Here is a 57,259-nt window from a genome sequence, read left to right as displayed (position 1 = left end):
AGTCATGGAAGAGAGTATCCCGTTTATCGTATTTGCCGTGGTCGTGCTGGCCTTTGCGGTCTTGTTTTTAAAAGCCGGTATCAAGATTATCTCGCAGTCTGATATTTACATCGTCGAGCGTTTGGGTAAATTTCACAAGGTGCTTGACGGCGGATTTCACATTATCATCCCCTTTGTCGACCAGATCCGCGCCGTGATCACTGTAAGAGAACAGCTAGTAGATATCACGAAGCAGCAAGTCATCACTAAAGATAACGTAAATATCAGCGTCGACGGCATCGTGTTTTTAAAGGTCGTAGACGGCAAAATGGCTCTGTATAACGTCGATAGCTATAAGCGCGCGATCGCAAATTTAGCCATGACGACGCTGCGCGGCGAGATCGGCGCGATGAATCTTGATGATACGCTTAGCTCGCGCGACCGCCTAAACTCCGCGCTACAAAGAGCGCTCGGAGACGCCGCCGATAACTGGGGCGTAAAGATCATGCGCGTCGAGATTTCCGAGATCTCCGTCCCGCACGGCATCGAAGAGGCGATGAATCTACAAATGAAAGCCGAGCGCGAAAAACGCGCGATCGAGCTAAAAGCGCAGGCTGAAAAAGAGGCGCTCATCCGCAACGCCGAGGCGCTAAAGCAAGAAAAAGTCCTGCAAGCCGAAGCCATCGAGCGTATGGCTGATGCGAAAAAATACGAGCAAATCGCGCTAGCCACGGCTCAAAAAGAGGCGATGGATATGATAAACGAAAGCATGGCGCAAAACGCCAAAGCAGCCGAGTTCCTGCTCGCGCGCGACCGCGTCGGAGCCTTTAACGAGCTAGCCAAAAACGGCTCGAAAGATAAAATTTTAGTCCCTTACGAAGCGACCGAGCTCATAGGCTCTCTAAGCGTCTTAAAGGACTTTTTGGGCGCTAGGGCGGCGAAATGATACCCGCGTACTTGATGCTGGCTGCGGGCGTGGGGCTAATCATGCTCGAGTTTATGCTGGGCAGCTTTTTCGTGCTATTTTTCGGACTTGGATTTTTGGCGGTCGGAGTTTTGGGGTTTTTCGTCGATATCGCTTGGGAGTATCAAATTTTACTCATCGCTATCGTCTCGCTAGTCCTGCTTTTTGCGCTCAGAAAGCCGCTAAAGGCCAAATTTAACCAGCACGAAAGCGAAGTTAAGGATGATTTTTTAAACGAGAGCGGCGAGGGCGAGATCAGAGAGGGTATGGTTTATTTTAAAGGTACTTTGTGGCGCTACGACGGAAATTTAGCCGAGGGTGCAAAGGTGCGCGTGCTTGGCACTAAAGGCAATAAGGTCGTTTTACAGTGGGATTAAATTTGAGCTTTTGAGGCGGCCGAGTGTTTTAAATCTAAGCCGCCTTTTACCGCTCAAATTTAAAAGATGTCGATGAAACTTGCCGCAGATGCGTACTATACTGGAAATAAGGCTAAAGTCGTAGGGGTTTTGTTTGAAAACTTTAGCGACGAAAAGCCGCTCAAAATCATCTCAAAGGTAGTTGGCAACGTAGCGCCCTATGAGAGCGGAAGCTTTTATAAAAGGGAGCTGCCGTGCATCGTCTCGCTTTTGCAGGATTTGGATGTACGGGATATCTCGCTCATCGTGATCGACGGTTTTGTTTATCTTGACGACGAGGGCGGATACGGTCTGGGCGGGCATTTATACGAGTGCTTGGAGCGCAGAGTGCAGGTCGTGGGCGTAGCTAAATCGCCTTTTAAAGGTAGCTGTAAATTTGTAAGAGAAATTTGCAGAGGCGGTAGCAAAAGGCCGCTTTTTATTAGCGCGATCGGCATGGATGTAGACGAAGCGGCGCGGCTAGTAAAGGGGATGAGCGGCGAGTTTAGGATGCCTAGCTTGCTTAAAATTTTAGACGACGAGACTAAAACCGAAATTTAACTACTTTGTTGTGAAATTTAACTTGATTTTGATGTTGCCGGCAGGCGTAACTTTGATGAGGAAATGCGATCAAATTTGACCTTGACCGCATTAAATTTTAGTGTTTGTGATGAGGACAGGCGTGCGCTTCGTCGCTTGCGCGGCTTTTGTCATGATGAGGGCACTCTTTATGCTGCGCGCAGCCTTGCGCTTTTGCGTCGCATTTTGGGCATGGCTTTGATTTGGCGCTCTCGCCGCTACAGCCGTGACTTTTGCCCGCTCCGTGATTTCCGTGATGAGGACACTCTTTCATCGCTGTGTGAGACTGTGCGCAGCTAGCGTTTGCCATGCCGTGATGCGGGCAGCTAGCGTCTTTTATCTGCGTAGCGTGGCGATACTCCTGCGCGTTTTGTTCGGCGGGAGCTGGTTTGTTTGCTGCGCAGCCTGCAAAAAACAGCGCCAAAATCGCAGCTAAAACTAAATTTTTCATCTTTTCTCCTTTGATAAAATGTCTCGCGATTTTATCAAATTTAAGCTTTATAAATCTGGTTAAATTTGAGCGGACGGCAAAAATGGGTTAAATTTAAATGCCGCGGCAAATTTGATGCCCCGTCTAGCGCCAAAAGGGCTAAATTTCTTAGCTTGGCCGCGTTTCTTACGGATTTTAAAATCATTTCTTTTTCCTTTGCGTTGAGGCGCGAAACGATATCCGCAAGACGTTAAAAAAACGTGAATTTATCAAAGATAAAAGCGTTTTTTGCTAAACTCGCGTAAAAAATTTAAAGGAAAAATTTGAATAGACTAAGCGTGGACGAGGCGGTAAATTTGATAGAAAACGCCGAGCTAAACGAGCTTGGAGCGATGGCTCTAGCGCGCAAACGCGAGCTGCACTCTGACGGCGTCACGACATTTATCGTGGATAGAAACATCAACTACACGAACGCGTGCTGGGTGGACTGTAAATTTTGCGCGTTTTACCGCGATCATAAGGACGAGGACGCCTACGTTCTTAGCTTTGAGGAGATTGGGCAAAAGATCGAGGAGCTCATCGCTATCGGCGGGACGCAAATTTTATTTCAAGGCGGCGTACACCCGAAGCTAAAAATCGAGTGGTACGAGGATCTCGTGGAGTTTATCGCGAAAAACTACCCAAGCATCACGATTCACGGATTTTCGGCGGTCGAGATCGACTATATCGCGAGGATCTCGCGCATAAGCACCAGGGAGGCGCTACGCCGTCTGCGAGAAAAGGGGCTCTACTCGATGCCCGGAGCCGGAGCAGAGATACTTAGCGACCGCGTCCGAGACGTGATCGCGCCTAAAAAATGCGACGTGCAGACCTGGCTGCGGATCCACCGCGAGGCGCATGAGGAGGGGCTAAAGACGACGGCTACGATGATGTTTGGTACCGTCGAAACAACGCGCGAGATCGTGGAGCACTGGGAGCATATCAGGAGCTTGCAGGATGAGACTGGCGGCTTTAGAGCGTTTATCTTATGGAGCTTTCAGGGGCTAAACACGCGCCTAGCCGCCGAACGTCCAGAGATCAAAAAGCAAAGCTCGAATCGCTATTTGCGCCTGCTTGCGGTCTCTAGGCTGTTTTTAGACAACGTACCTAACATCCAAAGCAGCTGGGTCACGCAGGGCAGCTACATCGGGCAGCTGGCGTTACTGTTTGGCGCAAACGATTTAGGTAGCACGATGATGGAGGAAAACGTCGTCAAGGCCGCGGGCGCTAGCTACCGTATGAATCAAGACGAGATGATACGCCTCATCAAAGACATCGGCGAAAAACCCGCCAAACGCAATACCAATTACGATATTTTAGAAAGGTTTTATTGATGAAAATCATAAATTTAAAAGCCGCAAATTTACAAATCCCTACCGTTTACGAGGCGAGCAAAACCCTGCCCGCGGTGAGCCTAAAGCTTATTTTCAAGGTCGCGGGAGCTTGCGCGGAGGAAAAAGCGGGGCTTGCTAAATTTGTCGCTAAAATTTTTGACGAAGGCACGCTAAACAAAGGCGCGGCGGGCTTTGCCAAAGAGCTTGAAACGCGCGCGATTAGCCTTTACGCGAGTGCTGGATTTGAGACCTTTACGTTTGAGCTAAACTGTCTAAAGGAGCACTTTTCTTTTGCGCTTGCCAAACTAAAAGAGCTTTTGGAGGAGCCCAATTTAAGCCAAAAAAGCTTTGAGAAAGTGCGAACTCTGACTCTAGGCGAGATATCTAGCAACGAGAGCGACTACGACTATCTAGCTAGAGTCGCGCTAAACGGGCTGCTGTATCCTGGTACGAATCTAGCGCGCCCAAGCATCGGCACGAAGCAAAGCGTGGAGAGCATCACGCTAGAGGACGTTAAAAATTTCATCGCTAGCAAGCTTGATCTGGCAAATTTATTCGTAGTGCTGGGCGGCGAAGTGACGCCGGGGGAGCTAAATTTAGACGAGATTTTAAGCTCGCTAAAGCATGGCGAAGTGCGCGAGCTAAAGCTTTTTAAAACCGATGAAAAATGCGGCGAAAAAGCCATCATCAAGCCTAGCGAGCAAGCCTATATTTACTTTGGCGCGCCTTTTGACGTTTCCCGCGAGGAGCGATATAAGGCTAAGGTCGCGACGTTTATTTTGGGCGAAGGCGGCTTTGGCAGTAGACTGATGGAGGAGATCCGCGTAAAGCGAGGGTTGGCGTATTCGGCGTATGCTAGGAGCGAATTTGCGCTCAGCCATTCTCAAATTTGGGGCTATCTACAAACCAAAAACGAAAGCAGGAGCGAGGCGGTCGCGGTCGTGAAAGACGAATTTGCAAAATTCGTCAAAAACGGCGTGAAAGCCGGCGAGCTAGCGCAGGCTAAAAGATTTTTGTTAGGCTCGCAGCCGCTACGCCAAGAGACGCTTTTTAACCGCTTAAACATCGCTCAGAGCGAGTTTTATAACGGCTTTAAACTAGGAAATTTTAAAGACGAGCTAGAAAAAATCTCGAAGCTAAAGCTTGCCGAGCTAAACGCGTTTATCGCGGAGCATGCGGAGATAGAAAAGCTCAGTTTTGCCGTGCTTTACAATGAAATTTGATGAAAAAGACAGAATAAATCTAAAAAAAATCGGCGTAACCACTCTGCTCGATCTAGCGCTAAAGCTTCCTAAAAGCTTTGAAGATACGAGCCTGGCCGCCGCGCCAAAAGACGGGCACGTGAGCGTCGCAGTAGAGATAAAAAGCGCGTATCGCCAAGGCGGAATGCTGCACGCCGTATGCTGGTGCGAAGCGTGGGAGCAAAACGTCAAAATCGTGATTTTTAACGCCAAGCCTTGGCATCACGGCGCATTTAAGGTCGGCAAAAGCGTGTTTGTGAGCGGCAAATGCGCCTACGCCTACGGCTCGTGGCAGCTAACCAATCCCAAAATCGTCACAAAAGTAAACGAAATCATACCCAAATACAAGCTCTCTCTCAGAGACGATTCGTTTAAAAATTTGATCCAAAGATACGTAAATTTGCCCAATTTGATTGAGGCGGGACTCGCGCCTAGGGAGGCTGAGTTTTTGCTAGGCCTGCACCGAGGAGACGAAAAAAGCGTCGCGATGCTGGACGCACTCGTTCGCGAAAAAGCGGGCGCGGAGGTGCTAAAATTCGTAGAAATTTACAACTATCTAAAAAAGCTAAACGCTAAAAAAACTCGCTTTAAGGCGCCTAAAATCAATCTTTTTGATATCTCGGAGTGGCTTAAAAATTTACCGTTTGCGCCGACAACCGATCAGCTAAATGCTATCGCCGATCTGCGCGCGGACTTTAGCGGCGAAGAGGCGGTGCGACGCGTCGTGATGGGCGATGTGGGCAGCGGCAAGACGCTTGTTATGCTAGCCGCCGCGCTTAGCGTCTATCCCGGCCCTGCGCTCATTATGGCGCCCACGTCGATATTAGCCGAGCAAATTTACGCCGAGGCGGCGCGTTTGCTGCCTGATTTTATGCGCGTTTTGCTTGTTAAAAGCGGCGACAAGCCTGAATTTGACGGGGTAAATCTCATCGTAGGCACGCATGTTTTGCTTTATCAAAGCTTACCCACAGCGCCTTTGGTGATGATAGACGAGCAGCACCGTTTCGGCTCAAATCAACGCGAGAAAATCAACGCTCTAGCTAGCGGAGGGCTTGGGCAAGAGACGCAACCTGGCGGGGCTGAGGGCGAATCTAGCGGTAAATTTGACGGTAGCGAGCAGGCAAATTTGACCGCAACCGAGCCCGAAAAAAGAAATAAGCAAACAAAAGCGGCGAACGAGACTAAGGCTCACGTGGTGCAGTTTTCGGCAACGCCGATCCCGCGCACGCTAAGCATGATACAAAGTAGTTTCGCGGAGTTTAGTTTCCTGCGGCAGATGCCTTTTGAAAAGCACATCCACACGCAAATTTTACAAAGCGCGGACTTTGGCGAGTTACTGGCGCATATCAAATCGCAAATCGCTAAAGGCAAGCAAGTCGCCGTGATATACCCGCTCGTGGAGGGCAGCGAAAGCTCGAACTATCAGGGGCTAGAGGAGGCGCAGGGGTTTTGGCGGGCAAATTTTGCAAACGTTTACGTCACGCACGGCAAGGACAAAGAAAAAGAGCAAGTGTTGCGCGAATTTCGCGAGAGCGGAGACGTGCTGCTATCGACTACGGTGGTCGAGGTCGGCATCTCGCTGCCAAGGCTTAGCACGATCGTGATCGTGGGCGCGGAGAGGCTTGGTCTAGCAAGCCTGCATCAGCTGCGCGGACGAGTGGGGCGAAACGGCGGGAGCGGATTTTGCTTTTTGTTTACAAAGCTTAAAAATCCGCCGTCGCGCCTGAGGGAGTTTTGCGAGACGCTGGATGGCTTTAAGATCGCCGAGATAGACCTTAAAAATCGCCAAAGCGGCGACATCCTAAATGGCGCGTTTCAGCACGGTGCGACGTTTGAATACTACGACTACGAAGAGGAGATCACGCAAGCGGCGAAGGATAGGCTTGGGATTTAGCTAAATTTGCCGTTGAGTCGGCAAAATTTGGCTGCTTGCTTGAGTATTTCTCTGTTTATTTTTAAATTTGAAATAAAATCGGTAAAAAATTGCGTTCAGAATTTTATGATTTTTAAAATTTACTTGAAACAAATTTACAGATAGTTTTTTGGAGTGTTTTTAACCCAATTAAAGCTCCCGTGATTGCATGGTTTATTATTGCTTTTTTGCGGATTATTAAAAAGAGAATTGGCATGAAATTAAATGCTTGCGGTTGTGACTTTTTATAAAAGCTAGAGATTACTAATTTGCGCTCATATTGAAATATGGTTTTTATGCAAGGCAACTTAAAAAGCGAAGTAGTAAATTTAAAAGCGGATTGGTGACCCTTACGAGAATCGAACTCGTGTTACCAACGTGAGAGGCTGGTGTCCTAACCGCTAGACGAAAGGGCCAACAATGATAAAATAAATCGTGGTGCCCCGTGTAGGGCTCGAACCTACGACCCCATCATTAAGAGTGATATGCTCTACCAACTGAGCTAACGAGGCAAATGGCGCAGCGGACGGGGCTCGAACCCGCGACCTCCGCCGTGACAGGGCGGCATTCTAACCATCTGAACTACCGCTGCACCTAAAATGGTGGTCGCTATAAGACTCGAACTTATGACATCCACCTTGTAAGGGTGGCGCTCTACCAACTGAGCTAAGCGACCCAAATTTAACAAAAAAATAAATGGTGTCCTGTGCTGGACTCGAACCAGCGACCCCTTCATTAAAAGTGAAATGCTCTACCGACTGAGCTAACAAGACAAATGGCGCAGCGGACGGGGCTCGAACCCGCGACCTCCGCCGTGACAGGGCGGCATTCTAACCATCTGAACTACCGCTGCACCTAAAATGGTGGTCGCTATAAGACTCGAACTTATGACATCCACCTTGTAAGGGTGGCGCTCTACCAACTGAGCTAAGCGACCAAAAAGACTAAATCGTGGCGACCCTTAAAGGATTTGAACCTCTGTTGCTACACTGAGAGAGTAGAGTCCTGGGCCACTAGACGAAAGGGTCTATGTAAAAAAATGGTGTCCTGTGCTGGACTCGAACCAGCGACCCCTTCATTAAAAGTGAAATGCTCTACCGACTGAGCTAACAAGACATTTTTCAAAAAACGAAACGTGATTATATATAAAAAAGGCTGATTTGTCAAGACAAAAAGCCGCTGTTTTTTAAATTTAGCCGCAAATTTGATTTAATTTAACAAATTTTGCGTTCATTAAAATCACGAAAAAAATCAAATTTGACCCAAATTTAAAAAGGCAAAATTTGACTGAAAAACCAAAAAGGGATTTTGCAATCCCTTAAATTTAGCAAGAAAAGCAGGTTTTAAACTCGTATGGAGTAGGTCGCGCTTCGTACGGCCATACTTGACTCTCGAATTTATAATGCTGATACGCATTTATAAACGTCGGAGTCATGATCGGATGAAGGTATTCGTTATCGCGAATTAGCGCCTCTAGGCTACCTCTTAACGTGTGTGGGAGCTGCTCGATACCGCGTTCGCGGATCTCATCTAGGTGTAGTTTAAATAAATTTTCATCCATCGGACCGACCGGTTCCATCTTATTTTTTACGCCGTCAAGTCCCGCCATCAGCATCGCTGAAAAGGCCAAATACGGGTTTGCCGTACCGTCGGGGAAGCGCATTTCGGCGCGGACCGATTTTTCTCCAGAGCCGTATGGGATACGGATCGAGGCGGAGCGGTTTTGGCTAGAATACGTTAGGATTGACGGCGCCTCAAAGCCCGGGATCAAGCGTTTGTAGCTGTTTGTGCTAGGGTTTGTAAAGGCCGCGACGCTCCTTGCGTGTTTTAAGATTCCGCCGATGTACCAGCGCGCAAAATCGCTCAAATTTGCGTATTTTCCTTCGCCGTAGAATAAATTTTTGCCGTCTTTCCACACCGACTGATGCACGTGCATGCCGCTACCGTTATCGCCGTAGAGCGGTTTTGGCATAAATGTCGCCGTTTTGCCGTTTAGGTGGGCGACCATTTTGACGACGTATTTGTAAATTTGCACGTTATCGGCCGCTTCAAGAAGGGTCCCGAATTTAACCCCCAGCTCGCCTTGTCCTTGCGCGACCTCGTGGTGTCCTAGCATGACTTCAAGGCCGACTTGCTCTAAAACCTGCATCATCTCGGCGCGCAGATCAACCATGCTGTCGGTCGGTTGCGTCATTAGATAGCCGCCTTTTCTTCTTGGGCGGTGGCCGGTGTTGTAGCTGTCTTTAAAGTCTCTAGCATCGTTCCACTCGCCTTCTTCGCTATCTACTTCAAACATCGCACAGTTTGGGCTGTCTACTATTTTTACGTTATCAAATATAAAAAACTCATTCTCCGGCCCAAAATACGCCACATCGCCCATGCCGCTTTCTTTGACGTAGGCCATAGCTTTTTTGGCTATCGAGCGCGGGCATTTTTCGTAAATTTGACCCTTGTAAATGTCGTAAATATCGGCAAAAACCACGACCGTAACGTCGGCGGTAAATGGATCTAAAAAGGCGCTAGTTGCCTCGGGGCACATCAGCATATCGCTTCTTTCGATCGGTTGCCATCCTCCTAGCGAGCTCGCATCCATCGGTATGCCGTTTACGAAGTGATCTTTTTCTACGAATTTTATGTTATAAGATATGCTGTGCCAAGCGCCGTTCATATCGGTAAATCTAAAATCCACGAATTTGACCTCGTGTTCTTTGCAAAAATCAAAAAAATGATCGACACTTTTTACGAATTTTCCCATTTTTCGCTCCTGTGTTTATTGATTTTGTAATTTTATCATAAAATTTTACTTTTAAGATTAATTTAAATAATTTTTTCTACCCGATCTAAAATTTTACAAATTCTCTATCGCGGTTTTGAAATACCGCACACTTGCTAAAGCCTAAATTTCTAGCGATTTGCTCGCATTTTTCGCCGTTTAGACCGACTTGGTCCTTAGTGTGCGCGTCCGAGCCAAACGTGATAGGGATTTTTTTTTCGGCGATCATTTCTAGTAAATTTACGCTCGGATACTGCTCTCCGACCGGTTTTCTAAAGCCGGCCGCATTTATCTCCACCGTCAAATTTGCCTTTTTTATAGCCTCGATTGCGTCTTTGGCGAGGAGTCTAACGTCAGTTTTTGGCATAAATTTAAATACCTTTAGCAAATCCAAATGCCCGACTATGTCAAATTTACCCGACTTTGCCATCTTTTCGACGCAGTAAAAATAATCCCGCCAAATTTGATCTATGTCGCGTTTTTTGTATTCGCCGATAAATTCGGGATTGTCAAAGCCCCAGCCGCCCAAAAAATGCACCGAACCGATGAGGTAATCGACCTTGCGCCCTAAAACCCGCTCGTCCATAAAGCCCTCTAAAAAATCGACTTCGTATCCCAGCAAAATTTTAATCCGCCCGTCAAATTCGTCTCTGAGGCGCAAAATTTCGCTCTCGTAAGAGGGTATTTGCGAAAATTCCATACGGTACGCCTCGTCAAATTTCATCGGCGCGTGATCGCTAAAGCCAAAATACTCGCAGTTTGAATTTATCGCGCTTAAAACATACTCTCTAGGCTCATCTACGGCGTGTTTGCAAAGCGGCGTGTGGTTGTGCAGATCGACTCTCATTTTTATCCTTAAATATTTTGCAAATGCTACCTAAAATTTAATAAATTTAAGGATAAAGTTTGGGTTTTTAAACTTATATTTCGTTAATTTTCTATATAATCAGCCCAAATTTAAATAGGAGATTTTATGACGCAAGAAGAACTTGACGCCTTGATGGCGGGCGATTTTGAAGATGAAGAGATCGGCGAGGAAACAGCGGAAGAAATTGCGCCGCCTGCGGAAGAGAGCGCGAAAAAAACCGATCCGGCGCCGAGTGAACAGATAATAAACTACGAGGGCACCGAGATGCGTATATCCTCGAACATGCCGTGGCCTCCGCCTCCACCGACGGACGATCACAAGATGGTTCATCAGCTAGACGACGTCACAAAGGATAGCGAGGAAAAAGCCACGCAGATGTTTGACAAGCTTGATGCGATCAATAACTTTTCTATGGACGCGGAGAGCGGACTTAGCGAGATTATCGGCGGTATCGAGGCTAATATCGAAATTTTTACGAAACTACACGAAAAATTCCCGAATATCGCCGCTTTTTCCGAGGCGCTAGAGAAAAATAACGCCCTAAAAAGCTCCGCCGAAATGACGCTAGATAACGTCAGGATGGCTGAAGACGAGATCATGATGGCGATGGATATGATGCAGTATCAAGACATCCACCGCCAGAAGATCGAGCGCGTCATCAACGTCATGCGCGCGCTTAGCAAGTATATGAGCAGTTTGTTTGAGGGCAAGATCGACGACGAGAAGCGCGTATCTTCGGCCGTGCATATCGCTGGCGATACGCACACCGAAAACCTCGTCAGTAACGACGATATCGAAGCTCTGATAGAAAGTTTGGGCAAAAAATAGTGCTAAAGCCTGAGCTTTTATCTCCCGCGGGGAATTTAACCAAGCTAAAAATAGCTCTAGAGTACGGCGCAGACGCGGTTTATGCATCGGTGGCGAGCTTTTCGCTTCGCACTCGTTCGGCGCGCGAATTTAACCTTGAAACCTTTAAAGAAGCTATCGAATACACGCACGCAAAAGGCAAGAAATTTTACGCGACGGTAAACGCGTTTCCTTTTAGCTCGCAAATCGAGCCGCTAAAACGCCACTTGCAAACGATATCGGCGATGAAGCCAGATGCCTTTATCATCGCGACTCCTGGCGTCATGAGCCTGGCAAAAGAAATAGCCCCCGACATCGAGATCCATCTCTCGACGCAGGCAAACGTCATGAATGCTCTGGATGCCAAAATTTACCACGAAATGGGCGCAAAACGCATCGTCGTGGCGCGCGAAATGAGCCTAAAAGACGTCGTGAAGATAAAAGAGCAAATCCCGACGCTGGATATCGAAATTTTCGTGCACGGCTCGATGTGTTTTGCGTATTCTGGGCGCTGTTTGGTCAGCTCCGTGCAAAGCGGCCGCCAGTCAAACCGCGGTAGCTGCGCCAACGACTGCAGGTTTAAATACGAACTCTACGCAAAGAGTGAGGAGAGTGGTGTGCTGTTTCGTCTCGAGGAGGACGAAAGCGGTACGCACATAATGAACTCTAAGGATTTAAATCTATCCGCTCACATCAAAGACATCATCGAAAGCGGCGCGGTCGATAGCCTAAAGATCGAAGGCCGCACGAAAAGCGAATACTACGCCGCCTGTGCAACTAGAGCCTATCGCATGGCCGTAGATGACGCAGTGGCTGGCAAATTTGACGCGCAAATTTACGCCGGCGAGCTAAATACGCTAAAAAATCGCGGTTTTACCGACGGCTACCTGGTAAATCGCCCGTTTGAAAAGGCTGATACGCAAAATCACGCCAGCAGCCTAGAGGAGGGCACCCATCAGGTAAACGCCATGACTTTAGACGGCGAGTTTTTTAAATGCAAATATAAAATTTTCCCGGGCAACGAGTATGAGATAGTGGCTCCACTGGGCGCTCAGATAGATGAGGGCGAGAGCGAAATCTCGCAAATTTTTGGTCGCGACGGCAAGAAATTTATCAAATTTAAAAAGCTCGTAACCAAAAAAGGCAAGGAAATAGCAGAAATCCACAGCGGCAACGAAAACGAAGTAAATTTGGGCGCGAAGTTGCCTAAATTTAGCTTTTTAAGAGAGGAAATAAAATGAAATTCGTATCTATAATAATGGGAAGCAAGAGCGACTACGACGTAGTTAGCGAGGCGGCGAAAACGCTTGAGAAATTTAACGTCCCTTACGAGCTAATCATAAGCTCCGCGCACAGAAGCCCGAAGCGAACTAGCGAATACGTCGCCGCAGCCGAGGAAAAGGGTGCGCAGGTATTTATCGCGGCAGCCGGCATGGCGGCGCATCTAGCGGGCGCTATCGCAGCAAACACCACTCGCCCCGTGATCGGCATACCGATGGCAGGCTCCGCGCTTAGCGGCGTGGACGCGCTTTATTCGACCGTGCAGATGCCAGGCGGTATGCCTGTGGGTACAGTCGCTATCGGCAAGGCCGGCGCGGTAAACGCAGCCTATCTGGCGCTACAAATTTTAGCCCTAAACGACCAAAATCTAGACGAAATGCTAAAGGCCGACCGAGCAGCTAAAGCCAAGCAGGTGGAGGACGACTCGGCGAAGGTGGAAGTTTTACTCGCCTAAAGGAGCAAAGATGCAGACATACCTAAATATAGACGAATTTTGTAAGCTCGTGCACCTAGAGCGCGAGGTGATCGAGGGGATGATAAACCGAGGCGTGCTAAATACGAAAGAAGAAGACGGCGAAATCCTCATAGAAGCCAGCCAGGGCACGATGAGTGTGGTGCCTAGCGTCGTGGCCGTACCTGCGCCCCAGATCGGCGCGGATGGCTTTAGCTTCGTAGAAAAGACGATCGGTACGATACTGAATTTGCACGAAAAGGTGCTAGATGCCAAAGACGAGACGCTAGAGACCCTGCGCAACGAAAATAAGTTTTTAAAAGAGGCGCTAATCTCGATGCAGGAGCTCTACGACGAGGATCGCCGCACGGTCGAGACGCTCACAAAGCAGCTAAAAAATTCGCAAGATGAAGTCGAGTTTTTAAAGCGAAAATACAAACTCATGTGGAACAAAGCGGTTGAAAATTTCAAAGGCGACAAGGAGTAGTCATGGAAATTTTAGCGGTAGAGGGTTTTAAAATTTATGGACTAAGAATTCGCACCAAAAATGCCGACGAGATTAATGGCGACGGTAAAATCCCGGCCTTGTGGGCTAAATTTACAAAAGATTTTTATGACGGCAAAAGCGAAATTTACGGCGTTTATTGTAGTTACGAAAACGGCGCAAACGGGCTTTATGATTTATTTATCGGTACGAAGTCGCTTTGCCCTGGCGGTGAAATTTTAGAGATAAAAAGCGGCAAATACGCCGTTTTTAGCTTTCCGAGCGAGCCGCAAAACGTAGCGAAATTTTGGGAAAAAATTTGGAAATATTTTGAAGGCTCGAAACTAAAAAGAGCCTACGAGACGGACTTTGAGTTTTACGGCGGCGACGAGATAAAAATTTATATCTCGGTTTTAGATTAGGAAAAAATGGATAACAAAAATAGCGGATCGATCTTAGGTTTTATCGAAAAATTCGGCAACAAGCTGCCTAATCCTACCATGCTTTTCGTCTATCTTTCTGTTATCACGATTTTGCTGTCGTTTGCGCTAGAGAGGCTCGGAGTTGGCGTCAGCTACCAGGCTATCAAGGACGGGCAGATCTCGCAGCTAAGCGCAAACGTCGTAAATTTGCTCTCGGCTGATAGTATCAGGACTTTTGTTTCGTCCGTCCTTAAAAACTTTACCGGTTTTTATCCTCTTGGCGTGGTTTTTGCGATCATTTTAGGTATCGGCGTGGCGGATAAGGCTGGGCTTTTATCGGCGCTAGTTAAAAAAATCGCCCTAAATTCGTCCAGAAAATGGGTAACTCCTATCGTGATCTTTTTGGGCGTGATGTCCAACGTCGCCTCATCGGTCGGATACGTCGTGCTGATACCGCTTGGAGCTATTTTATTTGCGGGATTTGGGCGCCATCCTATCGCGGGGCTTGCGGCGGCTTTTGCCGGCGTTAGCGGCGGCTGGTCGGCAAATCTGCTAATCGGCACGAACGATCCGATGTTCGCGGCGTTTTCTACGCAGGCGGCTAGCGTGCTAAATCCCGACTACGTCGTTTTAGCTACGGCAAATTGGTATTTTATGATCGCATCGACCTTTTTGATCGTGATCGTTGGCTCGTTTGTAACCGATAGGATCGTCGAGCCTAGGCTGGGTAAATTTAGCTTTGAAGGCGTGCTAAATTTAGACGAGCGCGGCGAGATAAGCGCAGAGCAAAGACGCGGGCTAAAATTTGCCCTCATCGCGTCGGTTATTTTTATGGTCCTTTTGCTAGCGGCGCTTTTACCGTCAAATTCGCTCTTTGGCGCAAAAGAGGGCGAGAGCTTTACGAAGTCCGTTTTCATGCACTCTATCATCATTTTTATGATGCTATTTTTTATAGTGGCGGGCGCAGCTTACGGCGTCGGAGCTGGTACGATAAAAAACAGCGGCGATGCGGTTAAATTTATGGAGCAAGCCGTCGCCGAGCTATCGGGATTTTTGGTTTTGATATTTTTTGCGGCTCAGTTTACTTATCTATTTAACGCCTCGAACATAGGGCTGGTGCTATCGATAAAAGGCTCGGTTTTCTTAAAAGATATCGGTCTAACCGGGCTTAGCCTTATCATCGTTTTTATAGTCGTGATCGCGTTTATAAATTTATTTATCGCTGTGGATTCGGCTAAATGGGCGATGATGGCGCCTATTTTCGTGCCAATGTTTATGAACCTAGGCCTCTCGCCCGAGCTAACGCAAGCCGCGTTTAGGATAGGCGACTCGACGACGAATATCATCACGCCTTTGATGCCGTTTTTCGTGCTGATAGTGGCGTTTATGCAGCGCTACGACAAGGGGCTAAAAATCGGCTCTGTAGTCTCGATAATGCTGCCTTACACGGTCGCGTTTTTGATCTCGTGGGCGGCGCTAATATCGGTTTGGTACGCTTTTGACCTACCTTTGGGGCCGGGCGCGGATATACATTATCTAAAATAAAATTTTAAAAAGGAAGAAAAATGACGTTTTCAGAGATTATTTTGACGTTGCAAAACTACTGGCGCGAGCAGGGTTGCGTGATACTGCAGCCATACGATATGCCTGCGGGTGCTGGCACCTATCATCAGGCGACTTTTTTAAGGAGCCTGGGGCCAAAGCCGTGGGCGACGGCGTACGTAGCGCCTTCTCGCCGCCCGACCGACGGTAGATACGGCGAAAACCCAAACCGCCTGGGTGCATATTATCAGTTTCAGGTACTCATTAAACCAAGTCCGGAAAATATACAGGAGCTTTATCTAAAAAGCCTTGAAAAGCTCGGGTTAAATTTGAAAAATCACGACATCCGCTTCGTCGAGGATAACTGGGAGAGCCCGACGCTGGGAGCTTGGGGGCTAGGCTGGGAGGTCTGGTTAGACGGTATGGAGGTGACGCAGTTTACGTATTTTCAACAAGTTGGCGGCATCGCGTGCGAGCTGGTTTCGGCCGAGATCACTTACGGCCTTGAGCGCCTTGCGATGTATCTGCAGGACGTAAATAGCGTCTATGATATCGTTTGGGACGATAGGGGCGGCAATATCGTGACCTACGCCGACGTGCATAAGCAGGGCGAATTTGAGTGGAGCAAATATAACTTTGAAATCGCAGACGTAGATATGCTATTTCGCCAGTTTGAAAATGCATTCGGCGAGTGCAAACGCTGCCTAGAGGCTAAAATTTCGCTGCCTGCGTACGATTATTGCATGCTTGCGGCGCATACGTTTAACGTCCTTGACGCGCGCGGAGCTATCAGCGTAACGCAAAGGCAAGACTATATCCTAAAAATCCGCGAGCTGGCCAAAGAGTGCGCGCTGACGTATAAAGCCAGCATCGACGCCGCAGCCCAAAACGACGCGAAGGGCGAATAAAATTTGATGAAAATCGGCGAAATTTATAAAATTTTAGACGAGATTAGCCCGTTTGAGAGTCAAGAGGAGTGGGATAACAGCGGACTGCTAGTGGGCTCCTTTGAGGCTAGCGCGCAGCGCGTTTATCTTAGCCTTGACGTTGATGATGGGCTTTTAGACGAGGTGCAGCCAAACTCGCTCATCATCACGCATCATCCGCTCATTTTTAAAGGGCTAAAATCCCTAAATTTGGACAAATATCCAAGCATCCTAATCGCAAAGATGATGGCTAAAAATTTAAGCCTGATTGCGATGCACACGAACTATGATCTAAGCCATCTAAATGAGTACGTGGTAAGCGAAATTTTGGGCTTTACGCCAAAGGAACGCGATGGATTTTTGCTTTATGCGGATGTAAATTTGAGCTTTGACGAGCTTTGCGAGAGGGTAAAAGCAAAGCTAAATTTGAGCCATTTAAGGGTTTGCAAAGGGCGAAAATTTGACCCCAATGCGCCGGTAAAGCGCCTTGCCTTTTGCACGGGAAGCGGCGGCGATTTGATTGATATCGTTAAAGCGGATGTGTTTTTAACCGGGGATCTGAAGTATCATCAAGCCATGAGCGCCGCACAAAATAATCTTACTATGCTAGACATCGGACACTTCGAGAGCGAGCGGTATTTTGGGGAGTCGCTTGCAAAATATTTGCAAATTTTGCCGATTCCTACTATAATATCCAACTCAAAAAACCCGTTTTCATACAGTTAAAGGAAAAAGATGAATAAATATTTAGAACAGCTAGTCGAGCTCTCAGCTATCGATAAAGACATCGACGATTTTACTCCGCGCCTTGAGAAGGTTCAAAGCGTTTTAAAAGCGACTAAGGACGAGCAGGCGGCGATTTTGGCACAGATCGAGGAAGCGGCTACGAGCGTGACCGAGCTAAAAAATCAAAAATCTCAAACAAACGCGCACATAGCCGAATTTAGCGCGAAGATAAAAGACGTCGCTAAAAAGAGCGGCGCTGCAAAAACCGAAAAAGAGATAAAAGCTCTTCAACTAGAAGACGAGCTAGCTAAAGAACAGCTAGAGGCCGCAAATGAAGAGATCGAAAGACTAGAAAAAATCATAGATAGCAAAAATGCGCTAAAAAGCGAGCTTGAGACAAAGGCTGCGGAGCTTGGCGAAAATTTGACCAAAATCGAGAGCGAAATCTCGGCTGAGGTAGGCGCCATCGAGCAGCAAAGAAACGAAATATACGCTAAAAAAAATAAGCTAGTCGGCCAGATGAATCAAAAAATCTTGACCTTTTACGAGAAAATCCGTAAATGGGCGCACAACACCGCCGTCGTGCCGGTCAAAAAACAGGCCTGCTACGGCTGCTTTATGCAGATAAACGACAAGACTTATTCTGCCGTCATCAAAGGCGAAGATATCGTGACCTGCCCTCACTGCGGCCGAATTTTATACAAAGAAGCGGCGAACTAGCCTTTAAATTTGATAATAATTTATTACGTTTTAGTCCTCGCGGCGTTTGCCTTGGGGGCTTTACCGCTTGCGATTTTAGCTTTTAAGAAAAAGTACAGAGCCTCGATCCCCGCTAGATTTTTTTTGTTTAAAAATCCCAAATTTGACGCCTCGCGCGTGCATTTTCACGCGTGCAGTTTCGGCGAGGTGCGTTCTATCGCGCCGCTAGTTGGTAGATTTAAAGACGCGGCCGCAGTCTCGGTCGTAACCAAAACAGGATTTGACGAGGCGAAAAAGATCACGCAAAATACGCGCTTTTTGCCGTTTGAGATATTTTTACCGTTTTGGCTAAAGCCCGCTAAAATAACGGTTATTTTTGAGGCCGAGCTTTGGCTAGGGCTTGTTTTTTGGGCTAAATTTAAAGGTTCTCGCGTCATTTTGGTAAACGCTAGGATTTCTGATAGGAGCTACAAAAGCTATCTAAAATTTAGCTTTTTTTACAGGTATTTGTTTAAATTTATAGATAAAATTTACGCTCAAAGCGATCTGGATAAACAGCGCCTGCAGCGGCTCGGCGCTAAAAATATCGTCGTTAGCGGCAATATAAAATCAGCCTTTTTACCAAGCCCGAGTAAAATTTACGCCAAACCAAAAGAGCGCGTGATTGTGCTAGCAAGCACTCATGCGGGCGAAGAGGAGCTGATCTTGCGAGAGTTAAATTTGAGCGCAAACGATAAGCTGATTTTAGTGCCGCGTCATCCTGAGAGATTTTGCGAGGCGGGCGAGATTTTGGTTAAATTTGCCGTAAAAAATGGACTTAGTTTTGCTAAATTTAGCGAAACTAAAAACTTTGACGCACAGTGTATGCTGGTCGATGCGATGGGCGAGCTGGTAAATATTTATAAATTTAGCGACGTCGTAGTGCTAGGCGGTAGCTTCGTGCCAAATGTCGGCGGACACAATCCGATCGAGGCGGCGCAGTTTGAAAACGCGGTGATAAGCGGGGAGTTTGTATTTAACCAAAAGGCCCTATATAGCGCGGTTGACGGCATAAAAATTGCAAAAGCGGGCGAGATAAGTTCGCTTTTAAAGCAAAATTTACCAAAAACAAAAATAGTCGCCAAAGGCGATGCGAGCGAGATTTTAAAAGATATTGAGGAAAATTTATGAAAGAAGAAAAAGCCTATAAACTGCTGGCGATCCAGGAAGGTATCTCAAACAACGAGGCAAAGGAACTGATCGATGCGGGGCTGGTTAGCGCCAAAGGACAGAAGATCGCTGTGGCGCGCGCGATGATGAGCGCGGCGACTAAATTTAACGTGCAAAAGCTGCCGCGCCCAAGCGTGATTTTCGAGGATGAAAACCTGATCGCGGTTGATAAACCGGCATTTTTAACGTCGGAAAAAGTGAGCGAAACTTATAAATTTCCGTTGCTTCACAGGCTTGATAAGGAAACTAGCGGCGTGCTTTTACTCGTGAAAAACGAGGAATTTCAAAAAAAAGCGATCGAGGAGTTTAAAAACTGCCGCGTAAAAAAAGAGTACGTCGCAGCGGTAAAAGGTATCGTGAGCGAGGAATTTAGCGTAAACGAACCAATAATCACGCTAAAAAACAAAGGCGGAGCGTTTTCTAAGATATCGCCAAACGGCAAAGAGGCGTTTTCGCATGTGACGCCGGTTATGGTCGCAGGCAAAAAAAGCCTCGTAAAAGTCGAGATAAAAACCGGCAGAACTCACCAAATCAGAGTGCATCTAAATCACGCGGGATACGGGATCGTCGGCGATGAAAAATACGCTAAAAATAAATCCGCAAGAATGTATCTGCACGCTTATAAAATCGAGCTTTTAGGATATAAATTTAGGTCAAATTTGAGCAGTGATTTTAACAGGCTCGGTTTTGAAATTTCAAGAAATTTTGAGATTTAAAGAGCGATAAAGCTTAAATTTAATAAAATACGCGCTTTAGCTATAAATGTAAATAAAAGGTAGAATGTGTTTGAACAAATCAGCGAGTCGTTTCGTTTAGCCGTTAGTAAAATTCGTTTCGTAGACGATGAAAAAGCGCTAAATAACGCGCTTGACGTGCTTAAAAAAGCATTACTAAAAGCCGATGTTCATCACAAAGTTACCAAAGAATTGCTAGCTCTCATAGAGGCCGACCTAAAGCAAAGCGGGATAGGTCAAAAGCAGTTTTTAGACGCTATCAAGTCAAATTTGACGAAGGTTTTAACCGCGCCGGGCAACCAGGGTTTTGTCTTTGCGCCCGTAGCTCCTACGATCGTGCTGATGGCAGGCTTGCAAGGTAGCGGAAAAACCACTACGACGATAAAGCTAGCTAATTATCTAAAACTTAGAAAGAAAAAAGTTTTGGTCGCGGCGTGCGATTTGCAGCGTTTGGCGGCCGTCGAGCAGCTTCGTCAGCTTTGTGAAGCAAACGAGATAGAGCTTTTTAGCATAGAAAACGAAACCGATCCTCTAAACGTAGCTAAACAAGCGCTAGCTAAAGCAAAAAGCGGTCTTTACGACGTACTTTTGGTCGATACGGCGGGACGTCTAGCGATAGACGAAGCTTTGATGAAGCAGATAAAAGATATCAAATCAGCGCTCCAGCCGCATGAAATTTTTTACGTAGCCGACGCTATGAGCGGACAAGACGGCGTAAAAACCGCAAGCACGTTTAACGATGCGCTAAAAATGAGCGGCGTGGTGCTAAGCAAATTTGACTCGGACAGCAAAGGCGGCGTAGCTATCGGCATAGCCAAGCAGCTAAATATACCGCTTAGATTCGTTGGTATCGGCGAAAAAGTCGGCGATATGGAGAGCTTTATCCCTGAGCGTATCGTGAGCCGCATAATGGGCGAGGGCGATTTGACGACGTTGGTTGAAAAAACTAGCGCCGTGATAGACGAGCAAGAAGCAAAAAGAATAAATAAAAAGATCAAAAAAGGGCAGTTTAACTTTAACGACTTTTTATCGCAAATGGAAAGCGTCAAAAAGCTCGGAAATATGAAAAGCTTAATCGGTATGATACCTGGTCTATCAAGCGTCGCAAATCAGATAAAAGATATCGACCTTGATAACTCGAAGGAAATTTTACATATAAAAGCTATGATAAATTCGATGACGCAAAAAGAGCGTGAAAATCCTGATTTGCTAAACAATAGCCGAAAAAGACGTTTGGCTGCGGGATCTGGACTATCTCAAGTAGAGGTAAATCGCTTTTTGAAGCAGTTTGAAAACGCATCAAAAATAGCAAAGAGGTTTTCTGGTAAAGAAGGTCTGAAAGGGCTTGGAAATTTACTAAACCAAGCTAAAAACACTCGCCCTAATTAAAGGGCTTAAATTTGGCTACGAGCGTGGCCAAATTTAAGCCTATTTAAAAAACAGAAGGAGAAATATAATGGCAACAGTAGTAAGACTAACGAGAATGGGACGCAAGAAAAAACCTTTTTATCGTATAGTCGTAACGGATAGCAGAAAAAGAAGAGACGGCGGCTGGATAGAGTCGATCGGATACTACAACCCTATGGTTGAGCCTGAGGTGGTAAAATTTGACGCTGAGCGTTTGGCTTATTGGAAAGGCGTCGGTGCGAAACTTAGTGACAGGGTTGCAAAAATAACTAGCAAATAATTAAAAAATGGTAGAAAATTTTTTACTTGAATACGCTAAGCTCATCGCTGATTTTCCAGATAAAGTGAAACTTGAGCGAGTTGAGCTTGGCGAAAATTTTGCCGAGTTGATAATCTACGCCGATAAAGTCGATACAGGCAAGCTTATCGGCAAAGACGGCAGGATGATAAACGCGATAAAGACCGTAATCGTGGGCTATAAAGCCAAAGATGCGACATCATACCGCGTTACGGTAAAGCCTCTTGAGTGAGCTTGTAGAAGTCGCATTGCTTGGCAAAACGATAGGATTAAAGGGGTTTGTCAAGCTTCATAATAAAGGCGACTTTCCTAACCAGTTTAAAAAAAATGCTACATTTTTCGACAAAGACGGTAAAGAACTCGTCGTAAAAAACTACAATCATACAAATAATACGATCTCTTTTTACGGTTTTGAAGATATAGATAGCGCAAAAACTCTTACAAATAAAACAATCTACACTACAAAAGAAGAAACTAGAAAAAACTGCAAACTAAAAAAGGGCGAATTTTTCTATTTTGATGTCATCGGTTGCGAAATTTATGAGAATAACCAAAGACTCGGCGAAGTAGAGGATATAGACGAAGTCGGCGCAAATCATCTATTTTTAGTAAAAACCGATGAAAATTTGATTGCCAAAGGGTTGGAAAAAAGTTTTTACATTCCTTATATCGACGTTTATATAGAAAAAGTCGATGTGGAAAATAAAAAAATTTACACCAAAAATGCTATCTTAATTTTAGAAAATTCCTGATGAAATTTACCTTTGTTACGCTTTTTGAAAGCCTTGTGCGACCTTATTTTGAAGATAGTATTTTGGGTCGTGCGGTAAAAGATAAACTTATCTCAATTGATTTTTTAAATCCTCGGGATTTTAGCGCAGATAAGCATAAAAAGGTAGATGACTATATGGTTGGAGGCGGCGCAGGATTACTCATGACATGTCAGCCTCTTGATGATGCTTTAAAATTTTTACTAAAAAATAAGCCAAAATCTCATACTATTTTTCTTGCGCCCGCCGGGAAAAAATTTACCCAAAACGATGCTAGGCGCCTGGCAAAAAAAGAACATATTTGTCTGGTTTGCGGTAGGTATGAGGGCATAGATGAGCGAATGGTAGAAAAATACGCAGATGAAATTTTTTGTATCGGCGACTTTGTGATGACTGGAGGGGAGCTGGCGGGGCTTTGTATTGCCGATGCGATTTCTCGCAATATTGAAGGCGTTTTAGGAAATAATCAAAGTCTTGAAGTTGAAAGTTTTGAAGGTGATTTACTTGAGGCTCCGTCTTTTACAAAACCCAGTGATTACAAAGGTTCTGGTGTAGTTTCAGCGTTTTTAAAGGGAGACCATGCTAAAATCAGAGCTTTGAAAAATAATATGGCGTTCTTAAAAACTAGGTTTTTTCGTCCGGATTTATACCAAAAATTTGAGCCGCCGACTAAGGAAAAAATATGAGAAACAAGTATATCGAGGCGTTTGAACAAACTCAAATAGCCCAAAAGTCTGTGCCTGATTTTCGTGCTGGAGATACTTTACGTATAGCTATCCGCATCAAAGAGGGCGATAAAGCAAGAATTCAAAATTTTGAAGGTATTTGCATAGCAAGACGCGGAAGCGGAACTGGCGAAACATTTATCATCAGAAAAATAGGCGCAAATAGCGTAGGCGTAGAGAGAATTTTCCCTATCTATAGCGAAAGTCTAGAGAGCATAACCGTTCTAAGACAAGGTCGCGTTCGCCGTGCTAAGCTATTTTATCTACGTGATAGACGCGGTAAAGCCGCTCGTATTAAAGAGCTTAAAAAATAGTTTTACTCCTTGCAAAAGTCTAGTTTTAGGCTTTTGCCTTCTTTCTGTATTCTTAAATTTTAAAAACGCTTAATTAAAATCAATCATTTTATCTAAAATTAGAGTTACAATCCTGTTATTATTTTATAATAAAGGTTATAAATGGAAAAAATTGTATGGCAAAATGACGTATTTAACGGCGTTACTGTAGCTAAGCTTTTTGATGGACCGAACAGTAAAGAAATACGCATAAATTTAGAAAAAGGTGCCCAAATGAAGGAACATAAGGCTCCTGGCGCTATCATGGTGCAGGTTTTAAGCGGCAAGATAGATTTTAGCGTTGGAGAAAACAATGTTATCTTGGATGCGCTTGATATGGTTACGCTCGAGCCAAACGTAGTACATGCCTTGGTTGCTTTGGAAAATAGCATCGTAAGACTTAGCTTGAGCAAAAATGACGATGTAAGTAGAGTTTTTGGGGTTTTAAAGCCTTAGTCTTTGTTTTTGTGGCTTTGCTATAAAGCCACCGATAAATATTGGTCTGTAGAATGGTTTTAGTAGCGCCACGTAAGGATCTACGTTAATTTTTTGTACCAAAGCAACAATAAAAAGAGCTTAAGATAGGTAACTATGCTAGAGGCTTTGGCGGGGTTGCCTATTGTGGTAATTTGAATTTTACCGTACTGGCATCGCTTCATAAGGCTTTTAAGCTTTTTTAATATGTGATTTTGCATAGTTTGCCTCTGAGTGGCAGTGGTGAAGTTATTAATCTTCATAAGGTTTAACTTTAAATTTTATAAAATTTAGACTATGGTGCGTAAACCAGAAGCGATTTTATCAAATTTATTAGCGTTGACCTAAAAAACAAAGTAAAAACTAGATATATAAAAATAAGTAGATTTAAATTTAATGCCCGAAAATTTCTTAAATTATAAAAAACTAAATTTTCGTCATACTTCAACAAAAAATACGAATTTAAAAACATATAAAATTTATAGCCGTCAAACTACTCAAAAAAATCAAAATTTAAACCATCAACCTCTTTCAAGAAAAATTAATATAACATTTTAAGTTAAGCTTTATTATAAGTATAAAATAGTAAAACAAAAAGTTAATAATTTAAATTTTAGAGACACTATCTCATACATTTATTACTCGTATTTAAAAAATATATAATATTTAAAAGCAAAAAGTATTGCGTTGTTTAGGCTATTTTAAAGATAAATTAAGTTCACTTGGATATATAAAAATAACAAAATAGTAATAAAAAAATAAATAAAAAATTAAACTTTTAATTTAAATATCAGTTTAATTGCGCTATAGTTTCACTATTCAATTTCATCACAAGGAGTACCATTATGGGAACCAGAAGAGAACACGACTTCATAGGTGAGCTAGAGATAGCTGATGATGTATATTACGGCGTGCAAACATTCAGGGCGCTTGAGAATTTCCACATGAGCGGACGACCGCTTAAAGATTATCCGTATTTCGTAAAGGCATTTGCTCAAATCAAAAAGGCTGCGGCCTTAGCCAACAAAGAAGTTGGAGTTCTAGACGCGCAAAAAGCCGACGCAATCGCAAAAGCGTGCGACGAGCTAATCGCGGGTAAATATTTAGATCAATTCGTAGTAGATATGATCCAAGGCGGTGCCGGAACTAGCACCAATATGAACACAAACGAAGTTATAACGAACGTCGCGCTTGAAAGCCTAGGACACAAAAAAGGCGAGTATCAGTATCTGCATCCAAACGACCATACGAATTTGGGCCAAAGCACCAACGACACTTATCCAAGCTCGATCAAAGTCGCTACATACGCCAAACTAACCGATCTTTTAAAGGCTATGGAGCTACTTAAAAACGAGCTAGAAGTCAAGGCAAAAGACTTTAAAGATATCATCAAAATGGGTAGAACCGAGCTAGAAGACGCCGTTCCTACGACGCTTGGCAACACGTTTAACGCATTTGCAAGCTACATCAAAAGCGATATCGAAAAAATCACCGCCGCAAGAGAGTCTATGGCTGTGCTAAACATGGGTGCGACCGCGATCGGAACGGGCATCAACTGCCATCCTGATTATAAAGCGGCCGTTCATAAAATTTTAAGCCAAATTACAGGCGTAAACTTTAAGCCTGCCGATGATTTCATCGCAGCTACTCAAGACACTGCAGATTTTGTTCACGTTAGCGGCGCGCTAAAAACGGCTGCCGTTCGCCTAAGCAAGATTGCAAACGACTTAAGATTAATGAACTCAGGCCCAAGATGCGGTCTTGGCGAGATAAATTTACCTCAGATGCAGCCTGGTAGCTCTATCATGCCTGGTAAAGTAAACCCGGTCATCGCAGAGGTCGTAGGCGAGGCATGCTACGAGGTAATCGGCAACGACGTAACCATAATGCTTTGCAGCGAGAGAGGCGAATTTGAGCTAAACGCATTTGAGCCTGGTATCGCTTACGCGCTATTTAACTCGATCTTCATCCTTGAAAATGCGATGAAAACCCTAGCCGAAAAAGCTATCAGAAAACTAACCGCAAATCCTGAAGCATGCTTAAAATCAGTACTCGGCTCAGTCGGTATCGTAACTGCGTTTAACCCGTACATCGGCTACGAAAAATCTGCAAGCATCGCTAAAGAAGCGTTGCAAACAGGCAAAGCCGTAGGTGATATCTGCTTGGAGAGAGGATATTTGAAAAAAGAGGAGATAGACAAGATCCTAGAGCCTAAAAATATGCTAAACCCTCACATGGGCAAATAACTGAGCAAAAGTCTTAAAGCGCCGAGGTAAAATTCGGCGCCTTTTAAATTTAGTAAGTGAAAAACAAAATCTAATACAAGGAGTTTTCCTATGGATATAATGCTGATTTTACAGATTATAGTCCTACTCGGAGGTATCTACCTAGGCGTTAGGCTAGGCGGAATGGGCGTAGGTTACGCCGGCGGTCTTGGCGTAGTCGTTTTGGCGATGCTTGGTATGAAAGTGGATATGAAAGATATCCCGATGGACGTTATTTTAATCATCGCGTCCGTTATTTCGGCCATCACTGCGATGCAAGTCGCGGGCGGACTTGATTATTTGGTTCAGGTTGCATCTAAAATTTTGCGCAAGAACCCAAAACAAATCAACTACCTAGCACCTATAGTTACGTATCTACTTACGATACTAGCGGGTACAGGTCACACTGCGTTTTCTATGATCCCTGTTATCGTAGAGGTTGCTAAAACGCAAAACATCAAACCTAGCGCGCCTCTTGCGCTCTCGGTCGTTTCATCTCAAGTAGCGATCACCGCCAGCCCTATATCTGCGGCTTTCGTTGCGATGACGGGCGTTTGCGAGCCTCTTGGCGTTAGCTATCCGATGCTACTTTTCATCTGCATATCTACTACTTTCGTAGCTATGATTATTACGGCCTTCATCGTAAATAAATTTTACGATCTTGACCTCTCAAAAGACCCTATCTATCAAGACAGACTTGCTAGAGGCGCGGTTGCGGAGATAAAAGAGGTAGAGTATCAAGCGCTAAAACCTTATGCAAAAAGATCGGTTGCGATATTTGCCGTCGGCGTTTTAGTCGTCGTTTGCTATGCGCTTGTTATTTCTAAGAGCCTTGGCATCGTGGCAAAACCTATCCTTTCTAGAGATGCTGCGATCATCAGCTTTATGCTTACTATTGGCTTCCTTATCGCTACGCTTTGTAAGGTCGACACTAGCAAATTGCTTTCAACCAGCACTTTCCAAAGCGGTATGAACGCGTGCATATGCGTCATCGGTATCGCATGGCTAGGCACTACTTTTGTAAACGGCCACATCGATAGCATCAAAGAGGTAGCTAAAAATATCGTTACGCAGTATCCGTTCATATTAGCCGTCGCGCTATATTTCCTAAGCTGCTTGCTATACTCTCAAGCTGCAACTACTCGCGTCATGATGCCTGCAGTCGCTGCTGCGCTAGGTATGACTACGCCTGAAAACTCGGGTCAAATTTGGATCCTAGTAGCTTCATTTGCCGCTGTTTCAGGACTATTCGTACTTCCTACGTATCCTACGACTTTGGGCGCTATCGCTATGGACGATACGGGAACGACTAGAGTCGGTAAATTCGTATTTAACCACTCATTCTTCGTGCCTGGCACCATCATGGTTGCTCTTTCGGTTGCGCTAGCATTCCTCATCGCTCCTGTTCTTCTCTAAGAATTTTGAGCCAAATTTAGCCGAGACTTTGCTCTCGGCTTTTTTAAATTTAAGGACTTTTTCATGAAACGAATCGGAATTTTAGGCGGCATGGGACCGCTAGCTACGATAGATCTATACGCTAAGATCGTAGAACTCACAAACGCCGCAAAAGATCAGGACAACATCCCTATCGTCATCGATAACCACCCGCAGATCCCGGACCGCACGGCGTATATCCTGCACGGAGGCGAGGATCCGTTTCCTTTTATGAAAGAGTCTGCAACTAGGCTAAAAAACGCCGGCTGCGAGGCTATCTGCATAGCTTGCAACACGGCTCACTATTTTGCCAAGCGACTAACGGATGAGTGCGGCGTAAATATCCTGCACATCGCTAAAATCGCGACTTCGTCGATAAAGTCGAATTTCCCACACGCTAAAAAGATCGCCGTCATCGCCACTACCGGCACGACCGCGGCTAAAATTTACGAAAACGAGCTGATCGCCGCAGGCCTAGAGTGCGTAAAAATCCCGGAAAATTTGATGACAAACATCATGGACTGCATCTACAAGGGCGCAAAGGCAAACAAACTAAAGGAGTACGTGGGTCTCTTTAACGATACGATCGCAGCCATCGAGGCTGATGCGTATATCGCGGCTTGCACGGAGATACCGCTATTTTTGCCGTACGCGATGAAAAAAGATAAATTCGTAGACGCTACCCTCGAGCTTGCTAAAGCAGCCGTTAAATTTGGCCTAGAAAAATAATCAAATTTGCGTCTAATCGGCGCAAATTTACCCCCTCTTAAAACAAATTTTTATAAAATCCAAGCTAAATTTAAAGGATAAAACGATGAAATTTGGCGAATTTAAAAATGCAAAAACTTTGAGCCTGGCAAGCCTGCTCTGCGAGCAAAATCCGCAGCTAGCGGAGCAGATAAAGCAAAATGAATTTTTATATATTTCTTGCTTTGAGGATAAAATTTTAGGCACTGAAAATCTCGTTCGCTGCGAGATCGGATCGGCTAGCTACGTGCTGGCTTTGCTTTGTAAATACTCGCTTGACGCGGCTAAATTTGACGAGCAAACGCGCGAATATTTTGAAGGGCTTGACGAAGGATACCTAAGCGGCGAGTGCAACGTCGGCGAGGAGGAGTTCGAGCAGATCGCGGAGTTTTTGAGTGGGTGCGAAAATATCGTGATCGACAGCTCATTTTTGGCGCATGCGGACGCGAAAAATATATTCGAGTTTTTGCAAATGCTCGGCAAAAACGTCGTTTTAGCTGACGGCGCGCAGGGCGAGTTTAAAGCGGACGGCAAGCTAACGCCGCTAAAAGAGCCCGAGAACTTTGACGGTAGCGTCGTGTTTTTTATGGAGGAAGCGGACGGGTCAAATTTGAGCGGCGAGGTAAAGGAGCTAATCGGCTCGGCGTCGTTTGCCGCGGCCGCAAAGGTAAAAGACGGCGATATGGTGAGCGTGCAGGCTAAGGGCGTAGAGGCAAAGGCCAAATTTAAGCTAGAACCGCAGATGAAGGGTACGGTCGCGCTTTGCAGGGCTAAATTTAGCGGATACGCGTTTAAGCTCGTTAAGATCTCAAAAGAGGCGTAGCGGCAATCGGTCAAATTTGACACATAGATTTATCTGCCGAGGCGGCCAAATTTTATAAATTTAATCCCATAAGCCGGGCTTGTTACGTCAAATTTGACGGAGCGGGCGGAGCTTTTTGGCGTGAGGCGAGTAAATTTACCCGCAACCTCGCTACTTCAAAACCCAAATTTCTCCTCTATGCCAAAGTTAAATTTAGGCTAAATAAAATTTTATCCAAATGCGCGAAATTTAGTAAAAAAATCGCTTCAAAAGCGCGTTATATTCGCTTTTATAGCGCTTTTTAAACGAAAAAGGGTATAATGGCCGCATGAGAAAATATTTTTTACTTTTTTTACCGATTTTGGCGTTTTCTTTTAGCCTGAGCGTAAATTCGGGCGCAGAGGACGGCAGGCCCTACACCGTGATAAACATCAGCGACGAGAAGGAATTCGTCTGCAAAGAGGAAATCCTCGCCTACGACCGTAAGCTTTATTTTTGCGACGTCGCTAGTGGTGCGCTGCCGAAGGTCGAGGATAAAATTTTGGCTCTTGCGGAGGTGAGATTTCGCGAGGAAAAGGGCGGTATGCGTATCTACGTCGTACCGCGCGCGAGCTCGCGTTTGATCTCGTCTAGCGAGCCTCTTTACGGCGCGTCCGCAGTGCCGTTTAGTAAAAACGGCGGCGCAGCCAAACGCCACGCTATCGTGATAGATCAAAATTTAAGCGAATTTAAAAAACAAACAAACGCGGGGATAAATTTCGCCCCGATATTTGAACAGATGACTGCGCCTAGCGTCGGACCGCTCGATTTAAACAAGGCCCCGATAGAAAGCGGCGATAGCAACGACATAAACATGTACCTGGATGTGAAAAAAAGCTACGACGCCAAACGCTACGACGACACGATAGCCACGATCCAGACGGCGCTAAGGCGTTATCCAAATAGCATCTTTGCCAGCGAGTTTTTGCTCTATAGACTACGCGCTTTGGATAAAATTTTAGACTCGCAAAATAGCTTCGAAGGTCTTGGCGCGGCGGATGTAGCAAGTGAGGGGCGCGCGTGGATGAGGCGGTTCGTGTCGGACGAAAACTACCCAGAGGTGCTCTATCTCGTGACCAAAGCCTACCTCAGACAGGAGCTAGTTAGCGACGCGAACTATACGCTAGATATCCTTATGAACGAGCATCCAAACTCAAATTTTACCAAGCTAGCCGTACTTGAGTTTGCTGACAGACTCTATGTCACGGGCAGGCAGGACGAGGCCGTGAGGATGTACGAGGACGTGCTGTACTCGGCGCAGACGCTAGACGTCGCTAGCCGCGCGGCCCTGAGTCTCGTGCAGGGCAGTATCGACAAGGCGAAATTCGACCGCGCCAAGGACTTTATGCTCAAAATTTTAAACAGAAATCAAGAGTACCTGCTAAACGACGCGTCTAAGCTAACGACGCTGGCCGGGATATTTAACGAAAAAAATATGGACGATATCGCTGCGAGGATATATGAAATCCTGCTCGCCCGCTTAAATAAAAACGACGACGAGTACGAAACCGTGCTAAAAAATCTAGGCATCGCGCTAACAGGCACGCCGGACACGCAAAAGGCCTACGAATACCTAAAAAGATACCAAAGCGAGTTTGCGGACGGACAGTATGCCGCCATCGTGCAAAATGCGCTAGATAAGCTATTTTTCGCTAGAAACGACGAGAGTAATGCGACCAAGCTACACGATCACTACGACGCGCTCATCGACAAGTACGGCAAAACGGATGTCGGTGCTAAGGCGCTAAAAGAGCAGGTCGCGCTCTATCTAAAAGAGCGTAAATTTGACTCCGTCCTGCGCTATACCCAGGCTGTGCGCGATCTAAACGATACGGACGCTAGCGCCGTCTTGGATCAGGCGGCGCTAAATTTAGCGAGTGAAGCCATCCGTCAAAACGACTGCGTTACGGCTGTAAATTTGACCGAAAACTACGGCGTAAGCGAGAAAATCGGGGCTAAATTTAAGCTCTTTGACTGCTATATGCGCCTCTCTCGTTTTGCCGCCGCGCACGAGCTCGCCTCGCAAAATATCTCGACGCCCGATATGCTCGACCGCGTGGAGTGGCTCATCAAACTAGCCTCCGTGTTGATAAAGACGGAGAAGTATAACGACGCCTTGCGCGTGGCCGACGAGGCTCTGGCTATCGCGTCTAGGCAGGAGTATGCCGACGTCTCGCCCGTGCTTTTTTATAGATTTGAGGCGCTGATGGGGCTAGGCAGGCTCACCGACGCCGCCGCGACGATAACGGCCGTCGAGACACTACGCAAAAACGACTTTAAGGTCATCGAACTCTACGACCGCATGGCCGAGGCGACATACGGCGCGAACGACTTTTTAAACGCGTCGGTTTACGCCAAAAAGGCGATCGACCTACAAAAACGCCTGCATATCGCCACCTTTAGCCCGAAAATCGACTTTGAATACATCGGCTCGCTAAGTAAGCTAGATAGGCTGGACGAGGCGTTGCAGGCCGCGCAGGAGCTCGTAGATACGCGCCTAGATCCCGAAAACAGACTACGCGCGCTAGCTCAGATCTCGGAAATCTACATCAAGCTAAAACGCGAAAGCGAAGCAAAGCCGTATCTGCAAGAGTGCGTCGGCTCAAATCCGCAAAGCTCGTGGAAGGCTATCTGCGCCGAGCAGATAAAGCTCGTGGAGTAACTTATTCTCTTACTTTTGAAACCCGCTCAAATTTAGCCGGGAAGCTCGGGTTAAATTTGGGTTTGATCGCCGTACTTTTGGCTTTGTGCCGGGCCTAGGCTAGTGCAGGATGCGGCGCTATCTTTTTATCTGCAGATATTTTACGGCAAACGGGTTAAATTTAAAGCTGTTTGACGTTAAATTTACTTTTTGTCTGATTAAATTTGCCAAGCGGCGGTAAAACGTAGTATTTAAATTTTAAAACGTTGCTGTTTTTGTTTCTTAAGTTTTATCCTGGAGATGTAAAAATAACCGTTAAATTTAACGCGACTAAACCATAAAGCGAGCTCAAATTTGCCTTACATCCACGAGAAAAATGAAATTAGACCAACAAAACAGGGCCTAAATTTGAGGCAAGATTTAGGCTGTCGTAGCTTTTTGGCAAGCGGGGGCAAATTTGACGAAGTGGCGGCCAAATTTAAACAGTAAAAGCTTAAATTTGGCCGATATTTTGAGCAAATTAAAAAATCAGTCCCTCGTCGTCTTGTTTGATTAGAGTATCTTGCGCGTCCTGCTTAGGTACCGGCGAGATCTTCGTATAGACTTCGATCAAGCCCTCGTACGCGGTGTGAAAGACGCCTTCTGGCTCGATGAAGGTTTTTTGTTTTAGCGGATAATCCTTCATATAGCTTTCCATAAATTTCTTAAACACCGGAGCCGCCGTGCGTCCGCCGCCCTCAACCTTTCTCATCGGCGTGTTGTCGTCGTTGCCGTACCACACGACCACCTCGACCTCAGGCGTAAATCCGCAAAACCACGCGTCGATGTTATTGTTCGTCGTGCCCGTCTTGCCCGCGACTTGCACGCCGTTTAGCCTGGCGCTTTGTCCGGTGCCGCGCTCCACGACCGTTTTCATCATATCGGTCATCAGATAGGCCTGCTCTGGCTCGGTGACGAACGTCCGCTCAGGCTCGAAAACCGCTTCTAAATTTTGATAGTTTATGATGCGTTTGATGAGGCTTGGCTCCACGATCTCGCCGCCGTTTGGAAACATCGAGTAAAATTTGGCAAACTCTAACGGCGAGATACCGAAGCTACCAAGCGCGATGGAGAGGTTTTTAGGGATGTTTTTAAAGCCCATTTCGGTTAGCTTTTTGTAAGCCGTATCAAGCCCGATCTCGTCGAGTAAATTTATCGTGGCGAGGTTGCGCGACTGACGCAGAGCCTCTCTCAGCGTGATATAGCCCTGGAAGCCGCCGCTGTAGTTTTTCGGACGCCACTCGTACTGGCTGCCTTCGTTAAAAACCCTTGATATATCAGCAGCCTTGCTCATCGGCGAGTAGCCCATGTCTAGGGCTATTTGATAGATAAAGGGCTTAAAGCTAGATCCCGGTTGGCGCATACTCTGCGTAGCGCGGTTGTAGCTGCTTTTGGCGTAGTCTACGCCGCCTACTAGAGCGAGGATCTCGCCCGTTTTGGGTAGCGTAACGACGATAGCGCCGTTTAGGATACTGGCGTTTGCGTCTTTGTTGCGTTTTAGTATCTCGTTGTAGCCGTATTTTAGCGCCTCGGACGCCATATCTTGCACCTTTAAATCGACGCTGGTTTCGATGACATAGCCGCCGGTTTTTATATCCTCAAAGCGCTTTGAGGCCTCTTTTAGCACCTCGTCTACGATATACGGGGCTTTGTTTTGCGTGAGAGTATCGTCAAAAACTACGGGCTGCTCGACTAGCGCGGCTTTGTACTCTGCGTCGCTGATCCAACCTAGCGCGTTCATCCTTGCTATGACGTTGTTTGCGCGGCTAAGCGATAGATCTAGGTGGCGGGTCGGATCGTAGGTGCTAGGCGCTTTTGGTAAGCCCACTAGGATAGCGATCTCTTTTAGCGTGAGTTCGTCAAGCTCCTTTCTAAAGTATCCCTTCGCCGCGGTTTTTATGCCATGATAACCGTGTCCTAGATAGACGTGATTTAGATAGCGCTCTAAAATTTGCTCTTTGGTTAGCTCGTTTTCCAGTTTCATCGAGATGATCATCTCTTTGACCTTGCGAGTTAGCTTTTTTTCCCTAGTTAGCACCATGTTTTTAACGAGCTGCTGCGTGAGCGTACTTGCGCCCTCGACTAGTTTGCCGGCCTTTATGTCCTTAACGATAGCTCGCGTGATGGCCTCGGGGTTTACGCCGCCGTGCTCGAAAAAGCTCGTATCCTCGATGGCTACCAGCGCCTCGATGACGCGCGGCGGGATATCTTCGTACTTGACGTAGATCCTGTTTTCGTCAAAGATATTTGCGATGAGCTCGCCGTTTCTATCATAAATTTGAGTCGTGAGCTTTGGCTTAAAATCGATGATGTTTGACGCGTCAAAGGTGACTTGCGAATAAAGATAAACAAACGCCGCACTCAGCGAAACAAAGATAATAAACAAAATCGAAGCTAAAATTCTCATAAAAAGGCCTTTAAAATTTTCACGTTTAGCCCCATTGCGGTGCTAGTTTCGCCGTTTTGGCTTAGGATGTATTTTTTGTTGAAATTTTCTATCGTCATGGCTCCTGCTTTGCCTTGCCAAAGATCGCCCGATAGGTAGTTTTGCAGGTCGGCTTCGTCAAATTTAGCAAATTTATACTCGGCAAAGCTGACGTTAAAAAGCTCGAATTTCTCGCCTAAAAATATCATCGCGGTTACGATCCTGGCTGTGTTGCCGCTTTGCATTTTTAGCATTTTTAGCGCTTCTTTTTCGTCTTTTGCTTTGCCTAAAATTTTGCCGTTGCACACTACGACGCTATCTGCGAAAACGACGTTTTTTACGCCGTCGCTTGCCTTTAAAAACTGCTCTTTTTTTGCCGCTACGATCTTTTGAACGTAAACGTGTGGCGGTAAATTTTTATCTACGCCGCTCTCGTCGTAGTCGAAGAAAACCTGCTCAAATTTAACGCCGTGATCTTGCAAAACCTTAGCTCTAGTAACCGAGCTCGAAGCCAAAATAATCATCAAAACTCCCTGTAAGATACGCCCAGATACGCAGCCAGCAGCGCAAACGCGACGTTTAGCGGGATGAAATAATAAATCGTAACTATGAGGTTTTCGTGAAGCTCGACGTATTCGCTATTTTGCAGGGATTTTGCGGCTTTGTTTAGGCGGTAGGTGACGTAAATGACGTTTAGGAACAAAAACCCCCAGATCGCCCATTTGGTTGTCAAAATCGTATTTAACATCGGATCGGCGTTTTTGATCGCGTTTTGCTTGGCTAGTATCGCGCCGGTTACGCCTATTACGGCGATCGAGCCGTAGATCGCGTAGCCCAGGCGCTTTAGCATGGAGATTATCGTTTGGTATTTTTGCGTGTCGCCTTCGATATTTTTCATAAAAAATTTAGCGATGAGTAAAAAATTTGCTTGAAATCCGATAAAAACGACCACGGAGAGGATGTGGATAAAGGGTAGGGCGTTGCTAATCTTTGCAAAAGCTATGTTAAATTCGGGCATTTGTCCCCTTTGATCTAAAATTTTCTCGCGCTAAAGTTACTTGGACGGCGACAAAATTTGACGCCAAAATGCGCGAATAAAATAAACTCATAAACTTATATTTTCCTTTAAATTTTATCTCGGCTCGCAAAAACAAATTTCTAAATTTACTTTACGGCGTCAAATTTGATCTTGCCGCAACCGGCTCAAATTCGCTTTTAAATTTCACGCCGCAAAACCGCGGTCAAATTTAAGCCGTTTTCTTAAATTTGACCGACGCGAGATTATTTTTCAAGCCTCGTTTTAGCAAACTCTAACGCCTGCCTAACCGCATCCTCGATCGCTAGTACGTTTTTACCGCCTGCGGTTGCGAAGTCGTCCTTGCCGCCGCCGTTTCCGCCTAAAATTTGCGCCGTAAATTTGACCCATTCGCCAGCTTTCAAAGCCGCATTTTTCACGCCGGCGGCCAGAGCGATTTTGCCATCTTCGTTTACTTGCACGAGCAGGATCGCTGCCTTTTCGTTCTCGTTTTTAAACTCGTCTATCGTGGCTTTTATGTCGCCGCTGTCAAGCACAGCGACGCAAAGCTTTGTCTCGTTTACGTTCACTACCGCCAGCGCGTGCGCGTCTTTTGCCTGCTTGGTTTTATCTTTTAGGCTTTTTATCTCGGCTTTTAGTTTTTTTACAGCATTCATCGGCTCGGCGCTTTTTAGCTCGGTTTTTAGCTCTTCGATCTCGCCGCGCCAGGCTTTTGCTAGATTTAGCGCAGCCTTAGAGCACACAGCCTCGATCCTGCGGACGCCCGCGCTCACGCCGCCTTCTTTAGTGATGAAAAATGCACCAATTTGGCTTAAATTTGCCACGTGCGTACCGCCGCAAAGCTCCTTGCTAACCTCGCCGAAGCTTAGCACGCGCACCTTGTCGGCGTATTTCTCGCCAAATAGCGCGATCGCGCCGCTATTTTTGGCGTCCTCGACGTCCATTATCTCCGTTTTTGCTTCTATATTTTTGCTAATCGCGGCATTGACGAAATTTTCGATCTTCGTTAGCTCTTCCGCCGTCACTGCCTTTGGATGCGAGAAGTCAAACCTGAGTCTGTTTGCCTCGACGCTAGATCCGGCCTGCGCGATATGCGTTCCTAGAACGCTTCTAAGCGCAGAGTGGAGCAGGTGCGTAGCGCTGTGATGGCGCGCGATCTCGGCTCTTTGCTCGCTTACTTTTAGCTTTACGGTATCGCCGATTTTAAGCTCTTTTTTAACCGCGACGTTTGATAAATTTAGTCCGAAAAATTTCTGCGTATCTAGTACGTCTGCCGCGCCTACGATCTCGCCGCTATCGCCTGCCTGGCCGCCGCTTTGTGCGTAAAAAGGCGTCACGTCAAACATCGCCCAGCCTTGCTCGCCCGCTTTTAAAATTTGAGTTTCTTTAAAGTCCTCGTCAAGCAGCGCTAAAATCTTGCTCGTGCGCTCAAGCTCCTCGTAGCCGCTAAATTTATTTTCGCCGAATTTCTCTAAAAGCGCCTTAAAGTCGCCCTTTGCGCTCTTGTCGCCGCTGCCTTTCCAAGCGGCTTTAGCGCGCGCTTTTTGCTCGCTCATCAGCTCGTCAAATTTTGCTTCGTCTACTTTGAGTCCCTTTTCGCGTAGCATGTCGGCCGTGAGATCAAGCGGAAATCCGAACGTATCGTAAAGCTTAAACGCAGCCTCGCCGCTAAAAATATCTTTCGTGCGCGCTAGCTCGCTCTCAAAAAGCTCGAGTCCGCTTGCTATCGTGGCCAAAAATCTCTCTTCTTCCAGCCTGATTTGCTCTTTTACCGCCGCTTTTTTCTCGTTTAGGTAGGCGTAGTGGCCGCCCATTAGCTCGCAGACTTTATCGACGAGACGGTACATGAAGGGCTCTTTTATGCCTAGTAGATATCCGTGGCGTATCGCGCGGCGAAGGATGCGGCGAAGCACGTAGCCGCGACCCTCTTTGTCAAATGTAGTGCCCTGGGCTAGCAGGAAAGTTACCGAGCGGATGTGATCGCTGATGACGCGATAGCTAGCGCCGCTCTCGTAAGTGTAAGGCTTGCCGCAAAGCTTTGCGACTTCCTCGATAAGAGGCATAAAAAGCGAGCTATCGTAGTTGCTAAATTTGCCTTCCATTATCGCCGTGACGCGCTCAAGACCCATGCCCGTGTCGATGCTCGGTTTTGGCAGCGGAGTTAGTTTGCCGTCGCTGCTGCGTTCGTACTGCATGAAGACTAGGTTCCAAATTTCAAGAAATCTATCGCCGTCGCCGCCCATGTAGTCCTCAGGTGTGTTAAAGTGTTCGCCGCCTTGGTCGTAAAAGATCTCCGAGCATGGTCCGCACGGTCCCGTATCGCCCATCTGCCAGAAGTTGTCGTGATCGCCGAATCTATAAATGCGCTCCTTTGCGATGTGCTGCTCCCATAGCGCAAACGCCTCGTCGTCGCTCTCGTGAACGGTGACGTAGAGGCGGTCTTTTGGTAGTTTTAGCACCTGCGTTACAAACTCCCACGCATACGCGATCGCGTCTTTTTTGAAGTACTCGCCGAAGCTAAAATTTCCCAGCATCTCAAAAAACGTGTGGTGGCGCGCGGTGTAGCCGACGTTGTCTAGGTCGTTGTGCTTGCCGCCTGCGCGGATGCATGTCTGACAGCTCGTGCGGATCGGCGGGGTAGGGCGCGGTACTTCGCCGGTGAAAATGCTTTTAAACGGCACCATGCCCGCATTTGTAAAAAGCAGCGTAGCGTCGTTTGGCACTAGCGGCGCGGACGGGATGATCTCATGACCTTTGCTTGCAAAAAAATTTAAATAAGCCTCTCTAATATCCATCGTTTTTTCCTGATTAAAGTTTTAAAATAGGGCTGATTTTAGCATAAATTTGATAAAACTTGTTTGAGGCCCGCTATAAAAGGCATCGGCTAAATTTTAAAAAATCGCTCGCATTAGCCGTTTAATTACTATTTTTGACTATAATTGCCTTAAAAACATTAAAATTTTGGAAAAAGATTATGAAAAAAAGAGTTGCGATAATAGGTTTTGGAAACGACGCCAAACACTACTATAACGAGCTTCGCCGCTCAGAGCACTTCGAGCTGGCGGCGATTTTTGACGGAGTTAAAAATAGCGAAATTTGCGGACGGATTCCTTTTTACGATAATATAAACGACCTTTTGGAGTCGGTGCGTATCGACGCCCTTATCGTCACCGACACGCATAAATATCTAAATTTGATACCTAAGTGCTTAAATTTTATAAAATTTATCTTGCTTGATCCTTGGCTTTGCAAATCAGGCGAGATAAGGGAGCTAAAATACTGCTTTAAATCCCAAAATATCAGCGCTTATATGGCTTTTATCGATAGGTTTAATCCCGTAATCGCCTCGGTAAAAAAAGAGCTTGTCAAAGAGAAGGAAACTTTTTCGATAAATATCGCTCGCGGCTTTAATAAAGGCGTAAATTTGCAGCTTGAAATTTTACAAAACATTGATGTCGCAAGGTTTATAACGGGTAGCGAAATAATCTTTAGCAATAAAATTTCAATCCAAAACGACGATAAAAGAAGCGAAACCGACTCGCTTTTTCAGCTTAAATTTAAAAACCAGACTCTAGCTAGTATCCATAACTCAAAGCGTTTTAAAGCGGAGCGATTTACGATCGAATTTGCCACGAGCGGTGGAGTTTATTTCGGAGATATGCTGGGTCTTAAGCTAAACAAATACACGCTTGACGGGCAGCAAAATTTGAAAGTTTATAGCGATGTTTCGCCGGTTAAAGCGATGCTTGACGAGTTTTATCAAGCCTGCTGCGGCGCAAAAAGCGATCTAAGCACGCTCGAAGATGCCCTAAAGGCTCAGGAGATTTGCGAATGAGACTTATTTTACTACTAAATATGGGCGGACCGAACGACCTTAGCGAGGTTGGAGTTTTTTTAAAAAATATGTTTAACGACCCATATATCTTGGGGATAAAAAGCCCGATTTTGCGTAAATTCGTGGCGTTTATGATAACTAGCTCGCGCCTAAAAACCGCGCAAAATAACTACCGCCAAATCGGCGGCAAGTCGCCTATCTGCGAGCTTACGGCAAGACTGTGCGGTAAAATTTCGCATTTTTTAGACGATGATACGGCGGTAGCCTTTGCGATGAACTATACGCCGCCTTTTGCGAAAGACGTTTTGGCCGAGTTTACGGAGGTCTCGGAGATCGTCGTTTTCCCGCTATACCCGCATCACTCGTTTACGACCGTATCGTCTAGTATAAGCGACTTTGAAAAGGCACGTGCCGAGCTAAATTTAAAGGCGAAAGTAAAAATCGTCGAGCCGTTTTTCGAGGATGAGAGATATAACGAGATCATAGTGGACGGCATCGAAAAAAGCGCGCGCGATCTAAATGCAGATGAGATAACGCTGGTGTTTTCGGCGCACTCTTTGCCGCAAAAAATGATCGATGCGGGCGATATCTACGAGGAGCACGTCAAGCGGCACGTTCAAATTTTAACCGAAATTTTGGAGAAGCGAGGGGTTAAATTTAAGCAGATTTTGCTCGCATACCAGTCGAAGTTAGGGCCTGTAAAATGGCTCGAACCCTCGCTAAATCAAGCGCTAGCCGAGATAAAAGATAAAAAAGCGCTCGTTTATCCGATCTCGTTTTGTATCGATAACTCCGAAACCGTTTTTGAGCTATCAAAGGAGTTTCGCCATATCGCGGACGAGCTAAAATTTAATTTTTACGACGTCGTAGCCTGCCCAAACGACGATGATAAATTTGCTAAATTTATCGCAGATAGAGCTAAGGAATAAAATTTGCTTGCGATAGTGTATCTTTTATAAAGGATGCGAAATGACGATCGAAGAGCAAAAATTTATCCAAAAGATTTTGGCCGAGCTTGCGCAAAAAGCTGCAGAAAAGAGCGCAAAAGGGGCAAAAGAGAGCGACTTTGAACAGGAGCTCAAAAAAGCTACCGTGCAGGTAAAAACCTCCAAAGAGCCTGACGTAGAGGGGTTTAAAAGAACCCTTACCGAGCTTGGCGCGGCTGGATTTTTATCGCAGATGAACGAACAAAAAATACAGGAAAAACTAAGGGTCAAAAAAGAGGAGCTGATGGAGGCTCTAGGACTAAATACCGATATGAAAAAAAGCCTAAGAGATGAGCTTGAAGCCGTACTGGACGATCTTTTGACCAAATATGAAAAAGAGCTTCGAGCTAGCTTGCAAAGCAACTCCTTGCTAGAAAAGCAGCAAGCCTTACAAAATAAAAATCCGTCAATGCTGGGCACGGTTTTAGGTATCGTATAAATTTGGCGTAGTTTTAAGTCGCGGCGAGTCGGCATGAAATTTGAATTTAATCAACAATCAAAGCCTTAAAATCTCGCCGAGACTAAATCGGCAATATATTAAAACTTGTATGATTTAAAGTAAATTTTTAGATAATTTTACAAACTAGCCTTCAAAAACAAAGTAGTAAAAAATTGTTTTATTGCGAATTATTAAATCTAAAAATATCTTTCAAATTTCGATCTTACTTAAAACTTTTCCATTATGAACGGTTTACCTGCATTATATAAATTTCTTTATCGTTAGTAGTTTTTGAAATTTGAGATTTATTTCATAAAATTTAAGCAATTTAAGATGAAGTCGGTAACAAGAACGATTGGATTTTGATTGATAGTTTTGTAGATTAAAAAGTAAGAAGGCGAGAATTTATCTCGCCTAAATTTAATTAATAAAGTCCGAATTTACCGTCAGAGCGTTTATAGATTACGCGCATTTTGGCATCCATATCGTTAAATACATAAAACTGCGCATCGCTATCTTTTAGCTTTTGCATAGCCTCCTCGATCTCTAGCGGCTTGTATAGCTCAAGCTCCATAGGGATTATCTCATCTACTTCGCCGTCGTTTATGTGGTGTTCGTCGGCGATCGCAGCTCTAACAGCTTTGCCGTCGTCTTTATTTTTCATGGTTGTGTTTTTGTCGTGCTCGCGGCGAAGCACCTTTGATGCGCGCTCAAGCGCAAGATCTACCGCAGCGTACAGATCTTTATCTTTGTGGTGGATTACGATCGTGTCTTTTTTTGCTAAATTTAGCGCAAACTCTACGCTAAAACCCTTTTTACCGTTTTTTTCGTCCGCTGAAACTACGCAGCGACCTGAAATTATATCCAGTCCGTATTTGTTAAGCGCATCAAATGCGTTTTCTATGTGCTGTTTGATTGGGTCCGTTAGGTTGAATTGTTTACCTACGATGCTTAGATTCATCATCTCTCCTTTGCGTTAAAGTGCTAACATTATAGCATATAAAGTATTATTTTAGAGTTTTTGAATCGTGCGTCTGTGAATTCTTATCGGCGGCATATTTGCGTTTGCTTGAGTAACTACTACGTCTAATATTACCGTTCCTGCAGATGCAGCATGGTTAAGGGCCGGGTTTGCGGCATTTGGTTGATTGCAAGCTCCAAAGGTACCAAATAACCTTTCTAGTGTTACCGTAACTCGAAACATCGGCGTAGCGTTGTTTGGAAATGAGGTATTTACTATATTTCTATTGGGTAAATTTAACGGGCAATTTGTGCTAAAATTCATCCTTAAAAGATTGAGGATAGCTACCTCTGTGGCGCTTTGAGCTAAAAGCTCTGCCTGCTCTCTTAAAAATACGTCGGTTGTTTGTTTTGAGGTCAGAGAGGAGATATTTAGCGCAAACATAGATAAAGTTGCTATCAAAACCATAAAAATTATCGCCGTGATTAAACTAAAACCTTTTCTCATTAATACACCGCCTTTGTTTTACACACCGTTGTTTCGGCTCTAGTCGGCCCCAACGATCTTCCGGCGTCTCTTATGCATAGTTTTATAACTATGACGCCATTGTCTTCCGTGAAGTTAAACCTAGTCACGTTTCTGGCAAGCAAATCCCTGCTTGTGCCATTGTCATTGTAGTCCTGACCGGCCCACGGTCTGTAGTTATAGTGTAGCCATAGATCAAGATCCGTACCGCTTGTGCCGCCCGGATTAAGGCTAACGGTCGGAACAACTGCGTAGGCGGTATGTAATAAATAATATTGTTCAAAAATATCCGTGGATGCATAGTTGGCGATAGTTAATACATCATTTCCGTTTTGCGTAGCTATAGCTATCGCATTTGCTTGGTTTGTAGCAGTATTAAATCCAAAGTCGGTATTTATGTTAGTTGGTCGACCTTTGAAAAATAATCCAACTTGGTTGTTATTGAGCGTAGCACGTCCGTTTGTTAAATCAGATATATCTAAATTTGCACTATTTAGCGTGCTTCCATGAGTTGCCAAATTTCCGCCATTTCTTGCGGCATTGGCTACTGTGGCGGGATCGTCTAAATCCACAAAGCCGCTCCAACCTCCGTTTTGAAAGCTCTCGTAGCTATATGTTATCCACTCTAATATGTTATATTGGACATTAAGGGCAGGATCTCTTGTCGATACGAAATTACCAGTAGATGCTTGTCTTCCTATTGTTGAGCCTTTTACTCTAACTGCAAGTCTTTTTGAAATTTGTTCTAAAACAAGTTCTGTTTGCGTTTCTAGAGTGTTTACGGATCTTGCTTGTAGATAGTTTTCATACAAATTTTTTATTATATTAATACCCGCAAAAGACAATATTCCCAATATAACTATTACAAGAATAAGCTCTATCAATGTAAAGGCTTTTTTCATATCATATCACCAAGACCTTGATAGTATGTTGGGACTATCGCCTATATTTGCAGCATATGCTCTTAAGATTATATTTTGAATATCGTTGCCCATAGCCGTCGTGGTAGTCATAATTATCTCGGTTATATCACTATCTGCCGCACCTTGCATGTCTCTTTGTTGTGTTGTCGTGTTGATGGTTGAGCTAATTATGTTATCTCGGCTACCGTATAGCTGAGATGTTTGTATTTTGATCGGTTCTACGCCGTCTACATTGGTATTAAATGAATTTACGCTTACATCATTTGGATCAGTGCATGGTTGAGGGGCTATAGCTGCGTTTGTTTTGTAGTTTCCAAATTGGCGTCTAGTGCCTACATCTGCTACGATGCCGTTTATGGTATAAAAATTATTGCCCGGTATCCCGACCGTATTGCCAAAAATAGGAGTTTTGTCACTAGTAATAGACAATAAGTTGCCTACGCAAGCATAGGGTGATTTTAATACTAGCGCCATTCTTGTTTTGGTATCCATTACGCTTTGCTGCATTAATCCGCGTTGATTATTGCTTGTCGTCTGCGATAAAACTTTTGGGATAGCTATTACAGATATCCCAACTACGACTATAGATAAAATTAATTCTATTAGCGAAAAGCCTCTTCTCATGTTTTACCAATCCGACCTTTTATTGGTCTTTATGGAGTAATTTAACGAACCGTCTTCAGTATCTAGTACATTGCCGGGGCCATTAAGATTATCTCCTTTTTGTCCCAGGGCTTGACCGCCCCATCTAGGCCTATCGAAGAAATTTACTTGAAATCTATTAACCGTCGCAGCTGCATTTGTTTTGTTGTAGATGAGCCAACTTGACGCCTGCATATCTATATCCACAAGCTCGGCTTGGGTATCAGATAGGGTTAAAATCTGAACGCCATTTGCTATGGTTTGAGGCGTTATGGTAACAGTGCCGGCACCTGAACTCTGAACATATGCGTTTACTTGTCCATACGTGTTATCGATATGGGATTCGTTTGTAAACCAGTTTGTGACGGATGGCAATGTCTGACCGTTTGCTAATGTGTAGATAGTTTTATCGCACGCATTGCAATACACGCCAAAATATACATTGGCATTAAAGCCTCGTCTAGGGCCTTCATAGTACGGCGCATATACCATTCCGTAGTAGAACTGAGTAGCCGTCTCATTGGCTGCTAGCGGTTTGACATAGGTATTAGGCACGGCAGCGGTATTTACTTGCTCCCTTACATTTGTGAAGGTAAATATATTGCTATTTACGGTAAATGGATTTATCGGATCCGTTACTACTCTAGCGAAATTAAATTTAACTTGCCCGCCTATCAATTGACCATTTGTAAATGCATTACTAGGTACGTTATAGACTCCCGAGTTATTATTTGCGCCATCTCTTTTTACTACTTGCGGATTGTCGCCATCGTTAAAAAATAAAATCCGAGCACTTGCGGCGGCAGGTAGCGGAGTTTTGACGTTATTTCGATCGTTTAGGTCAGCTATGCCCGTATCTACTCCCATTGTAAACTGCGTATCTTTAGAATAACAACCCGCCGTATACATCCTTGCTATAGTGCGCGAGGCATCTCCTAGCCTGGCTTGTACATTAAATGTAGCTATTGCGGGCATTGCTATGTCATTTGACATATAGCTCATAGGACCGCCGTTAAAGCCGCTTATCCTGAGGCTGTCGATATGGATATCTTGTGGGTCAAATGTAAAGTCGAATTCTGATCTGATATTACAACCGACTTTTCCGTTGGATTCGGTATTGCTATGGCTATTTGCTATGCAGTCGCTATTTGCTTGGTCGTTGCTTGCCGTAGTCCATTTGTTATCAAGTATTACTAGCTTCGCATTGCCTACTTCATTATATACGAAGTCCCTATTATCTTTGATAGCGGTTGCACCCTCATGATATCTTTCAAGCTTAGCTACACCATCTGTAAATTTAGTCATAAACCAAGTAATCGGCAGGCTTGTAACGGCAGTGCAAGTCGGCGGTATCGTCGGTTCAAATCTGGCATAGCTTGTGCCTGTGCTGTCCGGAAGCATGGTTGTATAGCCGCCGGCTTGTTTGCCTGTATCATTTGTAGCCAAGGCGCTAAAATTAGGATATTTTCTTCCCCCGATTAAATTAAGGTTATTTACTATATTTTTTGATGAAGTATCATAAATTTTAAACTCTTTAGGCCTAACGGTAAACGTATCGGAGGCGCAACTAGTTTTGATTTGGTTGGATATCGGGTCTTTAAAAGATAGTCGTACGTATAAATTTGAATAAGCCTTTTCTATTAGTACGTCTTTGAGTTCCACTATAGACTTACCGTTTTCTCCTTTTTTAAATTCTACTTGCATTGGCTGTGTTACCGAAACGCCGCCTGCAGCGCAAGTGGTTACTATATCTACTCCTACCGTTGTATCGATATTTGTTTTAGATAGCTGATTGCCAGATGCCGTCTCTTTACCAAAATGGGCTATTTTTATGTCAAATTTGCGGTTGGCTATTTGAGTATAAAGATTTTGCGAATCTCCGTCCTTGGTAAAGTTCTTATTTACAGCTCTAAAGTTGTTAACGTCAGGTACGTCTATGACGCTAAGATAGTATTCTTTATTGTCGCATCTTTTTATTTTTCCTTCAAAGCTTAAATTTAAAGCTGTGTTAGTAAAGGATGCTCTGTATATGTTTGCTTGAAATTTTTCTATTTGTTTTAAGGTTGCATCGTATTGTATAAAGGCTTGATTTGTTTGATCTATCGTACCGCCTTGATTTGCGCTGCCTATATGACCCGCCCCGCTTCCGAGAGCAAAAGTAAGTAGGTTTTTAGACGATGTTTGAAAGGCTGTGTTGTCTGGATTGTGTGGGCCTACTTTAAATTTTGTCGTAGTTATAGGCTCGCTTGTTACTATATATGTGGTATTTGGCTTATACTCGGAGCCTTTTTGCTCTAGGCTTGAGGTGAGCGTTAGTTTCTGGGCCGACTCGTTTCCTTTGTTTTTTATTGCAATTTGTGCTCTTAGTATACTGTCTTTTTCCACCTTGGTATACGAGTTTTTGTTTGTACTTACTTCTCTAAATTCGCTATCTGGAGCATCTTTGCCTTTTGTAAACAAAGTTTCTTCATAGCATACCTCTGGAGAATAAAGCTCAGTAGAAAAAGCCACCAAGCCGACGTTTGCTCTTTCGGAGTACAATATGCCGCTGTTCCACTCAGATTTTGCTATTAAGTTTATCCAGGCGTCAGTTTGTGCGTTTCCTATTTTTCCGCTGATGTCAAAAACATCCAAATCCATTTGGTTATTGTATGTTTTTCCAGAGTTAATATTTGATCCAAATTTTGTTATAGTGCTGTTAAACTGTTTTCCGCTTCCATTTTGACCGGAGGTGACGGATTCATATCTCCTATTATTCTTGTCCCAAACTTGTATATCTTCGCTTCCGGTTTCGTATTTACCGCCAAAGCTCATAACGGCAAGAGTTGAATTCACATTGCCACTAGGTGGGGTATAGAATCCCTCAAATTTTAATTCCAAATTTTTGCTTACGGAGCCTGGATTGGTTCTAACCGACGGATCTAAAACTCTAAGTCCATCATAAATATTAACGCTTTTTGGTTTTATGTTTTCACTTTCGTCTTCACCAAAATCATAAACTATTAAAAGCGCCCAACCTCCATAATGTGGAGGCAAATAGTATCTACTTGATTTGAAGTCGCCGTCTCTGTACATCGACATCCAGTTGTTGTCATCTAAGCTGGATGACGTTCTTATGCCTCCGGCGCTAAAGGTTCTTTTGTCTTTTGTTAGGCTTGCTTTAACAAGATCAGTTACATCGACGCTAGCTTGGTACATGAAATACATTCCGCCTTGATAAGCAGTATTGTACCATGCATAAGCTCCCCACCAATAAACATCTCCCGGATTTGCGGTAAGGCGGTGCATTTTTCCGTCTGGCGTACCAAATCTTACATATTTAAAGCCGCTAATTCCATTTAGATATTTATTTCTGAGTCCTGCAACGTTACTTGCCGGATGGTCATTCCATGGATTTGAGAGACCGCCCGCCCAGTAAAGCCTAGCATATATAACTTTACTGCCATCTATGTGATTTCTTTCTAGTTCGGTAGGCTTGTTTGAAAAATCAAAGGTAGAATAGGACGAGTTAAAATAGTCTAAAGTACATTTACCATTATTTCTGTCCCATTGCGTGCATTGCGATCTATAGTTTGCATCGTCAATACCCTTAATATTAGTAAGCGTTCCCTTCCATAATGTACCAGTTACCGGCACATAATTGTATCCGCCGTTTGTCGGTACGGATATGGTTGCGCCTATGATATCCATATCGCCGTATATGCGTTTCATTTCTTTGCCGTCTTTGCCTACTATAGACCTTCTTACCATACCCTCTTTTATGTCTGTATATACTCCGATATCGTTAGTGGCGCCGGTTTGTTTCCATACTATTGGGTGTTCCAGTCCGTCATGCTCAAAGGCAAAAAGTCCGCTAGATAAAGTCACAAGCGCAATTAGCGCAAATTTAATGTTTTTCATTTCAATTTTTCCTCTTGCTGAGAAGCAATTTATTTTTCTATAAAATCCGAAATTTTTTCGGCCTGTTTATACATCGGATATGCCCACGCGTCAAGCACTATTTGAGAGAGTGTCATGTTTGTCATATTGCAAACGATAGGAGCGATGAAATTTACCGTCGAGGTCTCGATTGGGGTGCTTACGACCATGATGTTGTAGATCCTTAGCTCGCTTTTGTCGTTTATGTCCATCAGCTCCTGGTAGTACGTCGGTATATCAAATTCGTAATTTCTCAAGGCGTACGGGTTTATCGCGGTAAAAGACGTCTCATCGTCCTTGCTTTGAAGCTTTACGAAAAATTGATCTAGCTCTTTTAGTTCGTAACTTTTGATATGCTCAAAGCCTAAAATCGGACTTTTGACTTGAAAAACCATATACATCTCCTTAATTATACATTTACCTTTTACGCGAATTGTACCCAAATTTTTCTATTTTTAAGCATAAATAAAACAAAAATTTACCAAAAAGCAACAAAAACAATGGTAAAATAACCCATTTAAAAAATTTAAATTTAAGGGAACGTATGAAAAATTTGATCAAATTTTTATCTGCGGTATTTTTTGTTTGTTTAATCGGCGGTTGTGCCGACAAATACACGGAACTTTATAATCTAACGCCGGATCAGTGGTATTCCGAGATCATCGGCGATATCAAAAATCGCGACCTAGAAAGCGCCGACAAACACTACACGGCGATGTCTAGCGAGCACGTAGCTAGTCCGCTTTTGGAGCAAATGCTACTAATCCTAGCCCAAGCTCACGCCAACGACGAAGAGTACTTGATGGCGAATTTTTACCTAGACGAATACCTTAAAAGATACGGCGATAGCGGCCCTAGGAGCGAATTTGCGCAGTATCTAAAGATAAAGGCGAATTTTGATTCATTCTCGCAGCCCAATCGAAACCAAAAGCTAATGCAAGACAGCATCGCCGAGATAGAAAAATTTCTCTACATCTATCCAAACACCCAGTATCGCCCGCTGATAGAAACTATGCTGGTTAAATTTAAGCTCGCAATCTACAACCTAGACGTGCAGATAGCCGATCTGTATGAGCGCACTGGCAGGGATGAGTCGGCGCAAATTTATAAAGAAAAGGTGCAAGCATCGCCGCTAAACGACGCAAATATCGTGCTTCCGCAGCTTCCTTGGTATAGAAAAATGTTTGAATAGGAGCTAAATTTGCAAATTTACGAATCAAAAATGTTCCCGGCGCAGCTACCCGTCATCGTGGAGGACGAGCTATTTTTATATCCTTTTATGATCACGCCGCTTTTTTTGAGCGACGAGGAAAATATCGAAGCGCTAAATTTGGCTCTCGAGTCGCAGAGTCCCATCCTAGTCGTACCGACGAAAGCGCAAAACGAAGGCGCACGAGAATTTGACTCTATCTACGACGCAGGCGTCATCGGCACCGTGATGAGGCGAGTACCGCTACCGGACGGTAGAGTAAAAATTTTATTTCAAGGAACGAGCAAGGGACGCATAGTCTCAAAAGTATCCTCAAAGCCGCTGCAAGCCATCGTAGACGTACTACATGAAAAAAGACCCGAAAACACCAAAAGTGACGCGCTACTAACCGTACTTCGCGAAAAGGTGCGAGATCTGGCCGCGCTTAGCCACTTTTTCCCGCCCGATCTTTTAAAAACTATAGAGGAGAGCGCCGAACCTAGCCGCGTTTGCGATCTGATTTTAAGCTCACTAAGGCTAAAGAAAAAGACGGCGTACGAGTTTTTTATCGAGGAAAATTTGGAGCAAAAGCTACTAAAACTCATCGACTACGTCATCGAGGAAATCGAGGCGAACAAGCTTCAGCGCGAGATAAAAAACAAAGTCCACTCAAGGATCGATAAGGTAAATAAGGAGTATTTTCTAAAAGAGCAGCTAAAGCAGATCCAGCAAGAGCTCGGCTCCGATACGAGCCGCGAAGAGGAGATCGAGGAGTACCGCAAGAAGCTGGAAGCTAAGAAAAAATTTATGGGCGAGGACGCGTATAAGGAGATAAAAAAGCAAATCGACAAACTATCGCGCATGCATCCGGACTCCGCCGACGCCAACACGACGCAAAGCTACCTCGACTGGGTCGTGGAGGTGCCGTTTGAAAACCTGGCCAACAAAAAACTAAGCGTGCAAGAGGTTGCAAAGCAGTTAAATGCCGATCACTACGGGCTTGAGAGGCCAAAGGATAGGATAGAGGAGTATTTTGCTCTGCGCGAGCTTTTGCAACTGCGAGGCGTAGCGGGCAAGGTAAACAACGGTGCGATCTTGTGCTTTGCGGGGCCTCCGGGCGTTGGTAAAACGAGTCTGGCAAACTCCATCGCAAAGGCGCTAAAGCGCGAGCTAGTGCGCGTGGCTTTGGGTGGTCTTGAGGACGTAAACGAGCTGCGCGGACATCGCCGCACCTACATAGGCGCGATGCCGGGCCGTATCGTGCAGGGGCTAATCGAAGCAAGGCAGATGAATCCCGTCGTGGTGCTAGACGAGATCGACAAGGTCGGCAGGAGCTTTCGCGGCGATCCGACGGCGGTACTGCTGGAGATCCTGGATCCTGAGCAAAATAACAAATTTAGGGATTATTATTTAAATTTTAATATCGATCTGAGTAAGGTAGTTTTCGTCGCGACGGCAAACGACGTGAGCGCCATACCGCCCGCGCTTCGCGATAGGATGGAGTTTATCGAGCTTAGCTCATACACCCCGCAGGAAAAATTTGAGATCGCTAAAAAATATCTAATCCCCCAAGAGCTCAAAAAGCACGGCCTAAAGCCCGGCGAAGTGACCCTAGGCAAAGACGTGCTAAGCCTCATCATCTCAGACTACACACGAGAAAGCGGGGTGCGAAACCTGCGCCGCCGACTGGCCGATATCTTTAGAAAGGCGGCAAAAAGGCTGCTGGGGGGCGAAGCACAAAAGATAACCGTGACGACTAAAAATTTGAACGAATTTTTAGAAAAAAAGGTCTTTGAGATCGAGCACGCCGATAAAAAGCCGCAGATCGGTCAAGTAAACGGGCTGGCGTGGACGAGCGTGGGCGGCGACGTGCTAAAGATCGAAGCCATACGCATACAGGGCAAGGGCGGCCTGCAGATAACCGGGTCTTTGGGCGACGTGATGAAGGAGAGCGCGTATATAGCATTTAGTCTCGTTAAAGTACTGATCGATGCAAAAAAGATAAAAGTACCGGCCAAAATCATCCCGGGCTTGCCTGATGACGTCAAAGACGGCGTAAAAAAAGAGCCGAGCCCTAGCGAAGTGTATCGTCGCTACGATCTGCACATCCACGTACCTGAGGGTGCTACGCCAAAAGACGGTCCGAGTGCCGGTATCACGATGGTGACGGCGATTGCTTCGATCCTAACGGATACAAAAGTGCGAAGCGACGTGGCGATGACGGGCGAGATTACGCTCAGCGGCCGCGTGCTACCTATCGGCGGGCTAAAAGAAAAGCTCATTGCCGCGCATAAGGCCGGCATCAAAACCGCTCTGATACCGCGCAAAAACTATGAACGAGATCTGGGCGACATCCCGCAAGACGTCAAAAACGATATGCAAATCATCCCTGTGGACGTCATCGAAGATGTTCTAAAAAATGCGTTCGTCGCAAAATAACTACAAAATTTGATTAAATTTGGCCTCGATCACGGGGCTAAATTTCTACTTTAATATCCTTAAATTTATTTGAATAAATTTTATGTTTTGAAATTCTTTTTTAATATGATAAGTATCTAAAATCGGCTGGATAGGGTGTATAAATTTTTGGTTACCCATAAAATTTGAGCACTGATTTATTTATATAAATTAGCTTGGATCTCGATACTTCAAATTTGCAAACAACATTCTTGCATTCCGTATGCATAATCTTGCAACATATGCTACTTTGGTATGAATTTATAAAATATGTGCCATCAATCGATCTAAAATTTAGCATATGATGTTTTCTGTGTGGGTTTATGATGCTAAGTTATAAAATTTAATCTCGTTAGTGCCAATACCACTATACTTATTTTAAGTAAAAATATTTGTATTGGAATTGAGCCTGAGAAAAGCGAAGAGTGTAAAATTTAGAAAATTTGAAAAGAAAAGATAAGCCCTAAAAAGGGCTTAAAAATTATAGTCCTTCAAAAGGATTAGTTACTACGTCGTCGCGATCGACTACGTAAGGTATCAAAGCTGCTTGGCGAGCACGCTTGATAGCCTTTTCTACCATCTCTTGGTACTTTTTAGAAGTGCCGGTTAGGCGTCTTGGCATGATTTTAAATCTCTCTGACAAGCAGTACTTCAAAAGCGAAGTGTCCTTGTAGTCGATAAAATCTATCTTTGCCTCTGTAAATTTGCAGTATTTGCGTGAATATTTTCTTTTTTCAGCCATCGTTTTTTCCTTAATTAAAATGGTATGGTTTCGTCGCCGTCATCGTATTTGTCGGCATCTATATCTATTTCTCGGACGTTATCGCCGTAGTATTCGTCTTTTGGCTGTTGCTTTTGTTGCTGCGGTTTATTAAAATTTTGCCTTTGTGCGCTGCTTTGAGCATAGCTATTTTGCTGATTTTGTCCGCCTTGATAGCCGCCGCCGTAGCCGTTATTTTGGTAACCGCCTTGCTGATAGCCTTGATTACTATTTTGATTATATCCGCCTTGCTGTTGTCCTCCGCCTAGCATCTCCATATTTTCCACGCTGATCGTGTGTTTGCTTCTATTTTGTCCGTTATTGTCCGTCCACTGGTCGAATTTTAAGCGGCCTTCTACTAGAAGCTTTGAGCCTTTGGAAAGATATTGATTTGCTATTTCCGCTTGTTTTCCGAAAAATGTTATATCAATAAAGCACGTTTCTTCGCGTTTTTCGCCGTTTACGTTAAATTTTCTCGTTACGGCGATGGCGCTGTTGCCTATGGCTGCGCCCGCAGTCGTATATCTAAGCTCGATATCTCGTGTTAAATTTCCTACTAAAACGACTCTATTAAACATTTTTCGTCCTTATTCTTGCGCTGCTGGAGCTTCTTCTGCTTTGACTTTCGGTTCTTTTTTGTTTAGTTTGATGCCCTTGCTCATCTTTTCCCAAGCGGCGATCTCTTTTTTGTTTTCAAATTTGACTGTTAAGAATTTGATGATCTCTTCGGTGATTCTGATGATACGCTCGACTTCGGCGATAGCTTGGGTCGGAGCCTCGAAATACACGACGAAATACGTTCCGCGCTCGTATTTTTTTACGGTATAGGCTAGTTTTCTAGTGCCCATAGACTGCACAGACGCGATATTTGCGCTGTTTTTGGTTAGGATTTCTTTAACGAAATCAACTTTTGCGCTTACTTCTTCTTCCGTCAAAGTAGGCTTCAAAATAAATAAAAGCTCGTAGTGCTTCATTGATTCTCCTTGTGGGTATTAAGCTCGTTTGCGCGGTTGCAAACGGGCAAGGAAGTCTTTCGACAAGAGCTGATTTTATCTTTTTTTTACTTAATATTTGCTGTTTTTACCGATAAGATTTTGTAGGCCGAGTACGCAGGAGAGTAAAAAAGTTTTTTTATCGAGCGCAGAGTTTGCCTTTAGTTCAAATTCCGCCAAATTTAACTCGGTAAATATTTCTTTATACGCTTTTAAATTTACTGCCAGACACTGCCTTTTTAGTTCGTTTGCGACGTTTGGCGGCGGCGCATAGCCGAGCGTTTCTTTGATGTCGAATTTTCCTGTTATCTTGATGCCGGCATGTAGTTTAAAGAGCCTAAAAAACGCGCGGTAAAGCGAGTTTATAAATAAAATTTCATTAAAATTTCCATCGTCCGCGTAGGAGAAAAAATCGGCCCTGATATCTTTTAGCGCGATAAATTTATCGAAAAAATCGTCAAAACTCACGCTTGATAGCGAAAAGACCAAGCTTCTTACGATATTTTCGTTTATTGGCTCGTTTAGAGAGGCTAGTTTATTTAGCTCGCTTGCAGCTAAATATAAATTTTCGTTATGTATGCGGTAGAGTTCAAAAAGCGCGTTTTTTGTAATATTTAGGTTCATTTTTGCGGCTTGTCTGCCGAGTAAATTTACGGCTTCTTCGGGCGAGCCCGGTTTAAAAAATCTCGCAAAATTTACCCCGAAAGCCTTTTGTGTATCAAAAACGGCTTTGGCGTCGGATTCAAAAAGCTCAAAAACGAATGCGCCGCCGTTTTTGCAACCGTCTATCAGGATTTTTAGCTCTTTTGCGGGGATTTTTTTATCGCTTTTTACGTGCAAAAGCGGGCTGCCGCCAAATAGCGAAGGTTCGCAAAGGTGCGCGCGCGCTACGTCAAAATCGTACTCGTCGTAGTAAAGGCTCAAAATTTCAAAATCTTTAAATTTGGCTAAAATTTCCTTCGCAAAAAGCTCGATTTGGTATTCGTCCGCACCGTAAAGCAAAAAATAATTTGGAAATTTAGCCGAATTTAGCGCGGCCTCAAGCTCTTTTCTATACATCGATTTTCTTTACGACCTTGCCGAAAATTTCGGCTGTTGCGATATTTGCGTCCGTGATTTCGACGATGACTTTTTGTAGTAAATTTGCGCCGTACGCGCCCAAAAATATCCTAGCGCCTTTTATCTCGTCGTCAAGCCTGGCGATCGCGACGTTTTGATTTTCGCTGATATAGGCGTTAAATCGCTGTCCGATGCGCTCTTTTGCCCAGCGCGCGAATTTTCTATCCATAAAGTCAAACGCGACCCTGTCGGCTTCGCGCTCGAGTTCGCTTAAATTTGAGCAAGTCGCTTCGATATTTAAAAGCAGGTAGTTGAAAAATTTCTCGTCGTTGCGCAGTTTGGCCTTTAAAAGGCGGTGCAACGTAAGGTCGGAGTAGCGGCGGATCGGGCTCGTAAAGTGCGTGTAGCGCTCAAATCCCAGTCCGAAGTGGCCTAAATTTTGCGCGCCGTATTCGGCCTTTTTTTGCGATTTGATGATGAGTTTGTCGATCTCCTCGCGGTTGCCTACGGCGTCGGCCTGCGCTTGGATTTTGCGAACCAAATTTGCGATATCGCTCTCATAAACGAAGTCAAAGCCCAGAGCGCTGAGGTCTTCGAGCAAAATTTGGATTTTTCGCAGATCCGGCGAGCCGTGATTTCTAAAAATGCCTTTACCGATGCGTTTTGCCGCAGCGACGTTGGCTAGCAGCATGCAGTCCTCGACGAGTCTGTGCGAGTCGGTGTCGGTCTCAAATCTTGTAGAGGCAAGCCCGCCGTCTGCGTCAAGGCTCATACGAAGCTCCTGGGTTCTAAAGTCAAACGCGTTTTTCAGGCGTTTTTTGCGCAGACTCGAAGTGAGCGCGAAAAGAGGCTTGATCCAGCCGGTCTCGTCCTCGCGTTCGCCGCGTAAGATTTGATCGACCTCGTCGTAGTTAAAGCGTCTTTGTGAGACGATAACGGCTTCTAAGAGCTCTTCTTTTACAACTTCGCAGTTTTCATCTAGCGTGATTTTGAAACAAAACGCAAGGCGCGCGGTATTTGGCTTAAGCGAGCAGATATTTTCGCTCAAATTTCGTGGCAGCATCGGCACGGCTTTATGCGGAAAATATATCGAAAATCCGCGCGTTTTGGCCTCTGCATCTATCGGAGAGTAGGGAGTGACGTATTCGCTAACGTCTGCGATCGCGACGTAAATTTCTCGCTTTTTCTCGTCAAAATATATCGCGTCGTCAAAGTCTTTGGCATCGACGGGATCGATCGTACAAAAAGGCAGTTCCCTTAAATCTACCCTTTGCGGATACATCGCGGCATCGACCTCATCGCCCCACGCGAGCGCTTCGGCTTCGCACTCCTCGTTAAATTCGTCGTTTTTGTTAAATACGGCGAGCGAGATTTTCTCGTCGCTAAGTGGGTCGTTTATATTGCCGATGACTTCGACTATTTCGTTATTTAGATTGCCGATTTTTAGTAGCGTGCCTGGCGGCAACATTTTTAGAGATTTTTGCGACGCTTTTAGTGGCGAGCTAAGCGCGGTTTTTACGTTTACGCCAAGGATTACCGAGCCTATTTGTTTGGTATAGACTACGCTCGTTTCGTTGGCGAGTTTTAGCGTCATTACGACTTTGGCGCTTTGGCGTTTTTTCTTTAGCGGCAGGAGCTTTGCCAGTACGATGTCGCCGTAGTGCGAGGCGTTTAAATTTTTATTTTCTATTATTATATCTTGCTTGAAGCGTTTGTCGTAAGGCGCCAAAAAGCCCGTGCCGTTCGCGCTTATATCGAGTTTGCCGCAGACAAAGCCGTTATTTAGATAGTAGCGATCTTTGTGCTGGCTTACGGCGTTTAAATTTAGTAAATTTCGTAGGATTTCTTTATCGGAGGAGGCGACTTCCTTTTCGCTCACTCCGTCAAGTAGTTTGGTTAAAAATTCTTTCACAAATTCGCTTTGACTTTTGCGACGGCTTCTAGGAATTTATCTTGCGCAAAGCCGTATTCGTCGAGATGCATTAGCGTGTTTTGTAGATTATCGTCGTTTAGCTGGTTGAATATATTTACCGCGCTTTTTACGACTTTAAGCGCTTTTGAATAGCTTTTTATGTGCTCCGGCGCGTCGTCTGGGTTGTTTGAATACAAAATCGCATCGACTAGCTCAGACTCTAGATTCCACTGCTCGAAAATTTTAGCCGTTACGGTTTCGTTTGAAATCTCGACGATTTTGTTTTCAAGCTCAGATAGGTCGAAAGGATTTGAAATGTTTTTCAAATTTGCCTTAAATTCGGCCGCTTTGCCGGATTCATTTAGCTCGTTAGAGATGACGATTTTACCGACTTCGAGCATAAACGAAGCGGGGCTTAAAATCGCAAGATCGCTAGCGTTTATTTTCGAGTACCAGTTGTACATCAATGCGTTTTGTATCATGGATATATTTAAGAAATCTTGGTTTGTGATGCCGTAAGGATCCAAATTTATCTTAAAGCTTTTTTTGACCGCGCTTGATAGGGCGAAACCGCGAACCGTCGCCATGCCAAACAGCGCCACCGCTCTAGAAACGGTCGTTATCTCCCTACTAAATCCGTAAAGCGGAGAGTTTGCGGAGCGTAAGACGTTTGCCGTTAGCATCGGGTCTTTTTCGACGACTTGGGATAGATCGTTCATTGAGCTATTTTCGTTTCTGCAAATGGCTTGAATTTTTACGACCGTGTCGTCAAGCGGCGGAAGAGCTTTTATATGTTTATAGATTGATTCGTTCATTTTTCCCACTTCATATCGAGATTTTATAATCGCTAATTCTACACTAAAAGGCTTTTTAAAAAACTTAAAGTCAAGTTTGTTTCAGTGTTTAGGTAGTATAATCTCACAAATTTTTTAAGAGGAGAGAATATGGCAGTAAGTATTTACTATGACAAAGATTGCGATTTAAGCTTGATTAGAAGCAAAACCGTGGCGATGATAGGTTTTGGCTCGCAAGGACACGCGCACGCTGAAAATTTGCGCGATAGCGGCGTAAAGGTGATCGTGGGTCTTGCAAAGGGCGGTAAAAGCTGGGCGAAGGCCGAAGCGAAGGGCTTTGAGGTAAAAACCGTAGCCGAAGCCGCAAAGGCCGCAAACGTCATAATGATACTGACTCCCGACGAGCTTCAAGCCGAAATTTTCGAGCGAGATATAAAGCCGAATTTAAACGAGGGCGACGCGATAGCTTTTGGACACGGTTTTAACGTGCATTTCGGACAGATCAAAGCTCCTGAAGGCATCGACGTCATCATGATCGCCCCAAAAGCGCCCGGCCATACGGTAAGAAGCGAATTTGTGCGAGGCGGCGGCATCCCTGAT

At 44.9% G+C, this 57,259-nt stretch carries 54 protein-coding genes and 9 tRNA genes (1 of these 63 cut by a window edge); 35 read left to right on the top strand and 28 right to left on the bottom strand.

Annotated features, from left to right (window positions below; genetic code table 11):
• Positions 1-4 precede the first annotated feature (4 nt).
• From E4V70_RS01945 to E4V70_RS01935, 3 genes are all read left to right on the top strand, one after another.
• Entirely contained in the window at positions 5-925 is a 921-nt protein-coding gene (locus E4V70_RS01945; protein WP_009493831.1) for an SPFH domain-containing protein, read from the top strand.
• Positions 922-1,320, top strand: a complete 399-nt coding sequence (locus tag E4V70_RS01940) for an NfeD family protein (protein ID WP_122862129.1) — start codon at positions 922-924, stop codon at positions 1,318-1,320. Before E4V70_RS01945 ends, E4V70_RS01940 begins: the two co-directional genes overlap by 4 nt.
• A gap of 72 nt (positions 1,321-1,392) precedes the next feature.
• Complete coding sequence (locus E4V70_RS01935; RefSeq protein WP_122862130.1) at positions 1,393-1,899, top strand: endonuclease V; 507 nt, start codon at positions 1,393-1,395, stop codon at positions 1,897-1,899.
• Between the two features lie 97 nt (positions 1,900-1,996).
• Here the strand turns inward: E4V70_RS01935 and E4V70_RS01930 are convergent, their stop codons facing one another.
• The gene (locus E4V70_RS01930) at positions 1,997-2,368 is read right to left on the bottom strand and encodes a putative periplasmic lipoprotein (protein ID WP_122862131.1); all 372 of its coding nucleotides are present in this window, start codon (positions 2,366-2,368) and stop codon (positions 1,997-1,999) included.
• Between the two features lie 302 nt (positions 2,369-2,670).
• Here E4V70_RS01930 and E4V70_RS01925 point away from each other — a divergent pair, with 302 nt between their 5' ends.
• From E4V70_RS01925 to E4V70_RS01915, 3 genes are read left to right on the top strand one after another with little or no spacing between them, the layout of a single operon-like run.
• Positions 2,671-3,720, top strand: coding sequence for a dehypoxanthine futalosine cyclase (locus E4V70_RS01925; protein ID WP_122862132.1), 1,050 nt, complete (start codon positions 2,671-2,673; stop codon positions 3,718-3,720).
• Positions 3,720-4,943 carry a M16 family metallopeptidase gene (locus tag E4V70_RS01920; RefSeq protein ID WP_122862133.1) on the top strand — a complete coding sequence of 408 codons (1,224 nt, stop codon included), beginning with the start codon at positions 3,720-3,722 and terminating at the stop codon, positions 4,941-4,943. The genes E4V70_RS01925 and E4V70_RS01920 overlap by 1 nt, the downstream gene beginning before the upstream one ends.
• Complete coding sequence (locus tag E4V70_RS01915) at positions 4,933-6,855, top strand: DEAD/DEAH box helicase (RefSeq protein WP_122862134.1); 1,923 nt, start codon at positions 4,933-4,935, stop codon at positions 6,853-6,855. The genes E4V70_RS01920 and E4V70_RS01915 overlap by 11 nt, the downstream gene beginning before the upstream one ends.
• Before the next feature lie 359 nt (positions 6,856-7,214).
• On the opposite strand, the gene E4V70_RS01910 is transcribed toward E4V70_RS01915, so the two are convergent.
• The 11 genes from E4V70_RS01910 to E4V70_RS01860 form a co-directional block, all read right to left on the bottom strand.
• A tRNA-Glu gene (locus tag E4V70_RS01910) sits at positions 7,215-7,289 on the bottom strand.
• A 20-nt stretch (positions 7,290-7,309) separates the two neighbouring features.
• Positions 7,310-7,385 (bottom strand) — tRNA-Lys (locus tag E4V70_RS01905).
• Between the two features lie 3 nt (positions 7,386-7,388).
• Positions 7,389-7,465, bottom strand: a tRNA-Asp gene (locus tag E4V70_RS01900).
• 8 nt (positions 7,466-7,473) lie between these two features.
• Positions 7,474-7,549 (bottom strand) — tRNA-Val (locus E4V70_RS01895).
• Positions 7,550-7,570: 21 nt separating this feature from the next.
• A tRNA-Lys gene (locus tag E4V70_RS01890) sits at positions 7,571-7,646 on the bottom strand.
• Positions 7,647-7,649: 3 nt separating this feature from the next.
• Positions 7,650-7,726 (bottom strand) — tRNA-Asp (locus E4V70_RS01885).
• An 8-nt stretch (positions 7,727-7,734) separates the two neighbouring features.
• A tRNA-Val gene (locus E4V70_RS01880) sits at positions 7,735-7,810 on the bottom strand.
• A gap of 15 nt (positions 7,811-7,825) precedes the next feature.
• Positions 7,826-7,901, bottom strand: a tRNA-Glu gene (locus E4V70_RS01875).
• A gap of 12 nt (positions 7,902-7,913) precedes the next feature.
• Positions 7,914-7,989 (bottom strand) — tRNA-Lys (locus E4V70_RS01870).
• Positions 7,990-8,197: 208 nt separating this feature from the next.
• Positions 8,198-9,628, bottom strand: a complete 1,431-nt coding sequence (gene glnA, locus E4V70_RS01865) for a type I glutamate--ammonia ligase (RefSeq protein WP_122862135.1) — start codon at positions 9,626-9,628, stop codon at positions 8,198-8,200.
• Between the two features lie 85 nt (positions 9,629-9,713).
• On the bottom strand, positions 9,714-10,493 hold the full coding sequence (locus E4V70_RS01860; RefSeq protein ID WP_122862136.1) for a histidinol-phosphatase: 780 nt from the start codon (positions 10,491-10,493) through the stop codon (positions 9,714-9,716).
• Positions 10,494-10,619: 126 nt separating this feature from the next.
• Here E4V70_RS01860 and E4V70_RS01855 point away from each other — a divergent pair, with 126 nt between their 5' ends.
• The 23 genes from E4V70_RS01855 to E4V70_RS01745 all read left to right on the top strand — a co-directional run bounded on the left by E4V70_RS01855 (position 10,620) and on the right by E4V70_RS01745 (position 31,788).
• A complete protein-coding gene (locus tag E4V70_RS01855) occupies positions 10,620-11,342 on the top strand; it encodes a chemotaxis protein (protein WP_122862137.1) in 723 nt (240 codons plus the stop codon).
• Positions 11,342-12,601: a peptidase U32 family protein gene (locus tag E4V70_RS01850; RefSeq protein ID WP_122862138.1), complete on the top strand. Its 1,260-nt coding sequence runs from the start codon at positions 11,342-11,344 to the stop codon at positions 12,599-12,601. Before E4V70_RS01855 ends, E4V70_RS01850 begins: the two co-directional genes overlap by 1 nt.
• Positions 12,598-13,095 carry a 5-(carboxyamino)imidazole ribonucleotide mutase gene (purE, locus tag E4V70_RS01845; RefSeq protein ID WP_122862139.1) on the top strand — a complete coding sequence of 166 codons (498 nt, stop codon included), beginning with the start codon at positions 12,598-12,600 and terminating at the stop codon, positions 13,093-13,095. Before E4V70_RS01850 ends, purE begins: the two co-directional genes overlap by 4 nt.
• Before the next feature lie 10 nt (positions 13,096-13,105).
• A complete protein-coding gene (locus E4V70_RS01840; RefSeq protein WP_122862140.1) occupies positions 13,106-13,579 on the top strand; it encodes a DUF3972 domain-containing protein in 474 nt (157 codons plus the stop codon).
• A gap of 2 nt (positions 13,580-13,581) precedes the next feature.
• Positions 13,582-13,998, top strand: a complete 417-nt coding sequence (locus E4V70_RS01835) for a GyrI-like domain-containing protein (protein ID WP_122862141.1) — start codon at positions 13,582-13,584, stop codon at positions 13,996-13,998.
• A gap of 6 nt (positions 13,999-14,004) precedes the next feature.
• A complete protein-coding gene (locus tag E4V70_RS01830; RefSeq protein WP_122862142.1) occupies positions 14,005-15,543 on the top strand; it encodes an AbgT family transporter in 1,539 nt (512 codons plus the stop codon).
• A gap of 20 nt (positions 15,544-15,563) precedes the next feature.
• A complete protein-coding gene (glyQ, locus tag E4V70_RS01825; RefSeq protein ID WP_002946299.1) occupies positions 15,564-16,448 on the top strand; it encodes a glycine--tRNA ligase subunit alpha in 885 nt (294 codons plus the stop codon).
• 6 nt (positions 16,449-16,454) lie between these two features.
• Positions 16,455-17,192, top strand: a complete 738-nt coding sequence (locus E4V70_RS01820) for a Nif3-like dinuclear metal center hexameric protein (RefSeq protein WP_122862143.1) — start codon at positions 16,455-16,457, stop codon at positions 17,190-17,192.
• Between the two features lie 9 nt (positions 17,193-17,201).
• Positions 17,202-17,912, top strand: a complete 711-nt coding sequence (locus E4V70_RS01815; protein ID WP_122862144.1) for a zinc ribbon domain-containing protein — start codon at positions 17,202-17,204, stop codon at positions 17,910-17,912.
• Positions 17,913-17,921: 9 nt separating this feature from the next.
• On the top strand, positions 17,922-19,061 hold the full coding sequence (gene waaA, locus E4V70_RS01810; RefSeq protein WP_122862145.1) for a lipid IV(A) 3-deoxy-D-manno-octulosonic acid transferase: 1,140 nt from the start codon (positions 17,922-17,924) through the stop codon (positions 19,059-19,061).
• Positions 19,058-19,816, top strand: a complete 759-nt coding sequence (locus E4V70_RS01805) for an RluA family pseudouridine synthase (RefSeq protein WP_122862146.1) — start codon at positions 19,058-19,060, stop codon at positions 19,814-19,816. The genes waaA and E4V70_RS01805 overlap by 4 nt, the downstream gene beginning before the upstream one ends.
• A gap of 66 nt (positions 19,817-19,882) precedes the next feature.
• Positions 19,883-21,223: a signal recognition particle protein gene (gene ffh, locus E4V70_RS01800; RefSeq protein ID WP_122862147.1), complete on the top strand. Its 1,341-nt coding sequence runs from the start codon at positions 19,883-19,885 to the stop codon at positions 21,221-21,223.
• Between the two features lie 67 nt (positions 21,224-21,290).
• Entirely contained in the window at positions 21,291-21,521 is a 231-nt protein-coding gene (gene rpsP / locus E4V70_RS01795; RefSeq protein WP_002951203.1) for a 30S ribosomal protein S16, read from the top strand.
• Between the two features lie 7 nt (positions 21,522-21,528).
• Positions 21,529-21,771, top strand: a complete 243-nt coding sequence (locus E4V70_RS01790; protein WP_002946320.1) for a KH domain-containing protein — start codon at positions 21,529-21,531, stop codon at positions 21,769-21,771.
• Positions 21,764-22,291, top strand: a complete 528-nt coding sequence (rimM, locus tag E4V70_RS01785; protein WP_122862148.1) for a ribosome maturation factor RimM — start codon at positions 21,764-21,766, stop codon at positions 22,289-22,291. The genes E4V70_RS01790 and rimM overlap by 8 nt, the downstream gene beginning before the upstream one ends.
• Complete coding sequence (gene trmD / locus E4V70_RS01780) at positions 22,291-22,995, top strand: tRNA (guanosine(37)-N1)-methyltransferase TrmD (RefSeq protein ID WP_122862149.1); 705 nt, start codon at positions 22,291-22,293, stop codon at positions 22,993-22,995. Before rimM ends, trmD begins: the two co-directional genes overlap by 1 nt.
• The gene (gene rplS, locus E4V70_RS01775) at positions 22,992-23,348 is read left to right on the top strand and encodes a 50S ribosomal protein L19 (protein ID WP_122862150.1); all 357 of its coding nucleotides are present in this window, start codon (positions 22,992-22,994) and stop codon (positions 23,346-23,348) included. The genes trmD and rplS overlap by 4 nt, the downstream gene beginning before the upstream one ends.
• A gap of 141 nt (positions 23,349-23,489) precedes the next feature.
• Positions 23,490-23,822: a cupin domain-containing protein gene (locus tag E4V70_RS01770; RefSeq protein ID WP_122862151.1), complete on the top strand. Its 333-nt coding sequence runs from the start codon at positions 23,490-23,492 to the stop codon at positions 23,820-23,822.
• 863 nt (positions 23,823-24,685) lie between these two features.
• Positions 24,686-26,086 carry an aspartate ammonia-lyase gene (locus E4V70_RS01765; RefSeq protein WP_122862152.1) on the top strand — a complete coding sequence of 467 codons (1,401 nt, stop codon included), beginning with the start codon at positions 24,686-24,688 and terminating at the stop codon, positions 26,084-26,086.
• 90 nt (positions 26,087-26,176) lie between these two features.
• The gene (locus E4V70_RS01760; protein WP_122862153.1) at positions 26,177-27,520 is read left to right on the top strand and encodes an anaerobic C4-dicarboxylate transporter; all 1,344 of its coding nucleotides are present in this window, start codon (positions 26,177-26,179) and stop codon (positions 27,518-27,520) included.
• A gap of 63 nt (positions 27,521-27,583) precedes the next feature.
• A complete protein-coding gene (gene cuyB, locus E4V70_RS01755) occupies positions 27,584-28,267 on the top strand; it encodes a cysteate racemase (RefSeq protein ID WP_122862154.1) in 684 nt (227 codons plus the stop codon).
• Between the two features lie 85 nt (positions 28,268-28,352).
• Entirely contained in the window at positions 28,353-29,108 is a 756-nt protein-coding gene (locus E4V70_RS01750; protein ID WP_122862155.1) for a hypothetical protein, read from the top strand.
• A 307-nt stretch (positions 29,109-29,415) separates the two neighbouring features.
• Complete coding sequence (locus E4V70_RS01745) at positions 29,416-31,788, top strand: tetratricopeptide repeat protein (RefSeq protein WP_122862156.1); 2,373 nt, start codon at positions 29,416-29,418, stop codon at positions 31,786-31,788.
• 499 nt (positions 31,789-32,287) lie between these two features.
• Here the strand turns inward: E4V70_RS01745 and E4V70_RS01740 are convergent, their stop codons facing one another.
• The 4 genes from E4V70_RS01740 to alaS all read right to left on the bottom strand — a co-directional run bounded on the left by E4V70_RS01740 (position 32,288) and on the right by alaS (position 38,062).
• A complete protein-coding gene (locus E4V70_RS01740; RefSeq protein WP_122862157.1) occupies positions 32,288-34,213 on the bottom strand; it encodes a transglycosylase domain-containing protein in 1,926 nt (641 codons plus the stop codon).
• Positions 34,210-34,755, bottom strand: coding sequence for a septum formation inhibitor Maf (gene maf, locus E4V70_RS01735; protein WP_122862158.1), 546 nt, complete (start codon positions 34,753-34,755; stop codon positions 34,210-34,212). Before maf ends, E4V70_RS01740 begins: the two co-directional genes overlap by 4 nt.
• Positions 34,755-35,249 carry a 3-isopropylmalate dehydratase gene (locus tag E4V70_RS01730; protein ID WP_122862159.1) on the bottom strand — a complete coding sequence of 165 codons (495 nt, stop codon included), beginning with the start codon at positions 35,247-35,249 and terminating at the stop codon, positions 34,755-34,757. Before E4V70_RS01730 ends, maf begins: the two co-directional genes overlap by 1 nt.
• A 263-nt stretch (positions 35,250-35,512) precedes the next feature.
• Positions 35,513-38,062, bottom strand: coding sequence for an alanine--tRNA ligase (alaS, locus tag E4V70_RS01725; RefSeq protein WP_122862160.1), 2,550 nt, complete (start codon positions 38,060-38,062; stop codon positions 35,513-35,515).
• 179 nt (positions 38,063-38,241) lie between these two features.
• Between alaS and E4V70_RS01720 the strand changes: the two genes are divergently transcribed.
• Genes E4V70_RS01720 through E4V70_RS01710 form a run of 3 tightly spaced genes read left to right on the top strand, consistent with a single transcriptional unit; the run spans position 38,242 to position 40,527 of the window.
• Positions 38,242-39,102 carry a Gfo/Idh/MocA family oxidoreductase gene (locus E4V70_RS01720; protein WP_122862161.1) on the top strand — a complete coding sequence of 287 codons (861 nt, stop codon included), beginning with the start codon at positions 38,242-38,244 and terminating at the stop codon, positions 39,100-39,102.
• Positions 39,099-40,031 carry a ferrochelatase gene (gene hemH, locus E4V70_RS01715; protein WP_172603242.1) on the top strand — a complete coding sequence of 311 codons (933 nt, stop codon included), beginning with the start codon at positions 39,099-39,101 and terminating at the stop codon, positions 40,029-40,031. The genes E4V70_RS01720 and hemH overlap by 4 nt, the downstream gene beginning before the upstream one ends.
• Positions 40,032-40,071: 40 nt before the next feature.
• Complete coding sequence (locus tag E4V70_RS01710) at positions 40,072-40,527, top strand: response regulator (RefSeq protein ID WP_122862163.1); 456 nt, start codon at positions 40,072-40,074, stop codon at positions 40,525-40,527.
• Between the two features lie 424 nt (positions 40,528-40,951).
• Here the strand turns inward: E4V70_RS01710 and hpf are convergent, their stop codons facing one another.
• The 6 genes from hpf to fliW are packed head-to-tail and all read right to left on the bottom strand — an operon-like array spanning position 40,952 to position 47,891.
• Positions 40,952-41,488, bottom strand: coding sequence for a ribosome hibernation-promoting factor, HPF/YfiA family (gene hpf / locus E4V70_RS01705; RefSeq protein ID WP_122862164.1), 537 nt, complete (start codon positions 41,486-41,488; stop codon positions 40,952-40,954).
• Positions 41,489-41,539: 51 nt separating this feature from the next.
• On the bottom strand, positions 41,540-41,995 hold the full coding sequence (locus tag E4V70_RS01700; RefSeq protein WP_122862165.1) for a hypothetical protein: 456 nt from the start codon (positions 41,993-41,995) through the stop codon (positions 41,540-41,542).
• Positions 41,995-42,915, bottom strand: a complete 921-nt coding sequence (locus E4V70_RS01695; protein WP_122862166.1) for a prepilin-type N-terminal cleavage/methylation domain-containing protein — start codon at positions 42,913-42,915, stop codon at positions 41,995-41,997. Before E4V70_RS01695 ends, E4V70_RS01700 begins: the two co-directional genes overlap by 1 nt.
• 6 nt (positions 42,916-42,921) lie before the next feature.
• Positions 42,922-43,560, bottom strand: a complete 639-nt coding sequence (locus E4V70_RS01690; protein ID WP_122862167.1) for a type II secretion system protein — start codon at positions 43,558-43,560, stop codon at positions 42,922-42,924.
• 3 nt (positions 43,561-43,563) lie between these two features.
• Entirely contained in the window at positions 43,564-47,478 is a 3,915-nt protein-coding gene (locus E4V70_RS01685; protein WP_122862168.1) for a hypothetical protein, read from the bottom strand.
• Between the two features lie 29 nt (positions 47,479-47,507).
• The gene (gene fliW / locus E4V70_RS01680; RefSeq protein ID WP_122862169.1) at positions 47,508-47,891 is read right to left on the bottom strand and encodes a flagellar assembly protein FliW; all 384 of its coding nucleotides are present in this window, start codon (positions 47,889-47,891) and stop codon (positions 47,508-47,510) included.
• A 149-nt stretch (positions 47,892-48,040) separates the two neighbouring features.
• On the opposite strand from fliW, the gene E4V70_RS01675 reads away from it, so the two are divergent.
• A complete protein-coding gene (locus E4V70_RS01675; RefSeq protein WP_122862170.1) occupies positions 48,041-48,688 on the top strand; it encodes an outer membrane protein assembly factor BamD in 648 nt (215 codons plus the stop codon).
• Positions 48,689-48,697: 9 nt separating this feature from the next.
• Positions 48,698-51,124, top strand: a complete 2,427-nt coding sequence (gene lon, locus E4V70_RS01670) for an endopeptidase La (RefSeq protein ID WP_122862171.1) — start codon at positions 48,698-48,700, stop codon at positions 51,122-51,124.
• A gap of 499 nt (positions 51,125-51,623) precedes the next feature.
• Here lon and rpsR read toward each other — a convergent pair whose 3' ends face one another.
• The 6 genes from rpsR to E4V70_RS01640 all read right to left on the bottom strand — a co-directional run bounded on the left by rpsR (position 51,624) and on the right by E4V70_RS01640 (position 56,680).
• Positions 51,624-51,884, bottom strand: coding sequence for a 30S ribosomal protein S18 (rpsR, locus tag E4V70_RS01665; protein ID WP_002946417.1), 261 nt, complete (start codon positions 51,882-51,884; stop codon positions 51,624-51,626).
• Positions 51,885-51,898: 14 nt separating this feature from the next.
• Positions 51,899-52,480, bottom strand: coding sequence for a single-stranded DNA-binding protein (locus E4V70_RS01660; RefSeq protein WP_122862172.1), 582 nt, complete (start codon positions 52,478-52,480; stop codon positions 51,899-51,901).
• A 9-nt stretch (positions 52,481-52,489) separates the two neighbouring features.
• Positions 52,490-52,876, bottom strand: coding sequence for a 30S ribosomal protein S6 (gene rpsF / locus E4V70_RS01655; protein ID WP_122862173.1), 387 nt, complete (start codon positions 52,874-52,876; stop codon positions 52,490-52,492).
• 90 nt (positions 52,877-52,966) lie between these two features.
• The gene (gene holA, locus E4V70_RS01650) at positions 52,967-53,953 is read right to left on the bottom strand and encodes a DNA polymerase III subunit delta (RefSeq protein WP_122862174.1); all 987 of its coding nucleotides are present in this window, start codon (positions 53,951-53,953) and stop codon (positions 52,967-52,969) included.
• A complete protein-coding gene (locus E4V70_RS01645; RefSeq protein ID WP_122862175.1) occupies positions 53,946-55,865 on the bottom strand; it encodes an RNB domain-containing ribonuclease in 1,920 nt (639 codons plus the stop codon). The genes holA and E4V70_RS01645 overlap by 8 nt, the downstream gene beginning before the upstream one ends.
• The gene (locus E4V70_RS01640; RefSeq protein ID WP_122862176.1) at positions 55,862-56,680 is read right to left on the bottom strand and encodes an HDOD domain-containing protein; all 819 of its coding nucleotides are present in this window, start codon (positions 56,678-56,680) and stop codon (positions 55,862-55,864) included. The genes E4V70_RS01645 and E4V70_RS01640 overlap by 4 nt, the downstream gene beginning before the upstream one ends.
• 129 nt (positions 56,681-56,809) lie before the next feature.
• On the opposite strand from E4V70_RS01640, the gene ilvC reads away from it, so the two are divergent.
• Positions 56,810-57,259, top strand: partial view of a ketol-acid reductoisomerase gene (gene ilvC / locus E4V70_RS01635; RefSeq protein ID WP_122862177.1) — the 5' end (the start) only. It continues 573 nt past the right edge of the window; only the first 450 of its 1,023 coding nucleotides appear in the window; it begins with the start codon at positions 56,810-56,812; its stop codon lies off the right edge, out of view.

It is taken from the genome of Campylobacter showae (assembly GCF_900699785.1).
GTDB lineage: Bacteria > Campylobacterota > Campylobacteria > Campylobacterales > Campylobacteraceae > Campylobacter_A > Campylobacter_A showae_D.
Note: the sequence above shows the minus strand (reverse complement) of the source record. Positions and strands in the feature narration are given on the sequence as shown.

Bases quoted from the DNA above. Each gene is read 5' to 3' on its own strand.
- E4V70_RS01945 (WP_009493831.1), top strand. From the start codon at position 5: ATGGAAGAGAGTATCCCGTTTATCGTATTTGCCGTGGTCGTGCTGGCC.
- E4V70_RS01940 (WP_122862129.1), top strand. From the start codon at position 922: ATGATACCCGCGTACTTGATGCTGGCTGCGGGCGTGGGGCTAATCATG.
- E4V70_RS01935 (WP_122862130.1), top strand. From the start codon at position 1,393: ATGAAACTTGCCGCAGATGCGTACTATACTGGAAATAAGGCTAAAGTC.
- E4V70_RS01930 (WP_122862131.1), bottom strand. From the start codon at position 2,368: ATGAAAAATTTAGTTTTAGCTGCGATTTTGGCGCTGTTTTTTGCAGGC.
- E4V70_RS01920 (WP_122862133.1), top strand. From the start codon at position 3,720: ATGAAAATCATAAATTTAAAAGCCGCAAATTTACAAATCCCTACCGTT.
- E4V70_RS01915 (WP_122862134.1), top strand. From the start codon at position 4,933: ATGAAATTTGATGAAAAAGACAGAATAAATCTAAAAAAAATCGGCGTA.
- glnA (WP_122862135.1), bottom strand. From the start codon at position 9,628: ATGGGAAAATTCGTAAAAAGTGTCGATCATTTTTTTGATTTTTGCAAA.
- E4V70_RS01860 (WP_122862136.1), bottom strand. From the start codon at position 10,493: ATGAGAGTCGATCTGCACAACCACACGCCGCTTTGCAAACACGCCGTA.
- E4V70_RS01855 (WP_122862137.1), top strand. From the start codon at position 10,620: ATGACGCAAGAAGAACTTGACGCCTTGATGGCGGGCGATTTTGAAGAT.
- purE (WP_122862139.1), top strand. From the start codon at position 12,598: ATGAAATTCGTATCTATAATAATGGGAAGCAAGAGCGACTACGACGTA.
- E4V70_RS01840 (WP_122862140.1), top strand. From the start codon at position 13,106: ATGCAGACATACCTAAATATAGACGAATTTTGTAAGCTCGTGCACCTA.
- E4V70_RS01835 (WP_122862141.1), top strand. From the start codon at position 13,582: ATGGAAATTTTAGCGGTAGAGGGTTTTAAAATTTATGGACTAAGAATT.
- E4V70_RS01830 (WP_122862142.1), top strand. From the start codon at position 14,005: ATGGATAACAAAAATAGCGGATCGATCTTAGGTTTTATCGAAAAATTC.
- glyQ (WP_002946299.1), top strand. From the start codon at position 15,564: ATGACGTTTTCAGAGATTATTTTGACGTTGCAAAACTACTGGCGCGAG.
- E4V70_RS01820 (WP_122862143.1), top strand. From the start codon at position 16,455: ATGAAAATCGGCGAAATTTATAAAATTTTAGACGAGATTAGCCCGTTT.
- E4V70_RS01815 (WP_122862144.1), top strand. From the start codon at position 17,202: ATGAATAAATATTTAGAACAGCTAGTCGAGCTCTCAGCTATCGATAAA.
- E4V70_RS01805 (WP_122862146.1), top strand. From the start codon at position 19,058: ATGAAAGAAGAAAAAGCCTATAAACTGCTGGCGATCCAGGAAGGTATC.
- rpsP (WP_002951203.1), top strand. From the start codon at position 21,291: ATGGCAACAGTAGTAAGACTAACGAGAATGGGACGCAAGAAAAAACCT.
- E4V70_RS01790 (WP_002946320.1), top strand. From the start codon at position 21,529: ATGGTAGAAAATTTTTTACTTGAATACGCTAAGCTCATCGCTGATTTT.
- trmD (WP_122862149.1), top strand. From the start codon at position 22,291: ATGAAATTTACCTTTGTTACGCTTTTTGAAAGCCTTGTGCGACCTTAT.
- rplS (WP_122862150.1), top strand. From the start codon at position 22,992: ATGAGAAACAAGTATATCGAGGCGTTTGAACAAACTCAAATAGCCCAA.
- E4V70_RS01770 (WP_122862151.1), top strand. From the start codon at position 23,490: ATGGAAAAAATTGTATGGCAAAATGACGTATTTAACGGCGTTACTGTA.
- E4V70_RS01765 (WP_122862152.1), top strand. From the start codon at position 24,686: ATGGGAACCAGAAGAGAACACGACTTCATAGGTGAGCTAGAGATAGCT.
- E4V70_RS01760 (WP_122862153.1), top strand. From the start codon at position 26,177: ATGGATATAATGCTGATTTTACAGATTATAGTCCTACTCGGAGGTATC.
- cuyB (WP_122862154.1), top strand. From the start codon at position 27,584: ATGAAACGAATCGGAATTTTAGGCGGCATGGGACCGCTAGCTACGATA.
- E4V70_RS01750 (WP_122862155.1), top strand. From the start codon at position 28,353: ATGAAATTTGGCGAATTTAAAAATGCAAAAACTTTGAGCCTGGCAAGC.
- E4V70_RS01745 (WP_122862156.1), top strand. From the start codon at position 29,416: ATGAGAAAATATTTTTTACTTTTTTTACCGATTTTGGCGTTTTCTTTT.
- E4V70_RS01740 (WP_122862157.1), bottom strand. From the start codon at position 34,213: ATGAGAATTTTAGCTTCGATTTTGTTTATTATCTTTGTTTCGCTGAGT.
- maf (WP_122862158.1), bottom strand. From the start codon at position 34,755: ATGATTATTTTGGCTTCGAGCTCGGTTACTAGAGCTAAGGTTTTGCAA.
- E4V70_RS01730 (WP_122862159.1), bottom strand. From the start codon at position 35,249: ATGCCCGAATTTAACATAGCTTTTGCAAAGATTAGCAACGCCCTACCC.
- alaS (WP_122862160.1), bottom strand. From the start codon at position 38,062: ATGGATATTAGAGAGGCTTATTTAAATTTTTTTGCAAGCAAAGGTCAT.
- E4V70_RS01720 (WP_122862161.1), top strand. From the start codon at position 38,242: ATGAAAAAAAGAGTTGCGATAATAGGTTTTGGAAACGACGCCAAACAC.
- hemH (WP_172603242.1), top strand. From the start codon at position 39,099: ATGAGACTTATTTTACTACTAAATATGGGCGGACCGAACGACCTTAGC.
- E4V70_RS01710 (WP_122862163.1), top strand. From the start codon at position 40,072: ATGACGATCGAAGAGCAAAAATTTATCCAAAAGATTTTGGCCGAGCTT.
- hpf (WP_122862164.1), bottom strand. From the start codon at position 41,488: ATGAATCTAAGCATCGTAGGTAAACAATTCAACCTAACGGACCCAATC.
- E4V70_RS01700 (WP_122862165.1), bottom strand. From the start codon at position 41,995: ATGAGAAAAGGTTTTAGTTTAATCACGGCGATAATTTTTATGGTTTTG.
- E4V70_RS01695 (WP_122862166.1), bottom strand. From the start codon at position 42,915: ATGAAAAAAGCCTTTACATTGATAGAGCTTATTCTTGTAATAGTTATA.
- E4V70_RS01690 (WP_122862167.1), bottom strand. From the start codon at position 43,560: ATGAGAAGAGGCTTTTCGCTAATAGAATTAATTTTATCTATAGTCGTA.
- E4V70_RS01685 (WP_122862168.1), bottom strand. From the start codon at position 47,478: ATGAAAAACATTAAATTTGCGCTAATTGCGCTTGTGACTTTATCTAGC.
- fliW (WP_122862169.1), bottom strand. From the start codon at position 47,891: ATGGTTTTTCAAGTCAAAAGTCCGATTTTAGGCTTTGAGCATATCAAA.
- E4V70_RS01675 (WP_122862170.1), top strand. From the start codon at position 48,041: ATGAAAAATTTGATCAAATTTTTATCTGCGGTATTTTTTGTTTGTTTA.
- rpsR (WP_002946417.1), bottom strand. From the start codon at position 51,884: ATGGCTGAAAAAAGAAAATATTCACGCAAATACTGCAAATTTACAGAG.
- E4V70_RS01660 (WP_122862172.1), bottom strand. From the start codon at position 52,480: ATGTTTAATAGAGTCGTTTTAGTAGGAAATTTAACACGAGATATCGAG.
- rpsF (WP_122862173.1), bottom strand. From the start codon at position 52,876: ATGAAGCACTACGAGCTTTTATTTATTTTGAAGCCTACTTTGACGGAA.
- holA (WP_122862174.1), bottom strand. From the start codon at position 53,953: ATGTATAGAAAAGAGCTTGAGGCCGCGCTAAATTCGGCTAAATTTCCA.
- E4V70_RS01640 (WP_122862176.1), bottom strand. From the start codon at position 56,680: ATGAACGAATCAATCTATAAACATATAAAAGCTCTTCCGCCGCTTGAC.